51 protein-coding genes and 4 pseudogenes (1 of these 55 only partly in view) are annotated in these 56,946 nt (G+C 56.8%); 30 read left to right on the forward strand and 25 right to left on the reverse strand.

Annotation, left to right across the window (positions count from 1 at the left end; all coding sequences use genetic code 11):
- Window positions 1–49 precede the first annotated feature (49 nt).
- The gene (locus CFII68_RS24270; RefSeq protein WP_018601097.1) at window positions 50–583 is read right to left on the reverse strand and encodes a hypothetical protein; all 534 of its coding nucleotides are present in this window, start codon (window positions 581–583) and stop codon (window positions 50–52) included.
- Between the two features lie 717 nt (window positions 584–1,300).
- Between CFII68_RS24270 and CFII68_RS24265 the strand changes: the two genes are divergently transcribed.
- The 5 genes from CFII68_RS24265 (at window position 1,301) to CFII68_RS24245 (ending at window position 6,727) form a co-directional block, all read left to right on the forward strand.
- A complete protein-coding gene (locus CFII68_RS24265; RefSeq protein ID WP_018601102.1) occupies window positions 1,301–3,049 on the forward strand; it encodes an ABC transporter permease subunit in 1,749 nt (582 codons plus the stop codon).
- Window positions 3,050–3,060: 11 nt separating this feature from the next.
- Window positions 3,061–4,365, forward strand: coding sequence for an AAA-associated domain-containing protein (locus CFII68_RS24260; protein WP_018601104.1), 1,305 nt, complete (start codon window positions 3,061–3,063; stop codon window positions 4,363–4,365).
- Window positions 4,366–4,405: 40 nt separating this feature from the next.
- Window positions 4,406–5,482, forward strand: a complete 1,077-nt coding sequence (locus CFII68_RS24255; RefSeq protein WP_033062361.1) for a HAMP domain-containing sensor histidine kinase — start codon at window positions 4,406–4,408, stop codon at window positions 5,480–5,482.
- Window positions 5,469–6,107, forward strand: a complete 639-nt coding sequence (locus CFII68_RS24250; RefSeq protein ID WP_018601108.1) for a response regulator transcription factor — start codon at window positions 5,469–5,471, stop codon at window positions 6,105–6,107. Before CFII68_RS24255 ends, CFII68_RS24250 begins: the two co-directional genes overlap by 14 nt.
- 77 nt (window positions 6,108–6,184) lie before the next feature.
- On the forward strand, window positions 6,185–6,727 hold the full coding sequence (locus CFII68_RS24245; RefSeq protein WP_018601110.1) for a hypothetical protein: 543 nt from the start codon (window positions 6,185–6,187) through the stop codon (window positions 6,725–6,727).
- Between the two features lie 185 nt (window positions 6,728–6,912).
- Here the strand turns inward: CFII68_RS24245 and CFII68_RS24240 are convergent, their stop codons facing one another.
- Window positions 6,913–7,830, reverse strand: a complete 918-nt coding sequence (locus CFII68_RS24240) for a DMT family transporter (protein WP_018601111.1) — start codon at window positions 7,828–7,830, stop codon at window positions 6,913–6,915.
- 102 nt (window positions 7,831–7,932) lie between these two features.
- Here CFII68_RS24240 and CFII68_RS24235 point away from each other — a divergent pair, with 102 nt between their 5' ends.
- Window positions 7,933–8,799, forward strand: a complete 867-nt coding sequence (locus CFII68_RS24235; RefSeq protein WP_018601114.1) for a LysR family transcriptional regulator — start codon at window positions 7,933–7,935, stop codon at window positions 8,797–8,799.
- Between the two features lie 113 nt (window positions 8,800–8,912).
- Window positions 8,913–9,434, forward strand: coding sequence for an HIT family protein (locus CFII68_RS0125730; RefSeq protein ID WP_033062362.1), 522 nt, complete (start codon window positions 8,913–8,915; stop codon window positions 9,432–9,434).
- Here CFII68_RS0125730 and CFII68_RS24230 read toward each other — a convergent pair.
- Entirely contained in the window at window positions 9,388–10,059 is a 672-nt protein-coding gene (locus CFII68_RS24230; RefSeq protein WP_018601119.1) for a DUF2268 domain-containing putative Zn-dependent protease, read from the reverse strand. The genes CFII68_RS0125730 and CFII68_RS24230 overlap by 47 nt on opposite strands.
- 287 nt (window positions 10,060–10,346) lie before the next feature.
- Here CFII68_RS24230 and CFII68_RS24225 point away from each other — a divergent pair, with 287 nt between their 5' ends.
- On the forward strand, window positions 10,347–10,619 hold the full coding sequence (locus tag CFII68_RS24225; protein ID WP_018601122.1) for a hypothetical protein: 273 nt from the start codon (window positions 10,347–10,349) through the stop codon (window positions 10,617–10,619).
- Between the two features lie 145 nt (window positions 10,620–10,764).
- Here CFII68_RS24225 and CFII68_RS24220 read toward each other — a convergent pair whose 3' ends face one another.
- From CFII68_RS24220 to CFII68_RS0125735, 4 genes and pseudogenes are all read right to left on the reverse strand, one after another.
- On the reverse strand, window positions 10,765–11,076 hold the full coding sequence (locus tag CFII68_RS24220; protein ID WP_018601124.1) for a hypothetical protein: 312 nt from the start codon (window positions 11,074–11,076) through the stop codon (window positions 10,765–10,767).
- A 112-nt stretch (window positions 11,077–11,188) separates the two neighbouring features.
- Window positions 11,189–11,807 (reverse strand): annotated as a pseudogene (locus CFII68_RS26385) (tyrosine-type recombinase/integrase).
- 578 nt (window positions 11,808–12,385) lie between these two features.
- Window positions 12,386–13,369 carry a hypothetical protein gene (locus CFII68_RS24210; protein WP_018601127.1) on the reverse strand — a complete coding sequence of 328 codons (984 nt, stop codon included), beginning with the start codon at window positions 13,367–13,369 and terminating at the stop codon, window positions 12,386–12,388.
- Window positions 13,370–13,453: 84 nt separating this feature from the next.
- Window positions 13,454–14,266 carry a hypothetical protein gene (locus CFII68_RS0125735; RefSeq protein WP_033062373.1) on the reverse strand — a complete coding sequence of 271 codons (813 nt, stop codon included), beginning with the start codon at window positions 14,264–14,266 and terminating at the stop codon, window positions 13,454–13,456.
- Between the two features lie 469 nt (window positions 14,267–14,735).
- Here CFII68_RS0125735 and CFII68_RS24205 point away from each other — a divergent pair, with 469 nt between their 5' ends.
- The 3 genes from CFII68_RS24205 (at window position 14,736) to CFII68_RS26390 (ending at window position 19,248) form a co-directional block, all read left to right on the forward strand.
- Window positions 14,736–16,487 (forward strand): hypothetical protein, encoded by a 1,752-nt coding sequence (locus CFII68_RS24205; RefSeq protein ID WP_018601132.1) that lies wholly within the window; start codon window positions 14,736–14,738, stop codon window positions 16,485–16,487.
- 531 nt (window positions 16,488–17,018) lie between these two features.
- Window positions 17,019–17,924, forward strand: coding sequence for a hypothetical protein (locus CFII68_RS24195; RefSeq protein WP_018601136.1), 906 nt, complete (start codon window positions 17,019–17,021; stop codon window positions 17,922–17,924).
- A 472-nt stretch (window positions 17,925–18,396) separates the two neighbouring features.
- Window positions 18,397–19,248: an IS5 family transposase gene (locus tag CFII68_RS26390; protein ID WP_084483633.1), complete on the forward strand. Its 852-nt coding sequence runs from the start codon at window positions 18,397–18,399 to the stop codon at window positions 19,246–19,248.
- A 596-nt stretch (window positions 19,249–19,844) separates the two neighbouring features.
- Here the strand turns inward: CFII68_RS26390 and CFII68_RS24185 are convergent.
- Window positions 19,845–20,636, reverse strand: a complete 792-nt coding sequence (locus CFII68_RS24185; RefSeq protein ID WP_018601140.1) for an NAD(P)H-dependent oxidoreductase — start codon at window positions 20,634–20,636, stop codon at window positions 19,845–19,847.
- An 84-nt stretch (window positions 20,637–20,720) separates the two neighbouring features.
- On the opposite strand from CFII68_RS24185, the gene CFII68_RS0125740 reads away from it, so the two are divergent.
- The 3 genes from CFII68_RS0125740 (at window position 20,721) to CFII68_RS24175 (ending at window position 22,406) form a co-directional block, all read left to right on the forward strand.
- Window positions 20,721–21,638, forward strand: a complete 918-nt coding sequence (locus CFII68_RS0125740) for a LysR family transcriptional regulator (protein ID WP_033062364.1) — start codon at window positions 20,721–20,723, stop codon at window positions 21,636–21,638.
- An 82-nt stretch (window positions 21,639–21,720) separates the two neighbouring features.
- The gene (locus CFII68_RS24180; protein ID WP_018601146.1) at window positions 21,721–21,975 is read left to right on the forward strand and encodes a hypothetical protein; all 255 of its coding nucleotides are present in this window, start codon (window positions 21,721–21,723) and stop codon (window positions 21,973–21,975) included.
- Between the two features lie 44 nt (window positions 21,976–22,019).
- Window positions 22,020–22,406, forward strand: coding sequence for a hypothetical protein (locus tag CFII68_RS24175; RefSeq protein ID WP_018601148.1), 387 nt, complete (start codon window positions 22,020–22,022; stop codon window positions 22,404–22,406).
- A gap of 165 nt (window positions 22,407–22,571) precedes the next feature.
- On the opposite strand, the gene CFII68_RS24170 is transcribed toward CFII68_RS24175, so the two are convergent.
- The 3 genes and pseudogenes from CFII68_RS24170 to CFII68_RS24160 form a co-directional block, all read right to left on the reverse strand.
- The gene (locus CFII68_RS24170; RefSeq protein ID WP_018601150.1) at window positions 22,572–23,348 is read right to left on the reverse strand and encodes an SDR family oxidoreductase; all 777 of its coding nucleotides are present in this window, start codon (window positions 23,346–23,348) and stop codon (window positions 22,572–22,574) included.
- A complete protein-coding gene (locus CFII68_RS24165; protein WP_018601152.1) occupies window positions 23,342–23,674 on the reverse strand; it encodes a nuclear transport factor 2 family protein in 333 nt (110 codons plus the stop codon). The genes CFII68_RS24170 and CFII68_RS24165 overlap by 7 nt, the downstream gene beginning before the upstream one ends.
- 92 nt (window positions 23,675–23,766) lie before the next feature.
- Window positions 23,767–24,021, reverse strand: a pseudogene (locus tag CFII68_RS24160) (response regulator transcription factor); the annotation flags it as partial.
- A 198-nt stretch (window positions 24,022–24,219) separates the two neighbouring features.
- On the opposite strand from CFII68_RS24160, the gene CFII68_RS24155 reads away from it, so the two are divergent.
- A complete protein-coding gene (locus CFII68_RS24155) occupies window positions 24,220–25,137 on the forward strand; it encodes a LysR family transcriptional regulator (protein WP_033062365.1) in 918 nt (305 codons plus the stop codon).
- Between the two features lie 23 nt (window positions 25,138–25,160).
- On the opposite strand, the gene CFII68_RS0125745 is transcribed toward CFII68_RS24155, so the two are convergent.
- Window positions 25,161–26,600, reverse strand: coding sequence for an HD domain-containing phosphohydrolase (locus tag CFII68_RS0125745; RefSeq protein ID WP_033062366.1), 1,440 nt, complete (start codon window positions 26,598–26,600; stop codon window positions 25,161–25,163).
- Window positions 26,601–26,688: 88 nt separating this feature from the next.
- Here CFII68_RS0125745 and CFII68_RS24150 point away from each other — a divergent pair, with 88 nt between their 5' ends.
- Window positions 26,689–27,462, forward strand: a complete 774-nt coding sequence (locus CFII68_RS24150) for an alpha/beta fold hydrolase (protein WP_018601162.1) — start codon at window positions 26,689–26,691, stop codon at window positions 27,460–27,462.
- Window positions 27,463–27,526: 64 nt separating this feature from the next.
- A complete protein-coding gene (locus CFII68_RS24145; RefSeq protein WP_018601164.1) occupies window positions 27,527–29,110 on the forward strand; it encodes a GMC family oxidoreductase in 1,584 nt (527 codons plus the stop codon).
- Between the two features lie 90 nt (window positions 29,111–29,200).
- Here the strand turns inward: CFII68_RS24145 and CFII68_RS26395 are convergent.
- Window positions 29,201–29,626: pseudogene (locus tag CFII68_RS26395) on the reverse strand (GNAT family N-acetyltransferase).
- Between the two features lie 18 nt (window positions 29,627–29,644).
- Between CFII68_RS26395 and CFII68_RS24140 the strand changes: the two are divergent.
- Both CFII68_RS24140 and CFII68_RS24135 read left to right on the forward strand, forming a co-directional pair.
- Window positions 29,645–30,406, forward strand: coding sequence for an SDR family NAD(P)-dependent oxidoreductase (locus CFII68_RS24140; RefSeq protein ID WP_084483634.1), 762 nt, complete (start codon window positions 29,645–29,647; stop codon window positions 30,404–30,406).
- Window positions 30,407–30,491: 85 nt separating this feature from the next.
- Window positions 30,492–31,187, forward strand: coding sequence for an HAD family hydrolase (locus CFII68_RS24135; protein ID WP_018601168.1), 696 nt, complete (start codon window positions 30,492–30,494; stop codon window positions 31,185–31,187).
- A 14-nt stretch (window positions 31,188–31,201) separates the two neighbouring features.
- On the opposite strand, the gene CFII68_RS24130 is transcribed toward CFII68_RS24135, so the two are convergent.
- Window positions 31,202–32,095 (reverse strand): LysR family transcriptional regulator, encoded by an 894-nt coding sequence (locus CFII68_RS24130; RefSeq protein WP_018601169.1) that lies wholly within the window; start codon window positions 32,093–32,095, stop codon window positions 31,202–31,204.
- Between the two features lie 94 nt (window positions 32,096–32,189).
- On the opposite strand from CFII68_RS24130, the gene CFII68_RS24125 reads away from it, so the two are divergent.
- Complete coding sequence (locus CFII68_RS24125) at window positions 32,190–33,356, forward strand: MFS transporter (protein WP_018601171.1); 1,167 nt, start codon at window positions 32,190–32,192, stop codon at window positions 33,354–33,356.
- Between the two features lie 64 nt (window positions 33,357–33,420).
- Here CFII68_RS24125 and CFII68_RS24120 read toward each other — a convergent pair.
- Together CFII68_RS24120 and CFII68_RS24115 are read right to left on the reverse strand one after the other, a co-directional pair.
- Window positions 33,421–33,693: pseudogene (locus CFII68_RS24120) on the reverse strand (LysR family transcriptional regulator); the annotation flags it as partial.
- A gap of 743 nt (window positions 33,694–34,436) precedes the next feature.
- On the reverse strand, window positions 34,437–34,781 hold the full coding sequence (locus CFII68_RS24115) for a cupin domain-containing protein (protein WP_018601175.1): 345 nt from the start codon (window positions 34,779–34,781) through the stop codon (window positions 34,437–34,439).
- Between the two features lie 199 nt (window positions 34,782–34,980).
- Here CFII68_RS24115 and CFII68_RS24110 point away from each other — a divergent pair, with 199 nt between their 5' ends.
- Window positions 34,981–35,424 (forward strand): GNAT family acetyltransferase, encoded by a 444-nt coding sequence (locus CFII68_RS24110; protein WP_018601177.1) that lies wholly within the window; start codon window positions 34,981–34,983, stop codon window positions 35,422–35,424.
- Between the two features lie 157 nt (window positions 35,425–35,581).
- A complete protein-coding gene (locus CFII68_RS24105) occupies window positions 35,582–37,750 on the forward strand; it encodes a TonB-dependent siderophore receptor (RefSeq protein ID WP_018601180.1) in 2,169 nt (722 codons plus the stop codon).
- A 109-nt stretch (window positions 37,751–37,859) separates the two neighbouring features.
- On the opposite strand, the gene CFII68_RS24100 is transcribed toward CFII68_RS24105, so the two are convergent.
- From CFII68_RS24100 to CFII68_RS24085, 4 genes are read right to left on the reverse strand one after another with little or no spacing between them, the layout of a single operon-like run.
- Window positions 37,860–38,264, reverse strand: coding sequence for a thioesterase family protein (locus CFII68_RS24100; protein WP_018601181.1), 405 nt, complete (start codon window positions 38,262–38,264; stop codon window positions 37,860–37,862).
- A gap of 54 nt (window positions 38,265–38,318) precedes the next feature.
- Window positions 38,319–39,404: an aromatic ring-hydroxylating dioxygenase subunit alpha gene (locus tag CFII68_RS24095; RefSeq protein ID WP_084483635.1), complete on the reverse strand. Its 1,086-nt coding sequence runs from the start codon at window positions 39,402–39,404 to the stop codon at window positions 38,319–38,321.
- Window positions 39,389–40,990 (reverse strand): GH3 auxin-responsive promoter family protein, encoded by a 1,602-nt coding sequence (locus CFII68_RS24090; RefSeq protein WP_018601185.1) that lies wholly within the window; start codon window positions 40,988–40,990, stop codon window positions 39,389–39,391. The genes CFII68_RS24095 and CFII68_RS24090 overlap by 16 nt, the downstream gene beginning before the upstream one ends.
- A complete protein-coding gene (locus tag CFII68_RS24085) occupies window positions 40,990–41,919 on the reverse strand; it encodes a fatty acid desaturase (RefSeq protein ID WP_018601187.1) in 930 nt (309 codons plus the stop codon). The genes CFII68_RS24090 and CFII68_RS24085 overlap by 1 nt, the downstream gene beginning before the upstream one ends.
- A gap of 89 nt (window positions 41,920–42,008) precedes the next feature.
- On the opposite strand from CFII68_RS24085, the gene CFII68_RS24080 reads away from it, so the two are divergent.
- Both CFII68_RS24080 and CFII68_RS24075 read left to right on the forward strand, forming a co-directional pair.
- A complete protein-coding gene (locus CFII68_RS24080; RefSeq protein WP_033062368.1) occupies window positions 42,009–42,887 on the forward strand; it encodes a metal-dependent hydrolase in 879 nt (292 codons plus the stop codon).
- Window positions 42,888–43,054: 167 nt separating this feature from the next.
- Window positions 43,055–43,810, forward strand: a complete 756-nt coding sequence (locus tag CFII68_RS24075; protein WP_018601191.1) for a hypothetical protein — start codon at window positions 43,055–43,057, stop codon at window positions 43,808–43,810.
- Here the strand turns inward: CFII68_RS24075 and CFII68_RS24070 are convergent.
- Both CFII68_RS24070 and CFII68_RS24065 read right to left on the reverse strand, forming a co-directional pair.
- Window positions 43,798–44,913: a hypothetical protein gene (locus CFII68_RS24070; RefSeq protein ID WP_018601192.1), complete on the reverse strand. Its 1,116-nt coding sequence runs from the start codon at window positions 44,911–44,913 to the stop codon at window positions 43,798–43,800. The two genes, CFII68_RS24075 and CFII68_RS24070, sit on opposite strands and share 13 nt — an antisense overlap.
- Complete coding sequence (locus CFII68_RS24065) at window positions 44,907–45,572, reverse strand: hypothetical protein (protein WP_033062376.1); 666 nt, start codon at window positions 45,570–45,572, stop codon at window positions 44,907–44,909. The genes CFII68_RS24070 and CFII68_RS24065 overlap by 7 nt, the downstream gene beginning before the upstream one ends.
- A gap of 171 nt (window positions 45,573–45,743) precedes the next feature.
- Here CFII68_RS24065 and CFII68_RS24060 point away from each other — a divergent pair, with 171 nt between their 5' ends.
- The 3 genes from CFII68_RS24060 (at window position 45,744) to CFII68_RS24050 (ending at window position 49,627) form a co-directional block, all read left to right on the forward strand.
- On the forward strand, window positions 45,744–47,204 hold the full coding sequence (locus CFII68_RS24060; protein ID WP_033062377.1) for a fatty acid desaturase: 1,461 nt from the start codon (window positions 45,744–45,746) through the stop codon (window positions 47,202–47,204).
- 165 nt (window positions 47,205–47,369) lie between these two features.
- Window positions 47,370–47,621, forward strand: coding sequence for a hypothetical protein (locus tag CFII68_RS24055; RefSeq protein WP_018601197.1), 252 nt, complete (start codon window positions 47,370–47,372; stop codon window positions 47,619–47,621).
- 617 nt (window positions 47,622–48,238) lie between these two features.
- The gene (locus CFII68_RS24050; RefSeq protein ID WP_018601201.1) at window positions 48,239–49,627 is read left to right on the forward strand and encodes a surface-adhesin E family protein; all 1,389 of its coding nucleotides are present in this window, start codon (window positions 48,239–48,241) and stop codon (window positions 49,625–49,627) included.
- 60 nt (window positions 49,628–49,687) lie between these two features.
- Here CFII68_RS24050 and CFII68_RS26280 read toward each other — a convergent pair whose 3' ends face one another.
- Window positions 49,688–52,357 (reverse strand): EAL domain-containing protein, encoded by a 2,670-nt coding sequence (locus CFII68_RS26280; RefSeq protein ID WP_177325030.1) that lies wholly within the window; start codon window positions 52,355–52,357, stop codon window positions 49,688–49,690.
- A gap of 143 nt (window positions 52,358–52,500) precedes the next feature.
- Window positions 52,501–53,250 carry an ABC transporter substrate-binding protein gene (locus tag CFII68_RS24045; protein WP_033062370.1) on the reverse strand — a complete coding sequence of 250 codons (750 nt, stop codon included), beginning with the start codon at window positions 53,248–53,250 and terminating at the stop codon, window positions 52,501–52,503.
- 216 nt (window positions 53,251–53,466) lie between these two features.
- Between CFII68_RS24045 and CFII68_RS24040 the strand changes: the two genes are divergently transcribed.
- The 3 genes from CFII68_RS24040 (at window position 53,467) to CFII68_RS24030 (ending at window position 56,520) form a co-directional block, all read left to right on the forward strand.
- Window positions 53,467–54,267 (forward strand): hypothetical protein, encoded by an 801-nt coding sequence (locus CFII68_RS24040; protein WP_018601206.1) that lies wholly within the window; start codon window positions 53,467–53,469, stop codon window positions 54,265–54,267.
- A gap of 352 nt (window positions 54,268–54,619) precedes the next feature.
- Window positions 54,620–55,267 (forward strand): VOC family protein, encoded by a 648-nt coding sequence (locus CFII68_RS24035; protein WP_018601209.1) that lies wholly within the window; start codon window positions 54,620–54,622, stop codon window positions 55,265–55,267.
- A 299-nt stretch (window positions 55,268–55,566) separates the two neighbouring features.
- A complete protein-coding gene (locus CFII68_RS24030; RefSeq protein WP_018601211.1) occupies window positions 55,567–56,520 on the forward strand; it encodes an alpha/beta fold hydrolase in 954 nt (317 codons plus the stop codon).
- 128 nt (window positions 56,521–56,648) lie between these two features.
- Here the strand turns inward: CFII68_RS24030 and CFII68_RS24025 are convergent, their stop codons facing one another.
- Window positions 56,649–56,946: the 3' portion of an Lrp/AsnC family transcriptional regulator gene (locus CFII68_RS24025; RefSeq protein ID WP_003203167.1), read on the reverse strand. It continues 191 nt past the right edge of the window; 298 of the gene's 489 nt are visible here — the last part of the coding sequence; the start codon falls outside the window, past its right edge — the gene reads right to left on this strand; it ends in the stop codon at window positions 56,649–56,651.

Genomic DNA, 56,946 nt, shown 5'->3' on the forward strand with positions numbered 1-56,946 from the left:
CGCTCCGCGTTCCGCTTCTGGCGGGTCGCGGGGGCGGTGAACGCCGCGGTCAATACCATCGCTGGATCTCAATCAACCCTTCCATCCCTGCATAATTGCGTGCACTGGAGTAGCGCCAATGCTCCGGTAACTCCACATACCCGCGCTTCACTGGGTTGAAATGGATGTAATCCAGTTTCTGGCGCATGACCGCTTCGCTATAGATTTGCTCCGCATGTGAGCCTTCTTGCCAGAGCTGATAGACCCGGTCCTGCTTATGCGCTCGCTTGCTGAACCGCAGGCGTTGCAATGCCCGCTCAGCACCCTTGCTCTGTAGGTCGTTGATGATCTGGCGCGCCGTAAAGGATTTGAACTGACGCAAGCATTTGCTCAGATTCGGCGCTTGGGCAACGAAATGCAGATGGTTTTCCAGAACGACATAACCGAACAACTGCAAGTTCTGATGGGTTTGCTGATAACGCCAGCACCCAAGCAGGTGATCAACGAGATAGGGCCGTATGAACAGCGGCAACCACTCCATCAATGTGCAGGTGAGAAAGTGGGGTTTTTCGGGTTCGGTGATGACGTAGCGGCTCCGGCCCATGGGATGCCTTCCTTTGCGGAGTGGGGAATGACTATGCTGCCGGTTTCGAGGCGTTTGGGGATAGACGAACAGGGCTCGGAGCACGTGGGAAGGGTCGGTAAACCCTTGATGATCGTTCCCACGCTCTGCGTGGGAATGCAGCCTGGGATGCTCTGCGTCCCTTCAAGAGCCGGACGCGGAGCGTCCGTGGAGGCATTCCCACGCGGAGCGTGGGAACGATCAACAGTGGCCTTGTCGCTATAGAGGCTTTAGCAGCTTGTGCCTATACCGGCGAAATCGTCGCCAGCACGCCGATCAAAAGGGTCAGTGCCAAAAAACCACCCAAAAAAATCGCCATCTTCGCCATGAGCACTCCTGGACCAAAAAATTGCAGTACACGGGCCGTCCGATAGGCAAACCGCGTGGTTATTCTGGGGCGGGGACTGGGTTCATGACAGAGGCACCTGACGCAGGAAAATACGGATCAGACGAACGCCCTCCCGCCCTCGTCGCGCAACTTTCAATAGGCGACAAATACGGCGAAGTTCTTTCATCGAAGGGAAACGGATATACCAAAGTATATTTTCATGTCCCAAGTCAGCGTGGTCTTCAGCCCAGGCAGCCCTTAATCTTGCTGGGCATTTAACGCCCCCGTTCAAGTGCGTTTCAACTTCATGACATCCAATGATCGCAAGTGTGGTCGCAGCCCTGGTTTTCAAAGAGTAATAGAGGTGACCCATGCGCCCTTCTTTCCTTGCACCTGTATTGACGCCCTTCAAAAACCGGGAGCAACTTCCTGCCAATTCCTGGCGGGCCGATATCGCGTTGTTGGGCCTCCTCGTACTCTTGGCTGCCTTTGTAGTCCATGGCCTGGATCAAATGAACCAGCCCCTCGGCGTGCTTGATGCTTCGCCATTGTCCCTTGAGCTTGTGCACCTGCCGGAATATACCTTGCGCACGACTTTGCGCATGTTCATCGCCTTGTTCGCTTCGTTTGTATTTTCCTTGGTCGTCGCCACGTTGGCCGCCAAAAGCCGCAAGGCTGCAATCGTTATCCTGCCAGCGTTGGATATTCTCCAATCGGTGCCAGTCCTTGGCTTTCTTACGTTTACCGTTGTGTTCTTCATGGGACTGTTCCCAGGCAAGGAAACCGGCGTGGAGTGCGCGGCCATCTTCGCCATCTTCACCAGTCAAGTCTGGAACATGACCTTCAGCTTCTATCAATCGCGGAGAACCGTGCCCAACGATCTTTACGAGGTCAGCCGACAGTTCGCCTTTTCGCCATGGCAACGTTTCATCAGGCTGGAGTTGCCCTTCGCCACGCCGGGCCTGGTGTGGAACATGATGATGTCGATGTCGGGCGGCTGGTTTTTCGTGGTTGCTTCCGAGGCCATCACCGTCGGCGACACCACCGTCAGCCTGCCGGGGATCGGTTCATGGCTGGCGCTGGCGATCGAGCAGCAAAACATCGCCGCGATTGCTTGGGCGGTGCTGGCCATGGTCGCGGTGATCATTGCCTATGACCTGCTGTTTTTCCGGCCAATCGTCGCCTGGGCGGACAAATTCCGCTTCGAACAGACCGCCTCCCAGAAACGCCCACGGTCGAGGGTCTACGACCTGCTGCGCTCGACGCGCCTGGTGCCCTTGGTGCTGCTGACGCTGGGCAGCATCAAGGCCTCGTTATTTCTGGAGAAGCTCCCCCGGCTGCCGTCCATCCGCTTCACGACCAGTGCCCGCGTCAGCCGCGCAGCCGACCGGGTCTGGCTCGCCCTGGTCGCCGCTGCCTGCATCGCCGGCATCCTGCAGGTGTCGCGGTTCATCGGCAGCACCTTAGGTTGGGAGGACGTGGCCAGTACCTTTGGCCTGGGCCTGATCACCCTGGTGCGAGTCAGCGTGCTCATCGTGCTGGCCAGCGTGGTGTGGGTGCCCATCGGCGTCTGGATCGGCTTGAACCCGCGCTGGGCCGAGCGCCTGCAACCCATCGCGCAGTTACTGGCAGCCTTCCCGGCCAACGTGCTGTTTCCGTTCGCGGTGATCGCCATCGTCGCCCTGAAACTCAACCCCGATGTCTGGCTTTCGCCGCTGATGATCCTGGGCACCCAGTGGTACATCCTGTTCAACGTGATTGCCGGTGCCAGCGCCCTGCCGACTGATTTGCGCGAGGCGGCGCGCAGCTTCCACATACACGGCTGGCAGTGGTGGCGCCAAGTCGCGCTGCCGGGCGTCTTCCCTTACTACGTCACCGGCGCCCTCACGGCAGCGGGTGGCTCATGGAACGCCAGCATCGTCGCCGAGGCGGTGTCTTGGGGCGACCACCATTTGTACGCGTCCGGCTTGGGCGCCTTCATCGCCCAGGCGACCACGGCCGGGGATCTGCATCGGGTGGCGCTGGGCATCGTGGTCATGTCGATTTTCGTGGTGGGCTTCAACCGGTTGCTGTGGCGCCCGCTGTACGGTTTCGCCGAACGTCGGCTTCGAATTGATTGAGGGGTGATCCAATGCAAGTAATGGACAAACGCTGCCTCGTGGATGTGCAGCAAGTCGGCCACGTCTACGGCACGGCTGGCGGCGCCGAACGCCGGGTTCTGGACAACGTCTGCATGCGCCTGGACGAGGGCGAAATCGTCGGCCTGCTCGGGCGTTCAGGCTCCGGCAAATCGACCTTGCTGCGCTCCATCGCCGGCCTGATTTCGCCCACCACCGGCGTGGTGGATTTTCCAAGCAATGCCCAAGGGCTGGCGAGCTCGGTGCGCATGGTGTTCCAGAGCTTCGCCCTGTTCCCCTGGCTGACGGTGCTGCAAAACGTCGAGGTCGGCCTCGAGGCCCTCGGCGTGGCAGCACCTGAGCGACGTCGGCGGGCGCTGGCCGCCATCGACATGATCGGCCTCGACGGCTTCGAAAGCGCCTTCCCCAAAGAGCTGTCAGGCGGCATGCGCCAGCGCGTCGGCCTGGCCCGCGCGTTGGTTGTCAACCCGGATGTGTTGTTGATGGACGAGCCGTTTTCCGCGCTGGACGTGCTGACCGCCGAAACGCTGCGCACCGACCTGCTGGAGCTGTGGCGTGAGGGGCGCATGCCGATCCGGTCGATCCTGATGGTCACCCATAACATCGAAGAAGCCGTGCTGATGTGTGACCGGATACTGATTTTCTCCTCCAACCCGGGGCGGGTCATGAGCGAGATCAGCGTGGACCTCAGCCAGCCGCGCAATCGCGCCGACCCGGCATTCCAAGCCCTGGTCGAGCACATCTACGTGCAGATGGCCGGCGGCGCGAATGTCGGCTCCGCACGCCAGGAAACCTTTGCCGGCAGCGGCGTGGGCATGGTCCTGCCGTCGATTTCCAGCAATGCCCTGGCCGGGCTGATCGAAGCGGTGCAGGACCAGCCGTTTGCCGGCCAAGCGGACTTGCGTGAGCTCGCCAGTGCATTGCGCTACACCGCCAGTGACCTGTTGCCGGTCGCCGAGGTGCTGCAACTCCTGCGCCTGGCCGACCTGCAGGACGGCCACATCACCCTCCTGCCGGCCGGGCAGCGCTACGCCGATTCAGCGGTGGATGAGCGCAAGCAACTGTTTGCCCGGCACCTGCTTAAATACGTGCCGTTGGTGGGGCATGTGCGCCGGGTGCTGGACGACCGCCCTACCCGCACCGCACCGGCCAGGCGTTTCCGTGACCAACTGGAAGATTTCATGTCCGAGCACGACGCCGCCATTACGCTGGACTGTGTCACGCAATGGGGCCGCTACGCCGAGTTGTTCGCCTACGACGAAGTGGCCGATCAGTTCAGCCTGGACAATCCATCCTGAGGTGCCGCGGTATAAACTGCGTGGATCGGTCGTTGGAGCAATGCGCGATGGACATTCAATGAGAAGAACAGCGTTGACCCTGCGTCTACTGCTTCTGCTGGGATTGGCCCTGGGCATCGCAGCAATCGATACCATCACCGACCTGGAAATCGCGGTCGGGGTCTTCCAGATCGCAGTGGTGCTGATCGCGGTGAGAATCCTGCCGGCACGCGCGGTCGCGGGGGTAGCGGCTATCTGCATGGTCCTGACGATCCTCAGCTATCGCTTCACGCGTTTTGGCGACACAGAGGCCGGGCTGATCAACGTGCTGATCAGCCTCGCGGCCATCGCCGGCACCACGTACCTGGCGCTGCGTCTCTCGGCCGCCGTGCGCACGGTGCATCAGACCCGCGCCCACCTGGCGCACATCGCCCGCATCAACATGCTCGGCGAACTCGCCGCCTCGATTGCCCACGAAGTCAACCAACCGCTGGCCGCCGTGGCCGCCAGCGGCAGTGCCAGCCTGCGCTGGATGGCCACCGAGCCGCCCAACCTGCCCAAGGCCCGGCAGGCGGTGGAGCGGATCATCGCCGACACCCATCGGGCCAGCGACATCATTGCCCGGTTGCGCGGCATGGCCCGGCATCAAGCGCCGACGAAGCAGTGGCTGAACGTCGCCGACACGGTCCATACCGCGCTGCGATTGTTGGCCGGAGAGCTGAACGAGCAGAACATCACCTTGCGCGTACAGGTCCAGGAAGGGCTGCCGCCGATGCTGGCGGATGAAGTGCAAATCCAACAAGTGATCCTGAACCTGGCGATGAACGCGCTCGACGCCATGCGCCAGGTTGACGTCGACCAGCGGATTCTGCAGTTTCAGGTGACGCTCGAATCGCCCCAGCAACTGCTCTTTTCGGTGTCCGACCAAGGCAATGGTCTGTTGGCGAGCGACCGGGAAAGGGTATTCGACGCCTTCTACAGCACCAAGCAGGACGGCATGGGGATGGGGTTGGCCATCAGCCGCTCGATCATAGAGGCCCATGACGGCCGGCTCTGGGCCGCCAGCAATCCACCGTCGGGCTCGACGTTTCACTTCACCCTGCCAGCCGTCACAAGGGAATCCGATGAGCCAAACTGACATTCATGACCGGGCCGATTCGATGATCTACATCGTCGACGACGACCACTCGGTGCGTGCCTCACTGCAAGACCTGCTGGCCTCCGTGGGCCTGGCAAGCATGGCGTTCGGCTCGGCCCGTGAGTTCATCGACGCCCAGCGGCCGGACGTCCCGGCGTGCCTGATTCTGGATGTGCGCATGCCGGGCTTGAATGGGCTGGACTTCCAGCAGGAAATGGCACGCTTGAACATCCTGGTCCCGGTGGTGTTCATCACCGCCCATGGCGACATCCCCATGTCTGTCAAAGCCATGAAGGCCGGCGCGCTGGAGTTCCTGACCAAGCCATTTCGCGAACAGGACCTGCTCGATGCCATCACCCAGGGCCTGAACCGCGACCAGGAACGGCGCAAGGTCGCGGCGAGTGTGGACGCGTTGAAACGCCGGCATGACGCCCTGACTGACGGCGAGCGCGAGGTGATGGCGCTGGTCGTGTCAGGGCTGCTGAACAAGCAAGTGGCCGGCCAACTGGGGTTGAGCGAAGTGACCGTGAAAGTGCGCCGCGGGTCGTTGATGCGCAAGATGAATGCGGACTCGTTGGCAACGCTGGTGAAGATGTCGGAAAAACTCAAGGAAGCAGATCGCTAGCGGCCCATGATCACGGCTATCATTGCCGCTCGCCCTTTTGACAGGCGATGTCGCAGGCCACCCTCAAGGATCCAGGTATGACTTTTCTGCCGTCACGCTCCACCCTCTTCGTTTCCAGCCTCCTGCTCAGCTCCCTGTGCTTTGCCGAAGGCGAGCCAACCGACGGCAGCCTCATCAAGGACTCGACCAAAGCAGCCGTTTCAACCTTCATTACCGCCGGCAAGAACCTGCTGGGCGGCGTCAGCGAAGGCGTGCTCGATGGCCGCGAGTCGGCCCAAGGCACCGATGGCGCCGCGATCATCTCCTCCGGCGAGCAAATGAAAGACCGCATCGCCGTTGAAGTGCTGAAGCTCGAACCCGGCGACGACAACGTCAGCATCACCCTCGGCTTCAAGAACAGCACCGACACCCAACTGCGCGTGGTCAACCTCGGCCAGACCGGCGTGCTGCTGGCCATTGACCAGGCGGGTTACTCCAACCGCCTCACCGGCCTGGACAACCCGGATGAAGTCACCATTCCGGCGAAGACCGCCGTGCGCCAGAAGTTCGTGTTTGAAGGCATGAGCGAGGCGGTCAGCACGGTACGGGTGTGGGGGCAGGATTACTCGGTCAAGAAATAATGCACCCGCTCGTTCGGACGATCGTTCCCACGCTCCCGCGTGGGCATGCATCCCGTGACGCTCTGCGTCACCTTACAGAAGCGGAACGCGGAGCGTCCCCGGCGACATTCCCACGCGGAGCGTGAGGAACGATCGTTCACAGCCCCCGCAAGCCGTGTGTGGGATTGCCGACACCCACAACAGAATCAACCGACTTTTGCCCCGCTCCCCGGCTCAAACCTCAACGCCAGCACGCTCATCAACACAATCACCGCCCCAACAATAACCATCGCTGACGGTCGCTCAGCCAGCACCAAAGAAGCCATCAACATGGCCGTGGGCGGTATCAGGTAAAGCGCCATGGAAGCGCGGCTCACCTTGCTGTGCGCCAGCACGTAAGCCCAAGCAAGGTACGCCAACGCGCTGGGAAAAATACCCAGAACCAACACCGCCAGATTCACCGAAGCCGAAGCCTGCCGCGCCGCACTCAACATCCCCGGCGCAAAAATGAACAACAGAATCGTGCCCGACCAAACGGTGTAACAAACCAGGGTCAAACCGTCATAACGATGGGCATGCCGCTTCTGCAAAGCGAAATACAAACTCCAGGACAGCGCCGCCAACAGGATCAATAGCCCATGGGCGTCCATGTCACCCAAGCCACGATCCCCCGCGACCACCACGCCTGCGCCAAGCAAGCCGCACAACACACAACCCCACTGCCAACCACTGACCCTGTCCTTGAAGACAAAATGCGCCAGCAGCGTGCTGAACAACGGTGTGGACTGGGCCAGCACACTGGCCGCCCCGGCGCTGACGCCCCGCTGACCGTAATTGAGGGCGATGTGGTGCAAGCTGACAGCAAAGAAACCCAACACCACCAGCAACGGCAAATCCCTGAGACGCGGCCAGGAAATACCCCTCACCATCGCCACAATGGCCATGAACACCGAGGCGATGAGAAACCGCACCAACGCCAATTGACCCGGCTCATAAGCCTGCAAGCCAATGCGAATACCAATCGGCGAATAGGCCCAGCAAACGATCACCAACAGCGTCGCCAGGATAACCTTCACACCGGTTTTGCCGGAGGAACCTTCAACCAGCGCAAAACGCGTTTCCATCTAAAGTTCCTGCTCACTGGCCGATTTGCCTCGAAGTATCGAAACCACCCCACCTCAGCACAAGTGACTTAAACTCAGTCAACCATTCACTTTTGGTGAGCCATGGAACTGTCCCAACTGCGCATGCTCAAGACAGTCTGCGAAACCGGTAGCATCGCCCGCGCCGCCGAAGTGCTGCACTGTGTGCCGTCCAACATCACCGCGCGCCTCAAATCCCTGGAACGGGAACTCGGCACGCCGCTGTTTTTCCGCGAAGGTCGCGGGCTGCGGGTCAGCCCAGCGGGCGAAGTGTTTCTGGAGTACGCGACAAAAATACTGAGCCTGACGGAAGAAGCCCGCCGCGCAGTCGCCCCCACCCGCGCACCAAGCGGCCCACTGCGCATAGGCGCCATCGAGTCCAGCGCCACCGGGCGCCTGCCTCAGTTGCTCGCCAAATACCACGCGCAGTATCCGCAGGTGTCGCTGGAGCTGAGCACCGGCACCTGGGCGCAGTTGCTGGACGATATCCAGCATCACCGGCTCGATGGCGTGATCGTAGCGGTGGACATCGAACGGCCTGGACTCAAGCGAGCCGTGATGTACCGCGAAGACCTGGTGCTCATCGCCTCCGAGTCCCAAGGCCCGCTGCGCAGCGCCGCCGATCTGCAAGGCAAGGCAATCTTCATGTGGCCCACGGGCTGTCCGTACCGCTTGGCGCTGGAACAGTGGCTGCTGCGTCATGACCAAGTGCAACCGATCATCAGCATCGCCAGTTATGGCGCCATTGTTGGCTGTGTCAGCGCCGGTGCCGGCGTCTCGCTGGTGCCCCGAGGGATCTATGAGCAATACCGCCAGGGCGCTGGTTGGACAGGGTATGAGTTTCCCGAGCTGACGGGCATCGATAACCTTTTCTACTGGCATGAAAACGCCGGCCGACATCCCGCCAGGGAAGCGTTTTTGACCATGCTGCAAACGGAGTTCGAAGGCTAGTTGCAGCACTCTCCCCTGTGGCGAGGGGATTTATCCCCGCTGGACTGCGAAGCAGTCCCAATACCCAATCATCCTGATAAACAAAGATTCCAATCATTAACAAGGAGTCCGCTTTGGAATTACTCCCCCACTTCATCCTCCACGAAACCACCCACTGGCTAGTCAACCACCACCTGGCATCCGCCCTGCCCGGCTACCTCATGCTCGGTTCCAAGCATCACGCTCACTCACTGGCCCAACTGCCCGAACCCGCACTCGCAGAGCTGGGCAGCCTGATGGCAAACATCCAGAGGGTTCTTGAAACGCAACTGAACCCCAAATGGCTTTACATCAGCCGCTTCGGCCACGATCCCCGCTACCCCATCCACTTCCATTTCATCCCGGTGTACGACTGGGTCGAGGCACTGTTCTGGAAAGATGCGCGGTACAGGTTGCTGGAAACCTTTGGCACTCAAGAAAACGCCCAGACATTGACCGATGGCGCAGAGCTGACATTGTTCATCTGGCGTGAATTCGGTGAGAGCCCGACACCGCCAGCGATCCAAGGGCCCTCTATCAGCCAGGTAATTGAAAAGTTGCGGCAAGCGTTCAGGACTCAGCCAATACCAAACCTTCCTCCAGCGCATTGGCCATGATGTCTGCTGCAGGTGCGTTGACCCAGGTCGAAATATCAGTTTCGCCCCTCGACGCAAGCCAACGTCCGACCATTTGATAACCCAACGAGTAACCGAGCCATTTGGGTTTGTCGCCAAAACCAAAGAACCACTCGTTGTGATCGTAATACCTCGACTCGAGAATTTGCAGTCCAACCGGTGAACGCAATAGATCGGCAGATGCGATGGCATGCTCCCAAGGCTCCGGATCGCTACCAAGCACATGCCGAACAAACTGACCGGCAAGCCCTTCGCTGACCAACGCCTCGCCTAACGTCCAACCATAACCAGGGCCACCCATGCGCAGACAATGGTGAACCTCATGAACAACATGCCGACGCAGTGCGCCGGTGCGCAGGCTGGAAAAGAAATTCGGATTGTCGGGATCAAGGGTCATGGTAAACATGGAACTGCGATACGCCCGTCCTACCAGGCCCATTTCCGGAATGGTTTCGCCCGGTAGCCGCTGAATCAGGACATCGAGTCTCGGCGGGGGCATCAGGCGAGCAATAGCCTCGTAAGCGGCTTCAAACTCGTCAACCAGCTCGCGGCGAAACTCGGCAAGACTCCCCGAGGCCTCCAGCCAGTGCAGCGTCCATTTCTCCATGTCCCCTCTCCTTTATTAATCAAAGCACCTGGCTCGATGACTCCAGGCCGCTCGCGACGGTAGATCCCCGCCGGGCAACTGTCCAGTGTCGATCAGGTTTGACTGCGCCTCTGTCTGCCCGGTTATCTCTGGCAAAAAACTGTCTCGATTCCTACAAGGCTCTCGGAAGCAGGTGTCTTGCCCGTCAAACCTGGTGAAATATATAGTCATTCCCATCGTCGGATATGGTGATCAGGTTTGGCGACCTGCGTATCGGATCAGCCCTATAAATTAATTGGAGCAATCCCATGCAAAGATACACACCCATCACCGGCATCGACTGCACCCCCGCTTCCCTACTCATCGACACCCAAGCCCCGCTTGACGTACTACACGCCACAGCTGATTACCGCATCCGTGTGGTGACTCAGGTACTGGAGAACATTGCGTTTCGCTCTGAAATAACCAGCGATACGGTGGTGCTTTCGGACTTTGCACAGCTTTTGGTGATTCCGTTACGCGATGGGTGTGATTTGCTGGAGGTGATTGGTAGGCGACTTCAGGCGCAGGTTGAAAGCTGATGGAATGACGGGCGCCTGAAAGCGCCCGTTTTACGTAATTCAAGATGGTATCTGCGCCGAACCTCAAATCTGGCTACCTAGTTCAAAGGTTCCAACCGGCAGAGATCGGCCAGAATCTGCCTCCCAGAAAGCTGATGCTGAGCGGTCACTCGTCAAACAAGGTCCAGCCATGGCAAATGCCGACAAAGTCTTTTGCCGTAAAAAATAATGTCAGTTCCTCTGGGTCAAATTCTTTGTAGAGCCAGTGCCCAGGAACTGGGCCTCTCGTTATCACGTATTCCAAGCGGTATTTTTGAACAGGTCCAAAACTGAAGGAGCGTGAGTTCAACTCAAACCTGTCACCTCTGTTGAGCGCCCATAGCTTTTCAACAAGGCAATCATCAAGCACCACCTCTCCCGCTATCTCAATGAGATGCTTTGAATGAAGTTTCTTTTGAAGCCTAACGCTTCTGGCCATATATAAGCCTACCTATGAACAGTCCGGGCATCGGCATAATAATACTGGAACATGATGCTGACCAATTTGGGTCGGTTAGCGACGGCCTGAATTCGACCGTCGCTATGCATAGTCAAACCTCAGTTTGCTCCGCCATCTTCAGGGCGTCATCGACCTCAATACCCAGATATCGAATGGTGCTCGCCAGCTTCGTATGGCCGAGCAGCAACTGAATCGCCGGCAGGTTCTTCGTCCTGCGATAGACGATGATGCCTTGGTACGTCTCATTGTGTGAGTGCCATACATGGCTGGATCAAAGCCAACGGCTTAACCCAGCCTTTGAAGATACGAGCCTACTGACGAGTGGATAGATGGTTTGAGGTACGTGGCCGGCTAGGAAAAAGGCAGTCCTCGCTGCGTAGTTGGGCCTGACGTATCCAGACCGTGAGAGCAGACCGTGTTTGCTCAGTGATCTCGAACTGCACTGCCCGCTGCGTTTTCTGCTGCATCACCATGGCTCGTGATGATACGTACTCGCCATGGGCAACGTCGCGCACGCGGAGCTTGGTTAAGTCGCAAGCTCGAAGCTTGCTGTCGATGGCCAGATTGAAGAGAGCCAGATCCCGAGTTTTTTCTGCAATTTGGAACCTTACTCGGATGGCCCAGATATCTCTCAGTCGTAGCGGGGGGTTCTGCCCGACCAATTTCCCTTTGTTCCAGGGCTGACGGCTGCGGGTAGCGATGTTGTTCATGACATGTCCTCCACGTGTGGAAGGACAAGGATGGCTAAACAGAGGGGTCGCTAACCGGCCAAAAGTGGTCCCGCGAGCTATGCCAGCATGTGAAGCATGTCCATGAACATCGGACCTGAGAGATCACGTATCTCTCCGTCGTCAGCAACCAAGCAACCTACAGCGCCAGCGAATGACTCTTGGTCATGCGCTGGTATGTCCAAGCTGCAAATGATCCTATAGCGGAACAGCCAGCCGCAGGCGACGCGACCGCACAGTTCTACCGTTTGATGGTAGCCATCAACGGACAGGGGCCGGGCACCGTGGGCCTGCGCAAGGTTATATGCTGTACTGCCGGTAGATTCGCGCTGGGAAGACTCGTTGTTCATACACACTGGAAATGGCTGGAGGAGCAGTCGATTATCTACTCGTTTGGTTTGAATGTCTGGGCATTCGCTTTGGGTCGATTACGGCCCTCGCGACCGGCAACTATCGGCCATTATCGGCCATTCGCAAAATTTCCGCTTACGGTCGACAAAGTGCTACTGAGTCAATGAGACAACTGTCTATAAATAACAGTTATTTAATAGATAACGTATCTATTGCACTAGAGAAAAGTCAACTAATCCGCTGCCTATTTCCCCGTCTGGTAACATGCTAATTTGAATAGTGGCTTTAGAAAGAAAGTTGCTTTCTTTTGCGAGCCATTTTATTAGTGCTTCTTTTCTTTCGAAGCCGAGGATGCTGTCTTGGCCAGTGTGGTGCGCCTTTAAAACATCCTGGGTCACCCCAGCAGCAAAGTCTGCTACGCTTAAAAAATCATCTAAATGTGATTTTTCCTCAAATGACTTCCCAAAACCAATTAGATTAAATTGGTGCTCACAATACATTCCCAAGGTTGTAGTAAATAGTTTTTGCGTATCCTTAAAAGACCTCTCTGCACCATCTTCGTTAATTGAGTCGTTATCACAATACCAAAGCAAGCGTTGGTTTTGGTGGGTCATCAAAGCAATAAAAATAGCTATCGAATGACATATGCGAAGTGCCTTTTCTCCCGTCTCTCCTTTCCAATTGCCCATACCTAAAGTCGCGAGATGTTCTTCAATGAAGGGGTGAACAAGTTTTTTTGATGGGCCGAATACTGTCCCAATTTTTTTCTCAATCGCTATTGTAATAAGTGCGCCATGTATGAAATTATCTATAGCTAACAGGAAGTCTGGCAACGCCCGACTTCTTGGGCCGAACTTCAAGTCCTTGAATTTAAATTCACTATATGGCTCAAGGATTTTATACTTTCGCCTTAATTTTTTAACTTGGCGAATAAATGGCTCTGCCTTGTTATATGAGAAGATTAGAAAGGAATAGGTGGTGAAGCACGCGTCCGGATGTTCTCCTCCGAAGTCCGAAGCTATCGCAATCTTATCGTCCTCTGAAAAATCGGGAAGCTGTTTAATTTGACTAAGGGAGCTTTTAAGTAGATGTGAAAAAAAAGGATACTCCTCTTTTATTATTGGCATATCGAACGGGCCGCACTTACGGATTTCACGATAACGTAACGGTTGGGTGTTTTTCCGCTTGGCCATACTTCAAACTCCCTAGTTATTAAACGCCTTTTTTGTCTATGACGCCATGAAGCCAGTCGGATTCGCCTAGTAATCAGGGGCGATTCAATCCAGTCCTGGAACCGAGTGTACTCCAGAAATGCTAAACCACTTCGCGGTGCCATCAATAGGAGCATCTTTCTGAACCAATTCATCCAGGCCGCGACGTTCCATTTCGTCAAGCATGGCATTAGCGCCCGCATCGCAATGTTTGATCATGCCATTTGCAAACGTATCGGTTCTTTCGCCAGATGCGTATAAAAGAGTGACGTTTTCCGGAAGGTAATGGCCTGCATAATATGCGATCTTGCGTGCATTGATTTCTAGGTGTTTGCCCAATTCACTATCCACGATGATACCTATACGCGAAGTACGGAGAACGGGATGAGCCACGTGGCGAATGATCGCTAGATGCCAGCCTAAAGACTCGTGTTTAGCGTGTATATTGGTATCGAGAATTATGTATGAAGCTAGATGTTGGTACTGAATCTGACTTGTTACGGTCTGAATTGGCTCGGAAATGTAATAAATGCAGGAGGCGCTGACAGCGTAACCCTCCTGCACTTCCGGTTTTTTACGGGTATTCGTGTCTACTGCTATAAGATAATCGAATCGCCGTTTGAGCTCATCAAAATGGCCTAGTGACAGGGAGAAGTCATCAGCGGGGGCGGAATAGATCACCTTGTCGTCCTTGCCTGCTCGCTTATGGGTGAGCCTCCTAGTGATGGTGCTGGGATCGACCCCTGCAATCGAAGCTGCACCGGTAACTGAATTAACGGTGAATGTGAGTGTCGAGACCACATCAGCAGTTGATCCGTAGACGTAATCATCCCTTGGCAACTTAGGTGTTGCTCGCCTCCGTTTCTTTCTGTTAGACATGTTCATCCCCAACGGATTTTGTAAGAGTCTAGTTCTACCTGTTTGCTCTTGAATTGCCCAGCTATCATAAATACATCGAATGGCTAGTCTTGGCCCGAGGCGATCCTTGGGTCGACCTGCTGCTCTGGCTGGAAGCCGACGTTCACCTGAATGATGCATTCACCTAGACAAAAGCTAGCGATGATCGGTGCCACGATTTGCCTTTCTGTCAGTCCTTTGCCTGCAAGGCCTTCAGGATTTTACCCCAGTCAACCGGTTCCCCAAGCTCCACCCACATCGTCACGAGATTCCAACGTCGCGGATACTTTTGACCCAGGTCGCTTTTCCAATAAAAAAGCGTAGATTGGAGCAATCAAATTTAGAGCGGCTTTACAGCTTGCCTGTGTATTCTGCGTTCGACCGCCCTAGGAAAATCTTATTAGGGGGTGTGGCTTGGATGCTTTCATCGATGAAAAGGATTGGTTTTTATATGATCAAGCGAATGGACCGAATCGCAATAACCAACGTTAAAGGCATTGAAAACACCGTTTTTGACGTCCTGCTAATTCCAAATAAACCAACCCTTATTGTTGCTCCAAACGGTTTCGGAAAAAGCTCAATTACCGCAGCGTTTGCCTCTTTGAATTCGAAGCGGATGGAACTACACAAAGATAATGCCCATAAAGGTGACGAAACCCTTAAGCCAACGTTAAAGATAAGCTACACAATGCAGGATGGCACCATCCTTGAAAAGGAAGCGGACGACAAGAAAAATGAATTGGACGAAGTGTTCGGTGTTCACGTAATTAATAGCCAGCTTGTGTCAAAAGCAAAAAAGCTAAAAATTAGTGGCAATATGATTGTTACATCTGCTATCGAAGTTCATCCCGTAGTACTCATTAAAAACATTCCGGCTGCAGCCAAATTTGCATATTCTTACGCCGCTGCCAAGAGGGATTTTGGTACCAATGGAAAGATACTTCCAAACATATCTTATCTTCTGACAGACAACCGTCTGATGACCAGGATTTGGAATCAGGTCGACTTTTCAAAACAAGGCCAGGTTGGGACCTCCAAGGCAATAAAGTCAGTGAAGGATAAGTTAAATGCTGCTATCGGTAGTTCTACAAATATTATTGCCAATACAGCCCCCGAAGACTTTGTAGCTGTCGAATCTGTTGATTACGTATGCAGCATTGTAGAAGCTTTGAAGGCGTCGGGTGTGATTTATCCAACCGAAATTGAAAATGTACTTGCTGCTCTACAAATTGCCGATATTCATGCCAAAGATAAGTCAGCCTTTAGAAAAGCGGCTGAACGTTCCAATTATTTAATCGAAAAAGACGCCTACACTCAAACCTTCAGTTCTCTGAAAGGTACGTGGCAAAGCATCGCGCCTAAGGAAACCAAAGAGGGCCTGGTAGTAACGTTCCCAAAAGCAAATCAAATTTCTAACGGCGAGCGCGACATTATTTGCTTTGTTGCTCAATTGAAGAAAGCCAAGCTTAGACTTAAAAAAAATAAATGCATAATTGTTATAGACGAAATATTCGATTATCTGGATGACGCGAACCTCGTTGCCTGTCAGTACTATCTGACACAAATGATCGCCGAAATGAAATCGGAAGGTCGTCAGATATTTCCGTTGATTATGACTCATTTGAATCCTGGCTTTTTCAGGAACTTTACCTTCAGCGACCAGAAGGTTTGTTATTTAAATAAAAGCGCAGTGCTAGACAGAGGTGTCGAAAGATTAATAATAAAAAGAGGTGATAAATCCATTGAGGATCCAGTGGCTAAGTTTTTTCTTCACTTTCATCACGAAGATATGGACCTGTCTAATGAGTTCAAGGTTCTTGGCTTGCCTGACGCACTTTCCAAATCATCACAATTTGCTAATCACTGCGGATTGCAATTAGAGCGGTATATCCAAGGTAAGAATTTCGATCCTCTTGCGGTTTGCAGCGCGGTACGCCGACGAGTTGAAGCGCTTGGCTACGAACTAATTGATCCAGAGTTCCGAGAGGAATTTTTATTAACTCATAAAACCGTTGCTAAGCTGGAGTTCGTCCAGTCTAAAGGCGTAGCAATTCCGGAGATATACTTCCTGTTGGCGGTTATATACAACGACGCAATGCATCTTAGGGACAATCAGGATAACTTTTCAGCGTTGGGATCGAAACTCGGCAACCTTACAATCAAGCATATGATCGCGACCTTACCGGTAGCAGCGGCTCATTGATAGGAGTGTATCGAAGCAGATATCAATTTTTTTAGCTGGTGATCTTTGCTTCTCTTCACTCCTCGTCAGGGCGAATCGCATCAGTACGGTATATCCCTTCTGGCAGGTTACAGCTCCCAGGTCAATGTCCGCTTATGGCCGATTTCAGCCTGTCTCGAAGGGCTGCAACCGACCCCTTACGGACTCTCAACGTCATCAATATCCTGGTCTGTCCCCGATAGGCTACAGATTATCGACTATCGAGTGGATGTAAGAGCCGGTCAGATCAAGGAGAGCATTCAGCGTGAATTTAATCAGCATGTGCTTTTTTATGGACGCGGGGCAATTGTTCACGACCCCAGCCAGGTTGCCTAACGTCTTTAGCCCAGACATGAGCCTTGAGAGTTTGAAAAATAATCCGCCTAATTTTTGATACTCTACTATTCTAGGCTGGTGTAGTGCGGACATGGAAACCATACAGAATAGCATGGTCATATACAGCTTCTAATGGCGCACGCATAAGAAAATTAATTTTAAATAAGGAAGTGCTCAGTGAATAAAAATTTTATGATCATGACTGCATTGTTTGTGGCGGCTTTTTTTTCGGCAACAATTCAAGCGGAAGATGTCCCAACTCAGACCTCCGTTGACGGGGTAAAAATAACTGCTGATGCAGAATACAACGGCATACTAATTGACGCCACGAAAGAAGTATCAATATATTATGGTGGGAAGCTTAAATCTGGTTATTTGAAAAGCGACACTGCAATTGATGGCGTTACATACAAGGCTGCGTCGTTGATAAAGCTTTTTGGGGACGGAAAAGTTTGGAGTGGTAGGATCAAAACACAGGTTATGATCGGCGGTATTCCATTCAAGGCTGATACAGATATATCCTTTTTCGTTTCAGGAAAAGTTTCAGCAGGAGAGGTTTTGTCAGGTGCAGCACCAGGCGACAAGAATCTGATCCTGCCTAGAGACTTGGTAGCGAGCTTTTCTGAGGATGGTAGTACTATCAGCTTTTTTTCTACAGGAGAGCCGTACAGGATTCTTGACTTTACTGTAGCCGGTGCTGTCACGGTTTACTTTGACAAAGTAGCTGGAGTCTACAGGGTGCAGGGTGGAAATAATGGTATTCCAAAGATCGTTGCGACATTGCCTGTAGCACTTGATAGCTTTGGCCGGCCAAGCAAAGTGGAGGTAGTTATTGCACCCGCCAACTCACTTTTAACAACGCAATTTGGTGCGGATGAGTCTTATGCTGAGTCTTGGCAGATTAAAGGCAGGCTCACTCTCAATGGGCAGGATCTCGGCTATAACCCAACGCTCTACATTAAAGATATGGCTATCGTGAAATTTAGAGTTACGGAGGCTGTAAACATTAATGGCGCATTAATTAAGGCTGGAAGTTTTCTTTTATTTGATAGCGTTGGGAAGGTATATATCCCGCAGCCCTGAATTGTACCTGCGCAAATACGTTGAGGAAAGTTTAGAAAATTAGTTCTGAGGCAATTCCGGTTACCCACATTAGCTTCGAGAGACTGGAGATTGTCTAGCGAAAAAGGGAACGAAATCATTTTCTGAAAGCCCGCTTTTGGCCGGTCGCCCCCTGTTACCATTGGCTTGAACCGGCCAAAGGCGATCACTCAAAGATGCATGAAAGTTGTGCTTTTTCTTTAGTATTCTGCTCCAGGCGCACGATATTCTGCACACCTTCTCATCTGAGCCCGCTCAAGCAACCAGTTAGCGAAAGCTATTTGCATATACGCTCAATCCCAGAGCGCATGTGATATGCACTTCAGTCGCTCTCTGCCCAGTTCAGAGGAATGTGCTCACCTAGGTTCTGTACGAAATCCTTTGAAACCGCCATCACCGCACTTGAATACTGATATTCGGTAAAGTTCGCGCCCATCGAAGGCAGGAGGCCACGATGGTGAAACTGTACGAAATTCCCGATGCAGCCTGGGAGCTGGTTGCTGACCTCTTTGAACAACCCCGGCGCAATGGTCGGCCGAGAGCCAATGATCGTTTGATGCTCAATGGCCTGCTCTGGGTGCTTTGCTCAGGCGCCGCATGGCGCGACATGCCCGAGCGCTTCGGGCCCTGGTCAACGGTCTATCAACGATTTCGGGATTGGCGTAACCAAGGAGCGTTCGACCTGATGCTCAGGCGGCTGCACATTAAGCTGAACGAGCAAGGATTGATCGACCTGGAAACATGGATGATCGATTCCACAGCTGTACGCGCAACCCGAGCTTCATCAGGCGCCAAAAAAAAGGGGCCTGATGAACCTTCAGACCATGCGCTAGGCCGCAGTCGCGGAGGCCTGACGACCAAGATTCATATGCTTTGCGACGCCAACGGCATACCGCTGCGTTTTCTACTTTCGGGCGGACAAGCCAGTGATATCTCGTATGCCCAGCCACTGCTCGATGAAGCCTATATCCCCAGTTTGCGCGGTCGTCCTCGCAAACGATGTCGCTGGCTTTTGGCCGACAAAGGCTACGATGCTGAGGCTCTGCGTCGCTACTGTGACCGTTACCGGATGCAGCCGGTAATCCCTCTGCGATACATGAAACGCAAACCCAAGCCCGGCTTGCCTCGCTTGTTTGATCGGCCAAAATACCGGCAGCGCAACATCATCGAGCGCATGTTCGGCTGGCTGAAAGAAAACCGCCGCATCGTCACACGCTTCGACAAGCTCGCGAAAAGTTATGCAGCGATGGTCTCGTTAGCTTGTGCCATGCGGTGTTTGCGACATTACTTTTCGTACAGTGCCTAGCGCGAGCGACCTACCACATCCTTAAGGAGAAGCAGCCTTTTGACGCTAAACGCTGTTTCGCCTGAAGAGCGAGTCAGGTGATGATCGGGCAATAGAAAGGGGACTGGACGTGAGCCAAAAATCCGAGTGGCGTCCGATCATCACCGCCTGAGTGCGTTGTAACCGGGTCGTCCGCTAAGTGAGCCAGTAGAGACTGGACGTGCGCTTTGCGCACGAGCCACAGTTCTGTGACACGTTTTGGACACATTGGCGGTACCAACGTTTCTCTGGGGCAGTTCACTGCCAGGGCAGTGCGCGTTGTGTTGCTACCGCTTGATCCATATGGGTGTCAGGCACGACTCGGTCGTAGCCATTGATGAGAAAACGGGGACGACGGGTTCAACCGAGCAGGTTGAGACAAAGGGAAACCCTACAGTTAAAAGCTGCAGGGCGAGTTGGCTTTTAGCCTTGACTTGAGACCGGCTAATGGGCGTCCCCTTTATTGTTCTGAGCATAACCGGGACCGTCATTACTGACCTCCAAAAATGATCAATCCTGAGGCGCACAACCCGACCACCCGCCCCCCTTGGGCTCAAGCCTCCAATACGCGTTTCACCTCAAACACTCTCACCGTCACTGATATGAATACCAAGATCGCAACGACCCGACGCAAGATGCGATTTCAGCGTCAACGCCGGGATTTCGTAATCGCCGTGATTCTGGCGACGAAATGGCAAGGGTTGATCACTGAAGAGCGTATTCAAGCGAGCGGCATAAGCCGTGCAAATGGATTGGAACCGGGCGGCGTCCATCTTGCTGGTCTTATAGATTGGGAAGGCCGGCATGACCGTGAAGCCAGGATAGAAAAGCACCCCATGCTGGATAGGAAATAGCAGGTCATCCAACGCGCCGTTCACCCCTCGGCCACTGTAGTGGGACTCCCAACCGCCCATTGTGACCACCAACATGGCGCGCTTGCCTGTCATGCTGCCTTCGCCGTAGCGATCGCCCCAGTGGCTTTCGCTATGTTCGCCGACCCCATAGGCAAACCCGTAAGCGTAGACGCGTTCGATCCAGCCCTTGAGAATCGCGGGCATCGAGAACCACCACAGCGGAAATTGAAAGATGACGGCATCGGCCCAGCGCAATTTGGCCTGCTCTGCCTGGATGTCCGCCGGTTGGCTGTCAGCGGCAAATACACGCTGGGATTCAAGCGCCGGGTTGAAAGGCGTTTCTGCGTCATAACCTGGGGCGTCGTCCGGATCGAGGGATGCTTTCCACTGCATGCCGTAGAGATCTGAGACTTCGACCTCGTGGCCTGCTGTTTCCAGGTGAGTGATCGCAAAATCCTTGAGCGCGCCATTGAGCGAACGAGGTTCGGGGTGGGCGTAGATCAGTAGTATTTTCATGAGGGCTCCGCGTTGAATGTGTCCCTCAGCGTAAGCATGTATCCGCTATGATAGAAATGAATTCCCGAAACACATGGTATTTGCATGCACAATAGCTTGCGCCGTCTGGATCTTAATTTGCTGGTCACATTGGATGCCTTGCTGGCCGAGCAGAATGTGACGCGGGCAGCGCGCTTGCTCAATCTCGCGCAACCGACCGTCAGCCTGCAACTGGGCAGGCTGAGAGAGCTTCTTGATGATCCGCTCTTGCTGCCTGGCCCCCGAGGGATGTCGCCCACCGAGCGAGCTCGCGAATTGCAGGGGCCCCTGCGTGATGCGTTGGCCGCGCTGGAAAGCGCACTGAGTCCTGTTGCTGCTTTTGAACCCGGACGGTCCCATCAAACGTGGAAGATCGCTGCCAGTGATTATGCGACGACTGCCTTGATCTGGCCGTCGCTCTCGCGGCTCAGGCACCTGGCCCCATACACGCGGTTGGCGCTTATGAATAAACCGACTGTCGACTTTGCCAAGGATCTGGAAAACGGCCTTATCGATCTGGCGCTGCACACCCGTGATGAAGCGCCGCCCAAGTTGCGTCAACGCTCCTTGATTCACGAACGCTATGTGCTGGCGGCGCGGCGCGGCCATCCCGCGCTGGCAACCAAGCTGTCGCTCAAAGCGTTCTGCGCCCTTGAACATGCGGTCATGTCACCTGATGGCGCCGGCTTCGTTGGCAGTACCGACCACGCGCTGGCAGCTGAAGGTCTGGAACGGCGAGTGGTATTGTCCGTGTCCAATTTCAACTCGCTGGTCTCGGCATTGGTGCACAGCGATTTGGTTGCGGTGGTGCCGCAAAGGCTGGTGAAACATGAGCCGGCGCTTCACGTCCAGGCACCTCCGCTGGCCATTCCCGGGTTTGAAATGCTGATGTTATGGCCCGAGCGACTGCATCGCGATCCTGCCCATATGTGGCTGCGCGAACTTATTGCTTCGACGTTGGAAACAACCGGCACGCAGAAATAAATGGACCGGACCATGAAACGATGACGACGCCCCTGCCCCGTGTCCCGTTAATAATCTCCAATTCACTCCAAGGAAGAAGCTGATGTCCTCCGCTCCCCTATGCCTGGTTTTCGTACCCGCCCTTGCAGCTGTACTCACAGCAGCCGAGTCCAAAAAAGGCGCCCCACTCACCGAACTCGAAGTCTGCAACATCCGAGACCAAGCCACCTGCATTGCAGTCACCTTTGCCACCGCGCTGGCGATGGAACAAGAACGGGGCTATGCGGATATCGTTGCCGAGGATTGCTGGAATGAGTGGCAACGATTACGCCTCTCGATTCAACCAAGCCCACGTTGAGGGGCTGACACCTCAGCCATTGAACACCCCGCCTGGAGCCTTTTATGCCTTCCACGTCACGCGACGACGCCCGTATTGAGCGTCGTCTCATCGCCACCCTGACCGAAGCCTGTGAAACCGCTAAAACTGAAATCCCGGGCTTCGCCTGGCTGACCCACACCGTCGACTATCGCGCCTTTCCCCAAAGCCTGCGCGTGATCTGGATTTTCGACAGCCGCGCCAGCCAGGAACACGCCCTCTCAACGGGGGCAGACAAACGCATGCGTGAGCTGACAGCCGCCGCCCTGAGCGACGCCGGCGTACACGTCACCCACATGGCCCGCTGCGTCAGTTTCGACTCCGAAGAAGAATGCCGCCTCCGGCATGGCGGCGACTGGCGCTTGCGCCTGGCCAAGGTACACACGACCAACGCGCCTGCGAGCCATCGATGACTCACTGCTGCGGGCTCATTCTCGACGGCACTCGAGAAGACATCCGGACAGGTCATCTTGCGAACTGGAAGTCAGCTACGCCCGGAGTAACGGGTTGCTTTCGGCCAGAAGCGGCCAAACGATGGCCGCTGGGGCAGCATTTTGCGCCTTCCTGCAAACAGACGGCTAAACCGTTGGTACTGTTCCGCCGTCGATCACAAACTCACTTCCCGTGATAGATGCCGCTCGCGGCGAAGCCAGGAAACCGATCAGGTCAGCAACTTCGGAAGGCGTCGATGGACGGCCGAGCGGGATACCCCCAAGTGCTTTCATGATGATCTCTTTACCACCTTGATAGTCAGTACCTGCCTCCTGCGCGAGTCGCTCGGCTAATGCGACCGACGCTTCGGTTTCAACCCAGCCCGGCGAAACCCGAACCACGCGGATGCCTCTGGGCGAAACCTCTTTCGATAAACTTTTGCTGTACGTCGAAAGCGCGGCCTTGGCCGCCGCATAAGCTGTTGTCGCTTGCGGCAGTGGCAGCCGACTCTGGATGGAGGTGACGTGGATGACGACCCCTTCCTTGCGCTCCAGCATACCCGGGAGCAAGGCGCGGTCGAGGCGCACCGCCGGCAACAGGTTCAGGCTGAGCTCTCGTTGCCACTGTTCCTCGTCCAGTGCAGCAAAACCGCCGCCGGGTGCCGACGAACCACCCAGGACATGGATCATTATGTCCACGCCACCCAGCCGCTGTTGGATCGCGGCGATCAGCACGTCACAACCTTCCCGGGTCGAAAGATCAGCCGCAATCAGAATAGCGCCCGGCATTTCAACGTCCACCTGCCTGGCCGAGGTAATGACCTTCGCGCCCTCGGCCAGTAACAACTCGACGACAGCCTTGCCGATGCCTTTGGTGCCACCGGTGACGAGGACCCGCTTGCCAGTCAAACCTAGATTCAGCATGGCGTGATCTCCAGGGAACGGATTCGACCGCCCTCCAGCGTGAAGACGTGACTCAGTTGAACCGGGCTACCGGGGAAACTCCCAACAAGGTGCGCAATGACAGTCAGTCTGCCCTGCCCTTGCAGGGCATGCAGTGGTTGGACCTGATAGATGAAGGCTCTACGTGCCTCCTGTTGCCAGGCTTCGATGGCAGCTGTTCCTTCGTATGTTTTTCTCTCATCCGAAACCGTGGCGTCCGAGCGGAAGCAGCTCGCAAGTTGCGCTGCATCGCCACCATTGGTGACCGCAAAGTACGCCTGCACGACGTCGGGAAGCTGAAGGGTCATGTTTTCGCTCTCCAGAATCTGGTTGTATGAAGCGATCTTGTGCACTTTTGTACGCGAGCCTGATGCAATGAGGCATCCATCCGGGCCGGGCATCAGGAGATCAACCCCAGTTTCGCTGCCTTGAAGGTGGCGGCCGCTCGAGTCGAGCATTCCAACTTTCGGAAGATGCTTTCCACGTGCGTGCGAACGGTGCTCGGACTTATTTCCAGCAACCTCGCCACTTGCTTGTTGTTGGCGCCAACGCTGATCGCCCTGAGGATGCGACACTCTCGCCCAGTGAGTAATAGCCCACCAAGCTGCTGGGTCTGGCGCTCGCCGTGTGCGGCCAGCCTCAGCAATGCATCACATGCTTGAGGTGGCGAGCATTCAGCAGCACCCCAATCGCTTCCACTGCCGATGTCAAAGTACGTCTCAACAACGCTGACACGCTGAAGGCTCATTTGCTGATCTCCTGGATAGATTTCCTGGAGAGATCTTGCTGCTTGACGGATAGTTTGTTAACTGGGACAAACCCTTATGACCAATCCCGAAAATCAGGACAATCCATGTCACAAGATCGTTTAGGCCTCAGTGAGCTGGACGCTGTTATAGCGGTCGCACGCAGGGGTTCGTTTCGGCAAGCCGCTATCGATCTCGACGTCTCCACCACCGCATTGAGCAACACCATTGCCCAACTGGAAGCCCGCCTCGAATCGCGGCTGTTCAATCGCACTACCCGTAGCGTGGCCATCACCGAAGCGGGCAGGATATTTCTGGAACAGGTGGGGCCAGCCTTGCAGGATTTGCGTGCTGCACTCGATGCAGTGCGATCGCATAACGTCGGCCCCTCGGGCACGCTGCGTATCAATGCGTTCGCCAGCGCTGCCCGATCGGCGCTCCTGCCACTGGTGATGGAGTTCCTGCAGCATCATCCGAAAGTACACATCGACCTCGTAACCGAAGGCCGTCTGGTGGATATCGTTGCTGACGGCTTCGATTTCGGCGTGCGTTCAGCAAGCCTCGTTCCGAACGACATGATTGTGATCCCTCTCGGCCAGCCGCAACGGTACGCTGTGGTCGGCTCGCCGGCGTACTTCGAAAAACACGGCAAACCGCGAACGCCATCCGAGCTGCTCCAGCATCGATGCATCCGCGTTCGACTACCGAATGGGGCGATTTTCCCGTGGCATTTCGAGCGGGACGCAGAAGTGACTCGTCTCGATGTGAGCGGGCCGCTTACGCTGGATGAATCCAGCGTGGTCAAGGTGGCGGTGCAGGAAGGCATGGGGCTCGGCTTTTTCATGGAGCAGGACGTTCACGACGAAATCCGCGCCGGACAGTTCGTGCGGACTCTCGAAGACTGGACACCGCCCAGAGACAAGCTGTGCCTGTACTACCCGAACCGCCGCAACCCCTGCGCGGCAGCCAAGGCATTCATCGACCTGGCACGCGCCAGTCAAGCCGATCAGGACGGGCTCGCATGATTCAGGCTTGACCCGGACCTGGCTCAGGCAATCAATCCCAGTGTCAGTCCCTTCAAGGTAGCGGCTGCCCGGGTCGAGCATTCCAGTTTGCGAAAGATGCTTTCCATGTGCGTGCGAACCGTGCTCGGACTGATGTCCAGCAGCCGCGCCACCTGCTTGTTGCTGGCGCCACGGCTGATCTCCAGCAGGATGCGGCACTCGCGAGTCGTGAGTACCGAAGCCTTCGGTTGACGCATCCGACGCTCGCCACCTGCGGCGGCAATGACTGCTTCGCAAACATCGTTGTCGAACAAGCCACTGCCAGCATCCTGTTTGAGTAGCCTGGCTGCATCCGTTTCGCCGTGGGCCGATCGCCATGGTCTGGCTTCCCTTAGCGCGACCCAGGCTACCGATGTGGCGAACAGGCGATGCTCGGCACACAGCGCATCACCCGCCACGCCTCGAAAATAGCCACTGCCGTTGAGCCGTTCATAGGCATGGGTTGCAATCTCTGCGGGCACGGCCAGTTCAGTGATAGGTCTAAGCGCCTGTTGCGTCCAGTAAGGGACAAGGCGCACCCGCTCTGCAGCGCCGTATGGCAGCGTCCCTGCGGTATTCCAAAGGTGGTTCGAAACGGCTGCCCGGCCGAGACCGTAGATGAGCGCGGACTTACCAATTTCTGTCAAAGTGGGCTCACGCAGCCCCCACAGGCGCGCAGCTTCCACGGCGACATGCGCTACCTGCCGCGAATGCCCTGCCAACCACGGGAGCTTCAAGTCGATTATGTCTCCCACCAACGTCAGTGAGACGCAACGCTGCTCATGCGCGTGGTCAACCGTTTTCGACAGCGTTTCCAAATCCGCCAGCCAGTCCTTTGCGTTCCCCAGAAGCAACGATACTAGCGACGCGGGATAGCGCCGATCCGACTGCTCTCTGATCCAGCGTAGCGCCGCGTCCAGGCCGTGTGCACGACTGAGAATATCCAGATCACCTGCAAGTACTACTTGATAGGCGACCTCCGGAATGTGCTCATGGGTCAGGCCCAGCGGCCGGCCAGTGCCGTCGTAGGTTTCGAACACGCGACACAAGCCCGCCTCGACGGCGGCACCGAGCTGGAGGGTTTTGGCGATTGCTCCAGACACCTCACAGTGCACGACGGCAAGCGGGGTTGCCTGATGCACCGCGTTCATTTGCTCATTGCCCAGCGTCAAATCGAGCATCGCGCGGCGACCATCGACGTCGTCGCCCAGCAGATCCGCAAAGCCTTCGGCATTGGCGGTGCAACCGGACCAGCGCAGCAAGGCAACCTGTTCCGCTACCCTCAGGTGTTCACCGTCGCCATGCTGGGCCTGCGCCAGCATCCGCGCCAGTGCGGCAACACGCCGGGAATGACCGAGTGGTTGTCCCATGCTGAGGTCACCGACCTGGGCGATCGTCGCCAGTGCCCCGCCCAGGGAGATATCCAGTTGCAACACACTATCCATGAAAAATATTCCGGGGTCGGATAATTGACCGATGCCCACAACGCAGGCTAGTCAGCAGAATTTGAGCTCCCGAACAGGAGCTCATCCAATGAAAACATTCAATTCGAAAATCGCTACCGTCGCCTTTGCCCTAGCCGGTACCTTCATCGCAAGCGCCAGTCACGCGCAGGATACAACGCCCTCCGTGGTGATCGTACACGGCGCGTTCGCCGACGGCTCCGATTGGGCCAAAGTGGTGCCACTGCTCCAAGCCCAAGGGGTGGCCGTTACGGTTGTGCAAAACCCGCTCACCTCGCTTGCCGACGATGTTGCCGCTACGCGCCGCGCGTTGAGCAACCAGCAGGGCAAGGTGATTCTAGTCGGGCACTCTTGGGGCGGCACTGTGATTACCGAGGCCGGTAGCGACCCGAAGGTCAGCGCGCTGGTGTATGTCGCCGCCTTCGCGCCAGAGGCCGGGCAAACCAGCGGCGAACAAGGTAAAAGTGCGCCCACGCCCCCTGGCATCAGTCAGATCAAGGCAGACGGCAACGGTTTCCTCTATTTGACGCCGGAAGGCATGGCCAAGGACTTCGCCCAGGATCTCCCGGCAGCGCAGACCGCCGTCATGACCGCCACGCAAGGTCCCATCAAGGCATCTGCCTTCGAAGATAAAACGACCGTGTCGTCCTGGAAGGCCAAACCGTCCTGGTATCTGCTTGCTACAGAAGACCGGATGATCCACCCCGACGTCCAGCGCTCTGCCGCCAAGCGTATCGGTGCCACCCTTGCAGAGGTGCACACCAGCCATGTTCCCCAGCAGTCACAGCCGGCCGAGGTCGCCGCAGTGATTCTTAAGGCAGTGCACAGCGTTGGCGAACAATGATCGCAGGGAAATGACGCCACTGGTAACCGCAAACTCAATCGCTGCATCGATACGGAGCCTCCGCATGAATCATCTGCGTGATCAACACTATGATTTCATTGTGTGCGGTGCAGGTACGGCGGGCTGCGTGGTCGCAGCCCGTCTTGCCGATCAGAAAAGCGCACGCGTCTTGCTGATTGAAGCTGGCGAGGGGTACTCGGGCCCCGAGGTTGCCGAGCCGGCGCAATGGCCGATGAACCTCGGTTCAAAGCGCGACTGGGCATTCGAGGGGCAACCCAATCCACACCTCAATGGTCGACGGCTATCCCTGAGCATGGGTAAGGGACTCGGCGGTGGCTCCAGCATCAATGTGATGGTCTGGTCGCGCGGGCACCGCTCCGATTGGGACCATTTCGCGGCAGAGTCCGGCGACCCGGCCTGGGGCTACGATTCGGTACTCAATTACTACCGCAGGATCGAGAACTGGCAAGGCAGCCCTGATACCACTCGGCGTGGTTCAGGTGGCCCCGTGCATGTCGAACAGCCGGCCATGCCTCAACCCCTCGCGTGGGCAACGCTGGAGGCAGCCAGCCGTCTGGGTATACCCAGATTCGACAGTCCCAATGGCGAGATGATGGAAGGCCCGGGCGGGATCGCTATTACCGACCTGCGCATTAACCAGGGCAAGCGCGAATCCGTTTACGACTCCTACATCCGGCCACGGTTGCACTATCCGAACTTGACGGTTCTGACAGGGGCATTGGTGACCCGCGTATTGCTTATCGGTACACGGGTTATCGGTGTCGAAGCGATGATCGCAGGCGAACGGCAGTGCTTCTATGCCGCAGCCGAGGTCATCCTGTCCATGGGCGCGGTGCAGACGCCCAAGGTGCTCATGCAATCGGGAATCGGCCCGGAAGAGGAACTGCGAAACCACGGCATCGCACCGACCAATCACCTTCCCGGCGTGGGCCAGAATCTTCAGGACCATCTCGCCTTTGGCTGTACGTGGGAGTACCTGCAACCCCAGGCAGTCGGTAGCGGCGGGTGCGAAACCACCTTGTACTGGAAAAGCGACAGTCGCCTGGAGGTCCCGGACCTATTGCAGTGTCAGCTGGCATTTGCGGTACCCTCTCCGCCTGAGGTCGCGATTGAGCCGCCACAACATGGCTGGACAATGTTCGCTGGGCTGGCCAGGCCTGCCAGTCGAGGACGCTTACGCCTGTCGGGTGCCGGGCCACTGGATGCCCCACTCATTGAGCCGAACTCGTTGAGCGCGCCCGAGGATATGACAGCGGCTTATGCGTCGATCGACCTGTGCAGGGCGGTCGGTAACAGCGAAGCCTTCAACGGGCTGGTCAAACGCGAAGTCGTGCCCGGGCCGAAAGAACATCGCGCTATGGAGCAGTTCATCCGCAACTCTGCCGTGACTTACTGGCACCAATCCTGCACCGCGAAAATGGGCCGAGATACGATGTCGGTGGTCGACCATCAACTGCGTGTGTATGGCATCGATAAACTGCGCATCGCTGATGCCTCGATCATGCCGCGAATTACCGTTGGCAACACGATGGCGCCGTGCGTCGTCATCGCCGAACGAGCAGCAGATCTTGTCCTCGCTGCGCATGGTGTGACGGCTGCGGCCACAGCGCTGACCGGTAATTCATAAGAATACTGATACAACCCATACCCGCTGGCAGAAATTGGCCGATTGCTGCCGCTACGAAGCACAGTTATCGGCCCAAGATCCAAAACGCGGTCAGCACAACGACTTCTGGAAATAGAGCCGGGTATGCCCCGGTGGATAGTCTGCCAGGCGTCCGAATTCGGAGTAACCCAGTTTTCGATAAAACTCGGGGGCCTGAAAGCTGAAGGTCTCCAGCCAGATACCAATGCAATGTTTTTCTGCGCAACTTCTTCAGCCATACGCATTAGTCGTTCTCCGATACCCTGACCACGCATCGACTCGGGAACGCTGATAAGATCGATGAGCAGCCATCGATAAGAGACCTTGCCATACAGTCCACCAATGACTTCGTTACTGTCGGGGTCTCGTAGCAACAGAGCAAATGTTTCACGGGCGTCGTCTCCACCGTTGGCCAGGTTATGGGCCAGCAACGGGGTCAAAATTCCTAGTCGTTCTGCTTCAGTCGCATTTTCCGAAATGCTGGATTTCTACAGGCAACCCATTCGAGATATCCATATGAAACCCAATCCGACAATCGATAACGTATTACGCGTCGCGTTGGTGACAGGATCCACTTCCGGTATCGGCGCTGCCATTGCGCGTGTACTAAGCCGGGCAGGCTATGCGGTGGTGCTCCATTCGCGAAATTCTGCAGATACAGGACGCGCTATGGTTGCCGAAATGAAGCAGGCTATTTACGTGCAAGCTGATCTTGCTTTAGAAGCTGATAGGGTCAGGCTTATTAACGAGGCGATCGCCGCGTGGGGGCAGCTCGACGTATTGGTCAATAATGCCGGTATTAGCAGAGTCATTCCGCACAGCGACCTTGCCTCGGCCAACTCGACGGTGTGGCACGAACTTAACGAGGTTAATGTCGTGGCGCCGTTCCACCTGGTCGCATTGGCCGAGTCGGCATTGCGCGATGCCGCCCGTTACCGTCGAGCAGGTTGCGTCGTAAACATCAGTTCCCATGCCGGCATCCGTCCAAAGGGCGCATCGATTCCCTATGCGGTAAGCAAAGCTGCGCTTAATCACATGACCCGCTTGCTCGCGGTATCGCTGGGGCCAGAAATTCGCGTAAACGCTGTGGCGCCTGGCTTGGTCGACACGCCTCTGACCGCAGAATGGACAGAGGCCCAAGAGTTGTGGCGAACTCGCGCACCTATGCGCAGGGCCGCGAGCCCAGACGACATCGCAAAAGCTGTTGTCATGCTGGTCGAGTCGGACTACTTGACCGGCGAGATACTCCTCTCAGACGGCGGGTTGAATCTGACCTAGGCTAGCGTGCTCCGGTGTAGCAGGTGAGAAGACGAGTCACTCTGTAATCAAGTTAGCTAATGCATCGTGATCGCTGGGAGGGAACTTGGCACCGAAAGCTATTCTGTTCGATCTGGACAACACGCTCACCCATCGCGCGCTCAGCATTGACCGCTACGCTGAGCGGTTTCTGCATGAGTTCAAGACTCAGATCGCAGAAGCAGACACCCGTCAGATCTCTCGTCTGATCGCGCGCACCGACAACGGTGGGTATCTGCGACCGGAATCGGAATATTCTTCCATCCGTGAGGCGGTTGGGTACACGTTAGCCCAGGAGCTGAAGTGGACTGGGCCAGTCGATCCCAAGCGATTAGTTACACACTGGATGAATCACTTCCCGAGCGCTGCGGTTGAAATGCCAGGCGCTAGCGCGATGGTTCAAGCGCTTCATCGCAAGGGTATTGCCATGGGCGTCATCTCCAACGGTGCCGAGCATTCGCGACGGCAGACTTTGGCGGCACTGCCTTTCGGCGAAACCATTGAAACGATGATTTGCTCCGAGGCGTGCGGTATTGCGAAACCGGCGCCTGAGATATTCCATCTGGGAGCGCAGGCGTTGGGCGTTCGTCCTGAGCATTGCTGGTTTGTCGGTGATCACCCACAGAACGATTACCTGGGTGCTACAGCCGCCGGAATGCTTGCCGTCTGGTTGAGTGGATTCCATCCGTGGCCAGCGAGCATAACGCCAGCGGAGCGTTCCATTAAAACATTGGAAGGACTCCTGGACATGCTTGCAACCTAGCAGCGGTCCACCGCTTACATCCGGTGATGCTCCAGCAAAAAATCCACAAACAACCGCACCCGCGCCGGCATTGCCGAGCCACCTACGAACACCGCATGAATGGGCTCCCGATCACCAGGGTTCCACTCTTCCAGCAGCCGTACCAGATCGCCGCGCTTTAGGTCCTCGCTCACGGTGAACTCGCCGATACGCGCAATGCCGGCCCCGACTCGCGCAAATTGTGCCAGTGCTTCACCGCTGCTGCATTCGATGTTGCCGCTGACCTTCAGGGAAAACTCTCGTCCGTCGCGGATGAACGGCCAGTTGGGTTCGGCACGTCGGAAGTTGAAGCGTAGGCAGTTGTGCCGGAGCAGGTCTTCCGGTTCCTGGGGGGTGCCGTGGCGCTGCAGATAGTTGGGCGATGCCACCACTACCTGGCCGGTGTCGCCGATCCTGCGCGCGGTCAGCGGGCTGTCGGGCAGATGGCCAAAGCGTACCGCCACGTCGGCCTGCCCGCCGAGAATGTCGACCACTTCGTCGCCGAGGGTGAGGTCGACGACGATGTTCGGGTAACGGGCGCTGAACGCTGCCACCAAGGGAACAATGGCCAGCCGCCCATGGCCAAGGGCGGCGCTGACCCGCAAGCGGCCCCTGGGTACGCCCTGGTCGGCGATGGCTTCTTCGACCTCGGCCATGTCGGCCAGGATACGCCGGGCACCGCGCAGGAACGCCTCGCCCTCGGCGGTGAAGGTGATCGCTCGGGTGGTGCGCAGCAACAGGCGGGTGCCAAGGCGTTGTTCGGTGCGCGCGATGATTCGACTGACCGCTGAGGGTGTCAGCCCCAATGCACGCGCGGCGGCTGAAAGGCTGCCTTCCTGCGCCACGGTGGCGAACACGCTCATTTCACCTGATCTGCCGTTGAAGTCCATTTGTGCCTCTTACGCAAAGGTGATTGCCAAAAAGGCTATCTACCGCCTGGAAAGTTTGGATCGTAGCATTGGCGGCATAGATAAGGAGCCTTCCATGCGTATCAATCCACCACTTGTCGCACTCGCCATTGGTGCCTTTGGCATCGGCGTTACCGAGTTCGCCCCCATGGGCATGTTGCCGGGCATCGCTGCGGATCTCGGCGTTTCCATTCCCGCTGCGGGTCTGTTGGTCAGCGCTTACGCCCTGGGCGTGCTGCTTGGCGCGCCGCTGATGACCCTGACCACCGGCAGGATTCCACGGCGCTATCTGCTGATCGGGCTCATGGCGATTTTCACCCTGGGTAATCTGATGTCAGCCTTGGCGACCGATTACTACAGCCTCATGGTCGCCAGGGTGGTGACCTCACTGAACCACGGTGCGTTCTTTGGCGTTGGCTCGATCGTCGCCGCCAGCGTGGTCGCCCCAGAGAAGCGTGCCGGGGCGGTGGCGGCCATGTTCATGGGCCTGACCCTGGCGACCATCGGCGGTGTGCCGCTGGCCGCCTGGTTTGGTGAACTGTTCGGCTGGCGCACCGCTTTCTGGGGCATTACCGGCCTCGGCGTGGCGACCATGGCCGCGTTGTGGTTCGCCCTGCCCAACCTGCCGGCGCCGCAAGGCGCCGGTGTGCTGGCTGAAATTCGGGTACTGGGCCGTGGTCCGGTGCTGGGGGCGTTGGCCCTGACCGTCGTCGGCTCGGGTGCCATGTTTACCGTCTTCACCTACATCGCACCGATCCTCAGCAGCGAGACCCACGCGTCCACCGCCTACATCACGGCCATGCTGGTGCTGTTCGGTGTGGGATTGACGCTGGGCAACATGTGGGGCGGCAAGGCCGCCGACCGCTCGATAGACCGCACCCTGATCATTTCGCTGAGCGTGCTGATTCTTGTCTTGCTGGCGTTCACCGTACTGATGCGTTGGCCACTGCCGGCCGCCGTGGCCATCCTGATATGGGGTATCGCCAGCTTCGCCCTGGTGCCGCCGCTGCAGATGCGCGTCATGGAGGCTGCCAAGGACGCGCCCAACCTGGCCTCCGCGGTGAACATCGGCGCCTTCAACCTCGGCAACGCGATTGGTGCGGCGCTCGGGGGTGCGGTGATCAATGCGGGGTTGGGGTATCCGGCGATTTCCCTGGCCGGAGCGGCAATGGCGGGGTTGGGGCTGCTGATGGTGTTGGCTTTTGCCTGGCGTTCCAGAGCGATTGCGGCTGCGGTGGTGTGAGGATGATGTGAGGGGGGCTGTTAGTCGCCATTGAGGCGCTCAAGCAGCCCCTTTGAAATGACAATCAAGCCCTGCGCTTGGCGCAATACTCCAGCATGAGCTGAGTGACCGCTGCCACAATCGTCTGATCCGCATCGGGCGAGGTGAACAGCCGACATTGGGCATCCGGCAAATCCGGCAACCCATGTTCGACCCCAATGACCGCCAATCCTTGCCCCAACTGACTCAGTGGCATGGGCGCTACCGCGAAGCCTGCCAAGGCCGACGCCCGTAACCCGGCCGTGCTGCTGCACAACATCACTGTGCGTTGGGCGATCCCCGCCTGCGCCAGCCTTGTCGACGGATTTACTTTCGCTTCTATACGATAGATCTGTCTCCTTTTAGCTATAACGTCAACGCTCCTCAATTTTGTTATGCGACAGTAGTGTGATCGATAGGGTGACAATCATGATACTCATCAGATTTGTATGTACTCGCGCTCTGACCTTCTTGGTCTTGTTGTTCGGACTTGGCTTGGGATGTGTGTCATTTTCTCAGGCTTCAGCGTATGAAAACTGCCCTCCTGAGATGAGTAACCGAGCAGGGTCTTTGCTAGTTGATGCGCGCGGAGATTGGTCATCCCTTTTTAAGCATCAGAGAGTCTTCGCCTCTTGTGATGATGGTGAGCTTGGCGAGGGCTACTCTGACGCCGTGACGAACCTCTTCGCCCAAAGATGGGATCAGCTCGGTACATTTGTGGCACTGGCAAAAACACACCCTGACTTTCAAAACTGGGCGATACGACATATCGATGCAACTGCCTCAGATGATGACCTGAATAGAATCATATTAAATTCCAATACATGCACTAATAATGCAGCAGTGGAAAAACTTTGCAGATTTATTCGGCAGAGCGCTGCAAATGCCTTGATGGAATCCGCACGGATGCGACGATAAAACTTGAGGATAGGCTCTACACCTATGTCAGCGGCAATCCGTCAAGTTACAAAGATCCGCAAGCAATGAAAAAAACGGACAGATTTACTTAAAGCAAAAAACAAATGATCCGCCCCCTTTCCGATTCAAATAAAGTCAATGAACTTACCCTTGCCTGACAATATCAACCGAGATCTCCACCGCCGCAATCGTGCCTCTGTTCTCAAGCCAGTGCGTGGTGTTCCTGTCCTCGGGCCAGCCCACTCCCGGCCCGTAATCCGTGGCGACGCCATTTCGATGGTCGGTGATCGTGCCTTGCAGGATGTAGACGGTGCCTGGTCTGTCGACATGGTTGTGGATCGGCCCGAAGACGCCTCCAGGCTCGAGGGTCACCCTGCGCATCCTGAGTTGGCGCCCTGCCATACCCTCGATCTCAGGCCCCAGATCAATCGTTGACAGTAACGTCACCGTCACCCCTTTCGTCTCAGGCGCCACCTGTTCGTTGCTCATCGCGCGCTCCCAACTTTACCTACAGGGCCTAACTGGAAGTAAAGACCCTGAAAGGCGTGATCAGTCGGAAGGCGACAAAGGGTAAAAACGTATCCCTGCTTTGAAGTCCGCCTCGTTACGAGAGTCCGCCAAAAGAAGACAATGGACAGCACCCTCGACGGGGAGATAGCGTCAGCCCTTTCAATTCGGGAGTTGCGCCATGGATGCCATTGCCCATTATTCAAACGAACACCATCGGCTTTCCGTCATGCAACTGTGGGAAACCGTATTCGGTTACGAAACCGCCCATAACACGCCCAGCCTTGCTATCGACAAGAAGCTGGCCGTATCCGATGGCCTCTTTTTTGTTGCTCTGGCTGGAGATGAAGTTGTCGGAACCGTTCTAGCGGGATACGACGGCCATCGGGGATGGCTGTACTCGGTGGCGGTGCATCCTGCGCATCGTAGAAAAGGTTTAGGGGCAAACCTCGTCCGTCATACTGAGGGCGCGTTGACTGCCCGAGGGTGCATGAAGATCAACCTGCAGATTGTCAGCGCAAATGAGAACGTCAAAACGTTCTATGAGTCGCTGGGCTACTCGGTCGAGCCACGCATCAGCATGGGGAAGAAAATCGAATCGAATATCGTGACGCCTGGAGGATAGTCCTGCAGGAGTGCCCACTAGGGCTCCAGCGTATATTCGCCCCCTACAACCCACTACGCATCACCTACTCCAACCGCAACAAACTTTATCACTCAGATGAATCCTGTGATACTTAATGCGAATCACTCTCACAAGCATTAGTATCTAAGGACTGTTCATGTCGACTTGTGCCACCCCACCGCGTCACTTCAACCCTGCCCGCAATCTTCTGGCCATGGCTATCTGCATGATCTCCATGGCCCCCGCCTACGCCGATGACAACAGCACCACCCCACCCGCCACCCTGGAACTAGACGCAACCGAGGTCTCCGGGAGTGGCCAACTGGGGAGTACCACGGAAGGCACCGAGTCCTACACCACCGGCGCGATGTCGACCGCGACCAAACTCCCGCTGACGATGCGTGAAACCCCACAAGCCGTCACCGTCATTACGCGCCAGCGCATGGATGACCAGGCGATGACCGACATCAACGACGTGGTCAAGGCGACGCCCGGTTTGTTCCTGGACTTCTCCTCGGGTCCTGGCCGGCAGACCTACAAGGCCCGCGGTTTTGAAATCGACAACCTGATGTATGACGGCATCCCGAGTGGCTACGACGGCGTTAACGTCGGTTCCCAGCCTAACTTGGCGATGTTTGATCGGGTCGAGGTGGTGCGCGGTGCCACCGGCCTGGTGACGGGTGCAGGCAATCCTTCGGCCGCCATCAACCTGATCCGCAAGCGACCATTGGCCGAGCAGCGAGTCACCCTGACCGGTGCCGCCGGCAGTTGGGACGACTACCGTGGCGAGGTCGATGCCTCCAGCCCGCTCAACGACAGTGGCACGTTGCGCGGCCGGGTCGTGACCTCTTACCAGGACGCCAACAGCTTCATCGACAATGTCGAGGAGGATCATGGCCTGTTCTATGCGGTCACCGAAGCGGACTTGAACGAAGACACCACCCTGACCCTGGGGTTTTCCCACCAGAAGGACAAGACCAACTACTTCTGGGGCTCTTCGATGATCGGCCAGGACGGCCATCATCTGGACCTGCCACGTTCCTACAATCCGGGCACGGATTGGGAGAACAAGGATCAGGAGATCAACACCGTATTCGCCGAAGTTCGTCATCGCCTGGCCAATGACTGGAACCTTCAGGTCAACGCCAACTACACCGAACAGAACGCGTTGTTCTCCGGCTCTTATCAATCGCGCTGGGACAACAACACCCTGGCCCGCACGGTTTACCAGGCCGACTTCGATGAAAACCAGGCCGGCGTAGACGCCTTTGCCAGTGGGCCCTTCGAGGCGTTCGGGCGCAGCCATGAACTGGTGGTGGGCGCCAGCAAGCGCATCTACGACATGACCACCCACAACTACAGCCCGTACGACATGAACTGGCCGATCAATGGGGGTAAACCGAACTTCGTCCACACCAACAACCAGCGCGAAGTGACCACCCAGGATGGCGTCTACCTCACCACACGCCTGAGCCTGGCCGACCCGTTGAAGTTGATCCTCGGCGGACGCCTGGACTGGTACGACTACGATAACCGGGATGGCGACACCGACTACAAGGTCACCCGTAACCTCACCCGTTACGCCGGCTTGATCTACGACCTGGACGACCACCACTCGGTCTACGTCAGCTACAGCGATATCTTCACGCCGCAGCGCGAAAAGGATACCTCGGGTAGCCCGGTCAAGCCGATCGTTGGCAAGAACTATGAGGTCGGCATCAAGGGCGAATATTTTGATGGCGCGCTGAACGCGAGCGTGGCGCTGTTCCGCGTCGATCAAGAGAACCGCGCGGTGAAGATACCCCCGGCAGACTGCCCACAGGCAGAATGCTACGAAGCCTCCGGCGAGATTCGCAGCCAAGGTATCGACTTCGAACTGCAGGGCGCCTTGACCGAAAACTGGCAAGTCGGCGGTGGCTACACCTACGCGCGAACACACACCATCAAGGATGCCGCCAACCCGCAGAACGTAAACAAGCAGTTCGACACCGACACACCGGAGCATCTGTTCAAGCTGACCACCAGCTACCACTTCCAGGGCCCGCTGGAAAAACTGCGTGTGGGCGGTAACGTCTCCTGGCAGAGCCGCCTGTACAACGACATCCCGCTGGCTGATGGCAGCAAGTACCGCCTCGAACAGGGCAGCTACGCGATCACCGACCTGATGGCCGGCTACCGGGTCAGCCAGAACCTGGATTTGCAGGTCAACGCCAACAACATCTTCGACCGCCAGTACTACTCGACCATCGCCAACTCCGTGAGCTACGGCGGTGACGCCTACGGCAGCCCACGCAATATGCTGCTGACCGCCAAGTACAGTTTCTAAGAAGAGCGGATTTGTCTGGTCTTGAACCAGGTTCATGCCTGTTTCAGGGCCAGAGCCAGCACATGAAACATGTCTCTGTCTCTGCCCAGACGAGCGTCTTTCCAGCAGGCTATGAAAGAAGCGCTCTCAGTTGTGCTGGAACGGCGACCACCTCTTTGGTTTCCGGCGAGACACATACATGAGTGACATTCGCCACAAAAGATAAGGGCCCATCAACAACAAACCCTTCGACCAGAAACGTGAACGAATGGACGCCCACCTTCGCCACACTGACTTTGATAGATAACTCATCATCCCAGGTCAAAGGCACCAGAAACTCCATGGACATGGCGCGTACCGGCGGCAATATTTCAAAGCCCATGAGTGTCCTAAGCCCGGGCGTGCCCAGCCACTTATCAAGTGCTACGTAGATGGCCTCTACTGAAAAATACGAAAATCGCGGCGTGTACACCACGCCTGCCGGATCACAGTCGCCAAATAAAATAGTTCTACTGACGAAAACCGCATGAGGCATTGGTCTCTTTCCCTTTAGTTATTCGAGCCTTGGTAGGTATTTTTGTCGCCGCCATCAAAGCTCAAACCGTATCCGGCTCTCACGACGCTGTGCCGGTGGCAAATCCTCGCCTAGCCTGACCGCCGCCAGTAGCTGCTCGACACCGACATGTATGGCATCCGCTTGCACATTGGACGGCTTGAAGTCCGGTGCGTTATCAAGGCCTTGGCGGTGTGCTTGAATGATCTTCACGTCTTGGCGAATGACGATGCGGGTGTACAGATGGATGAACGGACGCAACGTCCGCAGTACCCAGCGGGGTAACCGGAAGCGGTAGGCGATGTAGGTATAGACGCGCGACTGACGTGAATCGATTGGCGTAATTTGACTGATGATCAAAAAAGCCGAACGCTCGCCCCACTGGTAGTCGCAACGCGTGACGTTGGGCGCAAAAAAACGATCCGTGTGAACCAGCGGTTCGCCGTCGGGATTACTCAGCCAGTTCATGACACCAATCTTGTCCCCGTCATCGTGATAGGTCACTTCAATGCTCCGCGCTTTACACGCGAGCGTGGCGTCCATCGAACGACCTGTGCTGGATCTGAAGATGCCCTCGTGCACGAATACGGTATGCGGCACGTCCATGAAGTTCTGCACCAGGCTGCCTACGTCGGCCTCAAAGGTGTTGATCATGAAATAGCTCTGCCAGCGCTGGTCAGCGTAAGCCGGCAGCCTGAACACAGGCTTGGCCTGCGGGTCACCTGCACCGGTGTATACCCAGATCAAGCCATCACGTTCCTGCACGGCAAAATGACGCTGTTTGTACCGATACTCGCCTGATGGCGATGAGCACTGTTTATCGCCGACACTGGGGATATGAACCACGTGCCCTTGAGCATCGTAGCGCCAACCATGGTAGGGACAGACGAGGCAGTTATCGGAAATCTTGCCGGCGGACAATCGGGTTCCCCGATGCACGCATTGGTCCAGCAACGCCGCTACCTGCCCATCACCCTGACGAAAAAGCACCAGGTTCAGTCCGAGGATTTTGGCCCGGTAAGGTGTGTTCTTGCGCAGCTCTTTCTGCGCGCACGCCACATACCATTGTTCGAGGGTTCCATCGCAAGGCGTCTCGAAGGTGGTATTTAAAGATGCCGACATGAGCTTTCCGTTAGCGCGAGAATGGCATCGGCTGTCTCGAGCCGATTGATAAGTGGGCGCGGCTTGACGTCACCGGCGCGGATACCGCTTAACTCCGCCGCCTGTTGCAGTACTTGAGCCAGCAGATCAGCGCTGCCTTTGAGCAGGCGAACCCGAAGAGGCCCCAACTGCCCAAGCCTGCGTGCCTGGTTGTAATGAAAGGCGTTGGACAGCTCCGACTCGACCGCCAGCGCCAATGCGCCTGCGTCCAGGTCTTCAGGTGTCGCCACCAGCGCGAGGTAATGCGGTGGCATGGCCGAAGCATTGGGGATCAGGCAAGCAGCCCCTGCCGTGGTGAGGCAACGGTCAAATATGCTCTGCACGATGTGCTCATCAAGCTTTTCTCCGACCAGATCACTGGTCACCGTAGTACGCCCCACAAACTCTACACGCGGAGTAGCCCCCAGCATTCCGACGACTCGGACCCGGTCCCCCAATGCGTAGCGATACAAGCCGCCACCGGTTGTCAGCAAGACTTGCGCGCTTTCGCCCATGCGCAGGGAGTGGGCATTGCGCAGCGAACCGTCTTCGCAGAGAAACTCGAGATAATGGCTGCCAATCGCCAACGGACACCCCGCCCCGTCACCAAATGGCACGCTCACCACACCTTCGGTGGCAAAAAGACCTTTGGGTAACCATTGCGCCTGAGGGAAGCGCCCCGCCAATTGCCTGTAGTAGTTGCGGCTGGGGCCATCCATCCAGCAACTGACGGCTGCCAGCCGTGGCCATAACTCGGTGCAGACACCTTGGGATCGCGCGCGACGCAACGCAGACCTGCGGGCGGCGGGAAGCGCATCGCCCAGCCATGCAAACGTCTGCTCATGCTCAGCGGTTTCGCCATCGAAAATTGGCTGTAACAGACTGGTCAAGAACGTAGGGCTCCAGACACTGATAAAACTCAAATCAGCGTCTGCCACCAACGCCAGGAGGGTCTGTCTACGCCAGTTGGACAGATCGCCGGCGAACTCTGGAATCAACAACGTCCCGGCCAACCCGGCAATGTTGCTGCCCCTCAAGTACTCCAGGTCACTGGCTGAACCAACGGCAATACCATTAGGGCCAGGCACCGGCACTTGCAAGGGAGGTGACATTGACCAGTAGCCTGAGCCATGGCTGATCCCGGGGACTTGACGGTGCATATCCGCGAGCCAGACGCCTAAAGCGCTGTGCATTTCAGAGAGAAAGTCGCGTGTATAAGGAATCGCTTTGTGCAGCGCACTGCTACCGCTTGTACGTTCAAAGAACAGTGGCGGGCGGGACGTCAAAATCGGTTCCGATTCCTGTTGGGCTCGCTGTATCCAGGGATGCAGTTGCGCGTAAGCGTGAATCGGGACGTTGTCGCGAAACTGCGTTGAATCAGCGATACGCGCAAAGTGGTGGGCACGCCCGAACGCACAATCACTGTTGGTCTTTAGCAATCGCTGCAATAGGCGTTCTTGCGTCAGTTCTGGTTGCTCAAGTTGCTCGTGCCACCGATCAAGCGTGGGCTGGGCACTGTCTATGAAACGTTTCCACAGCGCGCGTTTGCCGCCATTGTTGGCACTCATCAAAAGTAGGTCTTGTCGAGTTGCGTCACGTCATCCGGTAAACGCTGGGGCGGCAAGAAAACCGTTAGCCAGCCAAACCACAATGGCCGGGTTTCCTTCAGGTTCGAGGCCCGGTGCATCTGCTGCCAATGCAGTCCTGATTGGCGATGATGGGTGAGGTTGTAGTTAAAATTCAAAAATGCCCAACGGACCAGGCGCGGCGCCCTCATGTTGTAGGCCCCCTCCACCACGTCCAAGGGTGTGCGCATGTGGTAGACCCACTGCAGCGAAGACCAGGAAAAAGCAAAGGCGATGTAGGTCACCAGGACGACAGGCCACTTCCATCCCAACACTGTCCCGGCCGATAACCACACCGCGACACTGGCGATCACTTCCAGCCGGATACGGCTGAAATCGCTTTTTGAAAAGTCCTTGAAGGCCGCCGCATACGTATTGACCTCTGCGGTTTGCGACCACCGGTCAGTGATACGTGCCGGCAGCAACGGCAACAAAAGACTGCCGATAAATGCTGCGAACCAGATCCCCCCCAGAATCGCGAAATAGTATTCGACGCGCTTGCGCAGCAACGACTCGTCTGCGCTGGCAAAATCAGCCAGCTCTGCTCGGGTGCGATTACGCGTGTGGTGCCCAAGATGGTTGATATGGATGAGCGTGGCCGATGCACCAAACAGGGTTGAAGCCCACCACATGACGAAGTAATTCAACTTTTTTTGACTATGGGCCAGCCCATGAAAGGCCTCGTGCATCATCGAAAAGACGCCTTGCATGACCAGGCAAAAAGGCATCAGCACAAGCCACTTGGGCCAACCCGCATCCGTGTGTGACAACCAGGTCAGCGTCGCCCCCCAAACCAATGTCTGCAGCATCAGTACACACAGATTGGCCACGTCGTAACGACTAGAGGATGAAATGTCACCGGAACTGCGCATTAAGAGGCCCCATGGAAAGTCGGATATCCATTTACACGATCAGTGACAAAAGAGATAGCCTATAGTTTTTCAGGGCCGCACCCGCTGATATGTCGTATCTCAAAGGCCTCTTGTCCTGGTGCTCGGCGGCAAAACCACCTGCCGCAAAAATTCTCCGCCGCAACGTACGCTTTGCTCTCGATGAGGGTGTTCCCCGTTATTGGTACCGTGACTGGCCTCACGTAACGCGTTTTTTTGATGGCCTGTCGATCATGTTTCCACTCGGCGAAAAGCTGTTCATTGATAGCGTCACGCACTTTCGTACCGAGATAGAAACCGATCTTTCGCTGTGCAACGCGGTTGAAGCGTTTGTTTATCAAGAGGCGTCGCATATCCGTGAGCACAGGCTGTATAACCAGCTACTCGCGGCACAAGGCGCGCCCGTTGAGGCACTGGAAAAACTGCTGCTGCGCCGACAAGAGGTTGGCAATCGATTTACGCCAGCGACTCGTCTGGCCATGACCGCCAGCCTGGAGCATTTCACGGCCATTCTCTCTGATCAGCTTTTGCGAAATCCCGCTGTTCTCAACGGTGCCGATTCGAGGATGGCCATGCTCTGGCGTTGGCATGCCATAGAAGAAACCGAACACAAGGCCGTCGCCTACGACGTGTTGTGCCTGGTTGTGCGCAATCCACTTTGGCGATACCTGATGCGATGCGGGGTCATGCTGATAATGACCGCGTACTTCGCCGTCGATGTGCTGTATTTCATTTACCAACTTGCAGGGACTGATGGGCAACGCCGTAACTGGCGAGGGTGGGCGCGCTTGCAATGGTGGTTGTTTGTGAATCCTGGCCCGCTGACCCGTGCATTTCCGAGCTGGCTGGCGTGGTTCATTCCTGGTTTTCACCCCGATAAGCTCGACAACAGTGAAGCCTTGGAAGCGGCCCGCCGAAGACTGGATGAATTCGCTGAGCCCAAGCCATGAGGCCACCCGTGCCGGGAAAAAAAACCTGGATACCAGAAGGCTTTGACGATTGGCCACTTCACTTTCCAGCAACGCAATGGGCGAGGCCTGCTGCACACCTTGATTGGACAGAGCAATTTATCGCGTGCTGGCATGCCCCCGTGCCACGTCTTCCTCGAAGTACGTTGGTGGTGCTGGTTGCCGGGCTGTTTTCCGAATGGTTGCCACGTTGTTTTCAAGATTGCGCCCAGACGTTACGGCGCTCGAACTATCAGGTTCTGCGCATGCCCGTGCGCTCTTCGCGTGGGGTGATGGCTCAAGGAACGTCTATCGACAAGGTACTGACTGCCGAACTCAAGCCAGGCCAGCGATTTGTTGTATTGGCGCACAGCAAGGGGGGGCTCGATGCGCTGGCAGCCCTCCTACAGAACAGCGTCTTGAGTGAGGCGTGCGACGGCGTGGCGTTGGTGCAACCGCCGGCAGGCCCGTCGACGGTCATGGATGAGGTGCTGGGTTGCAGCACGTGGCAACCGACCCAACGATATCCTCTGGATCGCCTTCGTCGAGTGTTTGCAAAAATGCCGTGGGTGGCCGATGGCGCACGAGACATCAGCCGCCTGCGCGACCCGCACATTGCTCACATGCTCAATCATCTGGGCCCTGACCTGCATTGCGCGCATGTCGTCAGTTGGAGCTGCGCGCCCAGCTCTGGTTTTGACACGCATCACGCACGCCTCAATGCACGGCGACCCGGCTGGGCCCATGACGGTCAGTTTTACCTCGACCATCAGCGACTCGAGGGCATGCCGCAGATTTGCCTGCCGCACCTCGATCACGGCCAACCTGTTTTGGGCGGCGGTGGATTTGATGCGACCCGTTTCTGGTTGGCGCTGTTGAACGTCTTGCACGAGACCAAGCCCGGCCGGGGCAATCAGACGAGATAGATCTCAAACCCCGGAATACGCGCCGCCTCCATCGGCGCCAACGCTGACGCACTGCCGACGCAGGGCGCCGTATACAGGTCCATGGGAAGGGTGACGCTACGATAACGTTTCATGGCGGCCCAAAGCGGGTCATTGTCAAACAAGCACATTTGCATCAACGCGTACTGACCGCGAACGCGCACCCAAGCGGCATCCAGCAGCGCAGCGAAAATGTGCGGGTCTCGCTGCCGCACCTGTAGATGAGTCAGGTAGATGTCCTGCAGCGCCTCGCCAGGTGCAGCGATTGCAGGGCGCCCCAAGACTGGCGCACAGGCGTTGAAAGCCAGGCGAAGCGCCTGGTGTGACAAGGGCAGCTTTTCCAGCACCACCCGCTTGATACGCCCGGCATCCCAAGGGGCCACACAACCGAGCACATTGTTACGGGCGTCCAATGCCAGGAGAAATGACTCGATACCGAAGTCCGGCCAGGTGTCCAGGCGTCGCGAAAACTGCGCTTCACTGAAAATGCAACCAAAGGGCTGGCCTGCCGACTCGCTGTCGAGAAACGCTCGCAGTGCATCCGTATGGGCCGGCTGGGCTCGAACGATGCGGACGCTTTCCAGCGTTCTTGGCGCGCTGCTCCATCCCCGCTGACCATACACGGAGACATTGCTATAGCCACGCCAGTGCGAAAGCATCAGCGGATTGGCTCGCCGTCCCCCCAGAAGCGAGTGAGCCGCAAGCCTATTGCCACGAATGACACAGCAATAAGCGTGCTGCGCACCGGTTTCATGGGCCAACGCTTCGAGCCGCACTTTGACCTCGGCCATCCACGACTTTGACAAGCGCCGGTCGGGCACCAGTCGCAGATCCCCCAGATAGGCCACCGGCTCGATACCGCCATTAAGGTAGCCATCGCGGACCACCAGGCTGGCGATGCCTTTCAGTTCGCCCACCTCGCTTTCCGCTATCCAGGTTCGATGGTCCATGGCGTGACAACGATGCAGCGCGAAATAGTCCGGCCCACGGTCAAACCGCATCGGCAAGCCACCCTGCATCGCCCGCTGCGCCTGAAAGTCGAGTAATTTCAGGTTGTCCGCGGCGCTTGCCTGGCGGATCAGCATGGCGATGGTTGAGCGGCAGCAAACAAGCGCAGCACCATCGGCCGTAAATTATTGGGGTGCAGCTCGCACAAACAGACCAACTCATCACCCGATGCGTAAAAAGGATTTCTTTCCAGAAAATACAATACGTTTGCCAGACGCAGGTGAGGCGCAGGAACCTGTGCCAATTCCGTGCTCAGCCGACCTTGTGGAACCTTGAAGGACAGGACACCCGTTTTCGGATCATAGGCCTCACCAAAACGATCGATCGCCAAGTGGTCCATCAGCGCCTGGACGCCAGAATCCGTCACTGCCCCGGCTCGGGGTGAATAGTTCAACGCCATGGCGTCTAGATAACGGTAGGTTCGGTGCCCCTTGCAGATCAGCAACCAATAGAGAGGGATTTCAGACTGCTCCTGCCAGATCTCCCCCGCCAGTCGCATCCAGGCGAAGGCCAGTTGCTGGCTTCCCCAGTGTTCACGATCAATGATGGTATCGCCCGAAAAAATCACCCTGATCGGTTTGCCGGCCCAGGTTTTTTCATAAAGTTTGAGCGTGGTGAATCCGACGATTACTTCACCCGCATCCCGTAATACGATGCAGTGGGTTTTTTCCTGGAAATCCTGATCAAACCTTGCTCGCGAGGTGTCGTCGTAGGACGCAGCATAAATCTCGAACATCCGATCAATGTCATTCAGATGCAGATGGGCGCATTCAACGGAGGTTGCACTCAAACTCATGGAGACCTTCAGCATCGCAAGCAAGGGGGGACGGATATTGGCCAGATCAATCGGCCAATGCAACGTAGACTTCCATTCATCGCCCTCCTCGTTTACCCAGGCGCCTTGATCATGTCATCCACTGTCGCACACCATCCTGTCAATGCCTCAAGGGTGACCCGCCCCGTTAGTTGGCTGCTGGCCTACACCGTTGTGACGGGGGTCCTGTATTTTCTCGTCACGCACTTCCCGATGGGGCCGGTACGGGTTATTCAGCCCAGCGGTATCGATGCACATATTGCGCAACTGCCCTACACACTCCCCTTGTACCTTAGCTATCTATTGATCATGCCCGCGCTCGTGTTTCTCGGGCGTCGCTGCGACTGGCTGTTACCGGTTTTTTTTGCCGGGGCCCTGGCCTCTGGAACCTGCTTGGTGAGCCACCTGTTCTGGCCAACCCTTATTGAGCGCCCGGATAGCCCGTCGCAGTGGCTGACATGGTTCTACAGCATTGACTCACCGCTAGCGGCGTCACCCAGCGGACATGTGGCATTGCCGGTGGCCATCAGCGTTGTGCTGGGTTATCTGCGTGTCCGCCAGGTATGGATCTTCGCGCTGTGGAGCCTGATGCTGGCAATCACCGTGTTGACGACAGGCCAGCATGTACTGCTCGATGTGGTCTATGGAGCAGCCATTGGCGCAGCAGCGGGTTTGACAACCATCGCGCTGAGTCGCCTCAAGGTGGATTTGCGCACCCTGGCGGCCATCCTGCTTGAATGGTTGTGCATCATCGTGACGTTGCGCATTGCGCTGTATGTCTCGGACTGGCGTTTCTGTTGCCTGGCGTTTGTCATCATTGCCGCGCGCCAACATGCCCTGTTCATTCTGTACCACGACGCGACTCACTATCACCTGACGCGTCATCGCGGTATCAATGACTTTTTGATCAACGTGGCCATCGGTGTTCCGGGTACGGTGCCCATTGAATTCTATCGGCCACTGCACCTCGAGCATCATCAGCACACGGGATCAACGAAAGATCCGGAGCGGCGCTTTCTTTATCACCAGCAGCCGTGGAACTTCCGACCACTGTCCGGGAAATTATTGCTCAGGCAATTGCTGGGGGATCTGTTCATCATCAATACGCTGCGCAATCTGCGCGCCTACAGAGAGGCAGGCGGGGCATCACCGAAGATGACCCGGCCGATCGCCGCTGCGGGGATTATCTGGCTCACTCTCTTATCTTTCATCGCCTGGCAAACCAGCGCCCAGACCATGATGCTTATCGTGCTGTTATGGTTTTTGCCACTCGCCACCCTGGGAACGCTGCTACAGAAAATCCGTAGCATCGCCGAACACAGTGGCGGGCCTGATGTAACCCCAGGCTGGCAGCAATGGACTTACGCATGGAAAGTGGGGTGTGTCGGAAGGTTTTTCATTTGGCCTTATCACATCAATCTGCATCTGCATCATCATCGCAGCGCCAACCATCCATGGCATGCTCTTCCAGGCCTGCTGAGTGCCGACGAGCGTCTAATGGACTCGCGTACGCTGCTTTCCCTGCTCTGGTCTGGGTCGAAGCAAAAGAGCTGATTCAACCCTCTTTCGGTTGTTTAATGCTCGGTGTCGCGTTTCGGACTTCCCACGCGAACATAGCGGTGCAACAGCAGCCTGATCAGCACTTGCGCCCCTTCTCATGGTCTACCGCAAGCCACCAATGGCACCACCTGCACACATCCACCCCAGAGACACTCTCACATGAAAATGGCTGCCATGTTTGTACTCACCTGGATTGGCTTCACCTCAGCAGGTGCATTTGCCGGTGATCGGAACCAGGACTATCGAGAGGCAAACAGGCGCCACTGGGAACACCAGCGGGAAATGAATAGAGCAGAAGACAGGAAACACCGCGAGCGCCATGAGGAGAGGGAGCGGGACGAGCGCAAGCATTATGAAGAAATGGAGCGGGAAGAGGCCAGGCGTAGGGCGCAGTACTATCAGGAGCGGTAGAAAGCCTCCCCTCAGGGTCAAACCACAATTTGATAACCGTGGCCTGCCCCTGATTTTCACAGGCATATCACCTTGAACTCTTTGACGAAGGACCCTACCGGCTTTCTCTGGACGGGGTGAAATGCACCTTTTCTAAACCCGCAAGCACACATCAGCATCCAAAGCTGTACACACTATCAGCAGACGGTAAACTCCTTTACGTAGGCATAGCGTCACAACCTATGTCATCACGCCTTTCATTTGGCTTCCGGGCGAAAGGCAAAGGCGGTTATCACGGGTACAAGTGGAAAAATCTGAGACACAGGTTGGCTCTGAGCATATGGACTGCCGAACATGAAGGAGCGCCCACGACTCTAAGAGATTTGGAGACCGTTGAGGCTGAAGTCGCATTTCTCTGCAGGCAGCAATCGGGTCAATGGCCGGAATTCCAGCACGAAATCCACTTCTACCCTTCGTTTTGCGTCCATAGGGAAGCAGCCCAGGAGATTTACGCCCATGCCATCCTGCGAAGCTCCTGACGCGAACGTCCGTTGAGCCCTCGCGTCCCCCCTTAATAGCCGTGATCTGCCCCGATCTTCCCCACCCCGCCTCCCTCAATGGACTTACCGGAGACATCTGTGCAACGCCCTACTCTTCTCATCGCCTCAGTACTGCTAACCGCCTGCGCCAGCCAACAGCCACCGGCCGATAAGCAAGCCACCCTGCTCGCTCAGCCGTTGACGCCCAACAGCCTGATGCGCGAAGGCGACGTCATCAACTTCCAGGTGTTCGCCCCCCGCGAACCGAACTTACCCTTCTGGCAAACGGTTCAGTTTTCGGCGGCCTGCTCCAGGCCCCAGGTCAACCTGGTTTACTCGTTCATGCTCCGCCGCTCCTACGCCAACAATAGCGGCCGCTATGCCCCGCCAACAGCGTTGCCCGAGCGTTATCACGCCACGCTGATGAACAACCGGGAGTTCACCCAAGCGTGTAAAAATCTCCCTGCTCCGGATTGGCGCCAGGTGATGAAGGGGGACGCTGAACGGTGGCTGTTGCTGGATAACAGCAGCGTGCGCAAAAGCGGTAAACAGGTGCAATTCTGGATGGCGTACGACGAGCCGCAGACCCGCCTGAACCCGCTGAGTAACTCTCCTTTCACGCAGACCCGCGAGCAGTACACGCTGGACTGCGCAGCGCGAAACGTCACGCTGTTGGCCCGTTATTACCTCAATGCCAATAACGAGGTCACTGACGGGAAAATCGAGATGTTTCCCGAGGCCAAGGCGATGACAGCGGCCGACCAGGATCAGTTGAAGGTGTTTGAACTCGTGTGCAACGCGCCAACGACCATTGCCACTCTGCCGACGTTCAAGTCACGTACCAAAGCACCGATTGCGGCGGATGCCCTGCCCGACATCAACCCCGGAGTGTTGAGGAGCATTGAGCAACTGCACATGCCGGCCCCGGCCAAAACGCTGACTTACATTGAGTTGTCAGGCACCGCCAGTCATTCCCAAGAGAGTTGGCCGGAGCGTACTGAGTATTTTCTGTCCACTGACCCTGTGACCGGGCAGCTGCGCATTGTTCACAAAAGCGAAAACCTCAATGGCCGCCAGATCAACTGGCGCGGCCTGATCAGGCTATCAGGCACAGAGCAGGCCACGCACTCCGAGAACACCGAGGTGGTCGACAGCCTGAGTTTCCGTGGCGATTGGCAGCGTATGCCTGTGGGCGGTCAACTGGGCTTCACCCGCCAGGGCAGCCTCACCAGCAATCTGATCGGCACCGTGGGCAAGGAACCGAAAACCTTCGACTGCACCGTCGACAGTGAAGGGCCAGCCAAACGACTGAACCCAGCCTTGAGCGGTAACGCCAAGGCGTTGAGCTGCCGTGAACAGCGCCCAAGCTCAACAGTCGTGCCGCTGAAGCACTATTACTACTTGGTTGACTATGGGTTCTTCTATCACGCCAGTACTGACAAAAATGACTCGGTATCCATCGACATGCATGTGCAGAGCGTGAAGTGAGTGAAGGTCTGCGGGACCGGCTTTCGCCGGTTCCGCGGAAAATCGGGCGGACGGTCCCCCTCACACAGTCCAACCGTTCCTGTATTCACGAATGAACGTAGCCAGTTGTTCTTCCTGCATCGGCTTGGCAATGAGGTATCCCTGCACTTCATCACATTCCAACTGTTGCAAGCATACAAGCGTTGCTTCGTCTTCGACGCCTTCGGCGATCGTGCGAAGGTTAAGTGCGTGAGCCATCTGGATGATTGCACGCACGATTGTCTTGTCATTGGTGTTCTGACACAGGTCGCGCACGAAGGCCTGGTCAATCTTCAACTTGTCGACGTCAAAGCGCTGGAGATAAGCCAAGCTGGAGTAACCGGTGCCGAAATCGTCCACGGACACCATCACGCCAAGCTGCTTAAGACGCTGGACGGTGTTAAGCACTTGTTCGGTGTTACGAATGAGCACCGACTCCGTAAGTTCAAGTTCGAGAAAGTTGGGATCAAACCCAGACTCGATCAAAGCACGTCGGATCGTCCCTTCAACGTCGCTGTGACTGAATTGCACGGCCGACAGGTTTAACGCAATTCGTACAGGTGCAATACCCGCTTCGCGCCACACTTGCCCCTGCCGGCAGCATTCGCTTATGACCCATTCGCCGATGGGCACGATAAGACCACTTTGCTCGGCGATCTGAATAAACTGCCCAGGGAGCACCAACCCTTGCTCGGGATGCCGCCAGCGCAGCAACGCTTCGACCCCCTGTACAAGACCACTTTGAAGGTCAATTTGCGGTTGATAATGTAATTCGAATTCACCCTTTGCCAGGGCCCTGCGCAATCCAACCTCCGTACGAAGGCTGGCCGTCGCTTCGCGGTCAAGCCCATCGTCGAAAAAACGACACGAGCCTCGACCGTCATCTTTCGCACGAGACATCGCGGCGGCGGCTTTGCGTAAAATCGTCTCGAAATCCTCACCATCCTCCGGATACAGGGCTACCCCCATCGTCGCAGACGTATAAATTTCCTCACCCTGGATATTCATGACGCAGGACACGCTGGACTTGAGCTCATGCAGAACCGCCTGAATTTGCGCCAGGCCATCCATACCGATCAGCAGCAGGAGGAACTCATCGCCACCCTGGCGACTTACCGTGTCGGAGTCACGTACACATTCTGTCAGGCGCTTGGCTACGACTCGGAGCACGGCGTCACCTGCAGCATGTCCAAGCGACTCGTTGATGGTCTTGAAGTTGTTCAGGTTGAGCATGACGAATACCAACCTGGGACATTGGTCCCCTCCCGATCCTTTGGCATGTTCAAAGCGGTCGCGCAACAGCGACCAGTTCGGCAGACCGGTCAACGCGTCCCTTGAGGCGAGGTACTCCACCTTTGCTTCAGCGTCCTTGCGCCGAGTGATGTCCATCGCCAGCGTCAGGTAACCGGTGACCACACCACTTGCGTCACGCAGCGGCGCCTGTGTAGCGCTGATATTGACGGGATGCCGGTCCCGGTGTGAACGGGTTATTTCCCGGTCTACCACGGTTTCACCCGCGAACGTCTTATGGCGGGGAAAGGCGATTTCCGCGGCCATGTCGGGAAGCAGGTTCTCTAGCGTTTGCCCCACGAGTGCGTCGGCGGGCCATCCCAGCAGTTTCTCCGCGGCCTCATTTACCAAGGTGATAACGCCTTCAATGTCACGCGTCACGACAGCAATAGGCGACTCATCAATAATGACTTGGTTAAACCGATGCTCAGCGTCCCTGACCTGATAGGCAGCTTGCTCGGCGTTCATGGCGTCGAGTTGCCTACACCACGCCCGGTAGGTCAGATACCACAACAGCAAGGTAAACAAAGTAAATAGCGCAACGGAGCCAACGATCATGCGCCGCTCGGCAACCCAGGGGGCGAGATACGCTTCAAGCCCGACCCCCACCAGAATGCAAATCGGCTGCGTCTCCATGCAGCGATACCCATAAGAGCGCAATACGCCATCTTGCGGCGCGACATTGACGAAGGTTCCAGACAGCCGGGAAATTCGTCGAGCAACAAACATTGGAGCATCTTTGCGAACGATTAGAGGTTCTCCCGGGGCAATGATCCCTTCGGGGTAGCGCGTAATAAACCTCAAACTCTGGTCATTAAAGATGGCGAAAATATCCGTTGAACCGTTGGAAAGCGTCGCAAAGCGTTCGTTTAGCGAACTGATTGGAAGGACAAGCGTCACAATGCCGGCAAACTCGCCTTGCGGTGTGTGGATGGCTCTGGCAAAGACAATGTCCCATGTTTTGCTTATACGGCCCAAAACCGGATGGCTGATGACCATGCCCTTTTTAGGATCATCACGTAATTGCTGAAAGTACTCACGGTCGGTAACAAAAATATGGGATTCCCCACTGGCACCGAAGACAATCTCGCCGACGGCGTTCACCACTCGCATACCTGACATCGATGGAAGCACGAAGAGGTGTTGGCTCAAGACCGGTTCGACGAGCTCAGGACGCAGTTCTCCGAATGTCTCCTGGCGCTCGATTTCATGAGCCACTGCGCTCAGCGTACGGTCGATACTCTCAAGTCGGCCATTAAAGTCTGAATGGAGCAGCAGCGACAGGTTGTCTGCCTGAATGGAGGCCTTCGCCTCGAACTGCTTGCGAGTTACATCCAGCCATCTCCATGCGCCAGCCCATACGATCAAGTCGAGAAATAACAGACCCAGTATTAGCAGTACACCGGCACGATTTATGCTCAAGATCATCCCCACTGCCCGTTGATTTATCATTGTTCACCGGACTGATTCGCCTCGCTCGATAAAACAAACCAGGTCATCTCCGGTCAGCAATCACCCAAACAAAAACACTCCGTGCAAAGTGGCACGAGGCCTGCCCCTTTCCCTCACCGCCCAACCGCCCCCTCATACCGCCGCTGAATCCGCTCCAATTCTCCAGAACGCCGCAACTTCTCCAGCGCACGGGCCCACGCCGCCACCACTTCATCGTCACTGTCAGGGCTGAAGGCGATGTACAGCGATGAGCGATACAGCTCGATAGGGATCCGTCGCAAGGTGCCCGGCGCGATGTTCAACTGACGGCTGTAATAGGCCACGCCCGCGTCGGTGTCGCCGATGATGATGTTGGTGCGCCCGGCGAGCAGCATGCGGTAGAGCAGCTTGCTCTCGGTGGCGCTTTTGTCCAGGTTGTTGAAGCCCAGCGACTGCAGCCTCTGGGGCACCAGGCCGGCGTGGCGCGTAGTGATCTGGGGGGCGTTCAGGAGTTGTTCCAAGGTGTCCAGTGGGGGCGTATTGGCCAGTTGATAGGGGTGGATGGACTCTTCCACGATCGGGCCGACCCATTTGTACAACGGCTCGCGCTCCGGCGTGCGAAACATGGAGTACATGATGGTCTTGGGCCGATTCCTCAGCATCTGGCTCGCTCGCATACTCGGCTGCAACAGCACCTCGAAGTCATTCCCGGTCAGCGCCATGATGGCCCGGACGATCTCGGTGATCATGCCGGTGAGCTGGTTGTTTTCCTGGTAGTTGTACGGTGCCCACTCTTCGGTGACGACTTGATACTCCTCGGCCCCGGCATCAACCGTGCCGAGCAATAGGCAGAGCAGCGCTGCAGCCGGTGTCGAATGTCTCACAGGTTCTCCCGGTGGGTTGTTCGGTGTTTGTGCATGGACGGGCCTGATTCAAGGGGGCAAGGTAAGCATAGACCCAAACACACGCCCAACTGTTGACGCAGTCCACATTCCGCCCCTTAGCAACCCCCAGGCCTTGGTGTACGATCAGCGCGATCCGGATATCGGCCAGCGTACGCGGCGCTTCCCTTTCGCCCTTCTCCCTGTGATCCAACCCACATGAATCCGATCGACCCACTGTCGTTTCAACGCATCATCACCGCCCATGGCGATTTCGAAGGCGCGGCGTATTTCGACGCTGAGGAAAGCCTCGCCCACGAGGTATTTGCTGACCGCATCGTGTTCCAGACCAACTACCTGGATTACCGCAGCTATGAGGTCGATCTCGCCGAGGGCTGCGTACGGGTGCGCAAGACGCGGCTGGATAACTACCTGCGCGGCCATAAGGCCCAGGTGATCGATGACGACATGGACGATGAGGATTGGGCCGAGCTGGGTAGTCTGTGGCAGCGTTTGAGCCACGACCTGGACACCCAGGGGCAAGGGCCGCAGCCGGATTTGGCCGATACCCTGGCCGACCTGTTTGATTGCCTGTTCGACGAGGCGCGCGCGCAGGCGCTCATTCAAAACATGCCGGCGCCTACCGGGCAGTGGGATTGGGCTTGGACGCAGGTCGAGTCAGCGCTCACCGAGGCCAATCAGTTGGCGGGGTTCGAATGGAAGGAATGGTCGTCCTACGGGGTCGATGCGGTCAATGCCCTCGCCCCGCTGCGGCAGTTGGGCATTGAAATCCCGGCGCCTGAGCGTAAAACCATCGATGCCATCAACCGCGCCAACGATTGGGAACGCGCGCTGCTGCAGTATTTCAATGCGCAGCTGGAGACCCATGACTTGAAGTTGTTGGCCATCGGCACGCACTTCGATGAATACCAGGCCTTCGCCTGCCTGCCCATGAACGGCCTGGGCCTGATCAACGCCCTGGAGATCATGGGCAGGCTGGGCATCGTCTACAAATATTAAGCGACCGACGCCACGCGCTTTCGGTCCGCTTTTACCAGCCCATAAGGGCTACCCCTCCTTTGAGCCTCGAAGTGACGACATGACAAACTGTGAGCAATGCGGGTCCCTCCTCCCTTACGACACCGCTGCTTGCCCGCGATGCGCCGGGGAATTTCGGCACACGGTAGAGGCACACGCACCAAGGTCCCAGCCGTCGAAAGGGCAGAAAATCCTGAAATGGGTGCTGATCGGCATTGTGGTCGCGGTGCTGGCAGCAGTGGCGGCGGTCATGTGGATCTTGCACTCGCTGGGGCCGATGCCTTCTTTTGGTTGATGGCGACAGATACTTCCCAACCCACGGACGGATGAACACATGAAAACCACTATTGATCACCTCGTCATCGTGGCAACGGACCTCGACACCGGCTGCGCGTTCGTGACTGACGCGCTGGGCGTCGACCTTCAGCCGGGCGGCGTCCATTCACGCATGGGCACCCATAACAGGCTGCTGCACCTTGGCCCCGGGCTCTACCTCGAAGTGATTGCCGTGGACCCGTCCGCCATACGTCCGGACCGGGCACGCTGGTTCGGCCTTGATCAATTGGCCCCCCATTCGCCGGCACGCCTGGCGGCCTGGGTGGCACGCACTGATGATATTCACACCGCTCGTGATGCCTGCCCAGGCCTTGTCGGGGATGTCGAACCCATGACGAGAGGAACATTGAATTGGCAAATAACCATACCGGCTGATGGAAGCCTTCCCATGGATGGATCAGTCCCCACCCTCATTCAATGGGCGCCTGGGCTTCATCCGGCGGACACGCTCCAGGACAAGGGTTGCGCGCTATTGGCACTGGATGTCTTTCATACGGATCCGGAAAAAATCAAAGCGATCCTGACGGCCATGAATTTTTCTGGTCCGGTTCATCTTCACGCACTGCAAGCGCCTTCGGCGCCCTACCTGGTTGCGCATGTTCAAACGCCAAATGGGCTGAAAACACTGCCGCTTTTACACGTGTGAGTCTGTACAGAACAGCCAATTGTGGCGAGGGGATTTATCCCCGTTGGGCTGCGTAGCAGTCCCCTTAAATTTTGGGGTTGCTGCGCAACCCAGCGGGGATAAATCCCCTCGCCACAAGGTCACCATAACCCGCGCCGACCATTCACACGCAACCGAAGCGAAACGCAGCTATCCGATTTTCCCATAGTTGCTATCGATACCAGCGTCGTTCTCGTCCTCGGCCTCTCTCTCTAATCTGCCCACCAACGCGATCGATGACGATCGCCGCAGATCAAACCGACCTTATGGAGAGAGAAACGATGAACACCTTCAACCGCACCCTGGCTGTCGCGACCCTGGCATTGGCCACCCTCAGCGCCGAGGCCGCGTCGCCGGTCCAGGCCGCTGCCAGCGCTTCGGCTGTCGGCAGCGTGGTCCAGTCCGCCAGCTACATCACCACCCAGGATGGCGTGCAGCTGTATTACAAGGACTGGGGCCCGCGCGATGGTCAGGTCGTGACCTTCAGCCACGGCTGGCCACTGGACTCCGACAGCTGGGAAGGCCAGATGATGTTCCTCGCTTCGAAGGGTTATCGCGTGATCGCTCACGATCGTCGCGGTCACGGTCGCTCCAGCCAGCCTTGGGAAGGCAACGACATGGATCACTACGCCGATGACCTGGCGGCGGTGATTGAAGCGCTGGACCTGAAGAATGTCACGCTGGTGGGCTTCTCGACAGGGGGCGGTGAAGTGGCTCGCTACATCGGCCGTCACGGCACCGCTCGAGTGAAGAAAGCCGTACTGGTGTCCTCTGTTCCGCCGTTGATGCTCAAGACAGACACCAACCCCGGTGGTTTGCCTATCGAGGTGTTCGATGGCCTGCGCAAGGCGTCCCTGGAGAACCGCTCGCAGCTGTACCTGGACATTGCCTCGGGCCCGTTCTACGGCTACAACCGCAAGGGCGCCAAGCCATCCCAAGGGCTGATCCAGTCGTTCTGGGTGCAGGGCATGCAGGGTGGCAGCAAGAATACCTATGACTCGATCGCGGCATTCTCGGCGACCGACTTCCGCGGTGATTTGAAGAAATTCGACGTGCCGACGCTGGTGATCCATGGCGATGACGACCAGATCGTGCCTATCGACGCTTCAGGCCGGGCCTCGGCGGCGCTGATCAAGGGTGCTCGACTGATCGTCTACCCTGGTGCGCCGCACGGCTTGACCGAGACGCACAAGGATCGCCTCAATCAGGATCTGCTGACCTTCCTCAAGGAATAAAAGCCCAGATCCCTTGTGGGAGCGAGCTTGCTCGCGATGGCGGTGGGTCAGCTTGCCTCAATGCTGAATCGGCCGACGCCTTCGCGAGCAAGCTCGCTCCCACAGTTGTTTCAGGGTGGGGTTCGAATTCAATGCCGCAACAACTTACGCAATGGAATCTCATCCTTGCGCACCGGTGACTTGATGACGATGTAGCTGAAGTACTTGGAGATGCCGATGTTCTTGTCCAGCAGGCTTTCCATCACGTCCTGATAGTCCTGGATGCTGCGGGTCATGAAGCGCACCAGGTAGTCGTAGCCGCCGCTGATGAGGTGGCATTCGAGTACTTCATCCACCAGGCGGATGTTGGATTCGAACTTGGCGAAGTCCTCACGCTTGTGGTCGCTGAGGGTGACTTCGGTGAAGACCGTCACCGAGTCGGTAATC

The organism is Pseudomonas sp. CFII68, from assembly GCF_000416195.1.
Lineage (GTDB): Bacteria > Pseudomonadota > Gammaproteobacteria > Pseudomonadales > Pseudomonadaceae > Aquipseudomonas > Aquipseudomonas kilonensis.

Excerpts from the sequence above, each read along its gene's own strand:
- CFII68_RS24270 (WP_018601097.1), bottom strand. The coding sequence starts at position 583 with ATGGGCCGGAGCCGCTACGTCATCACCGAACCCGAAAAACCCCACTTT.
- CFII68_RS24265 (WP_018601102.1), top strand. The coding sequence starts at position 1,301 with ATGCGCCCTTCTTTCCTTGCACCTGTATTGACGCCCTTCAAAAACCGG.
- CFII68_RS24260 (WP_018601104.1), top strand. The coding sequence starts at position 3,061 with ATGCAAGTAATGGACAAACGCTGCCTCGTGGATGTGCAGCAAGTCGGC.
- CFII68_RS24255 (WP_033062361.1), top strand. The coding sequence starts at position 4,406 with ATGCGCGATGGACATTCAATGAGAAGAACAGCGTTGACCCTGCGTCTA.
- CFII68_RS24250 (WP_018601108.1), top strand. The coding sequence starts at position 5,469 with ATGAGCCAAACTGACATTCATGACCGGGCCGATTCGATGATCTACATC.
- CFII68_RS24245 (WP_018601110.1), top strand. The coding sequence starts at position 6,185 with ATGACTTTTCTGCCGTCACGCTCCACCCTCTTCGTTTCCAGCCTCCTG.
- CFII68_RS24240 (WP_018601111.1), bottom strand. The coding sequence starts at position 7,830 with ATGGAAACGCGTTTTGCGCTGGTTGAAGGTTCCTCCGGCAAAACCGGT.
- CFII68_RS24235 (WP_018601114.1), top strand. The coding sequence starts at position 7,933 with ATGGAACTGTCCCAACTGCGCATGCTCAAGACAGTCTGCGAAACCGGT.
- CFII68_RS24230 (WP_018601119.1), bottom strand. The coding sequence starts at position 10,059 with ATGGAGAAATGGACGCTGCACTGGCTGGAGGCCTCGGGGAGTCTTGCC.
- CFII68_RS24225 (WP_018601122.1), top strand. The coding sequence starts at position 10,347 with ATGCAAAGATACACACCCATCACCGGCATCGACTGCACCCCCGCTTCC.
- CFII68_RS24220 (WP_018601124.1), bottom strand. The coding sequence starts at position 11,076 with ATGGCCAGAAGCGTTAGGCTTCAAAAGAAACTTCATTCAAAGCATCTC.
- CFII68_RS24210 (WP_018601127.1), bottom strand. The coding sequence starts at position 13,369 with ATGGCCAAGCGGAAAAACACCCAACCGTTACGTTATCGTGAAATCCGT.
- CFII68_RS0125735 (WP_033062373.1), bottom strand. The coding sequence starts at position 14,266 with ATGTCTAACAGAAAGAAACGGAGGCGAGCAACACCTAAGTTGCCAAGG.
- CFII68_RS24205 (WP_018601132.1), top strand. The coding sequence starts at position 14,736 with ATGATCAAGCGAATGGACCGAATCGCAATAACCAACGTTAAAGGCATT.
- CFII68_RS26390 (WP_084483633.1), top strand. The coding sequence starts at position 18,397 with ATGGTGAAACTGTACGAAATTCCCGATGCAGCCTGGGAGCTGGTTGCT.
- CFII68_RS24185 (WP_018601140.1), bottom strand. The coding sequence starts at position 20,636 with ATGAAAATACTACTGATCTACGCCCACCCCGAACCTCGTTCGCTCAAT.
- CFII68_RS0125740 (WP_033062364.1), top strand. The coding sequence starts at position 20,721 with ATGCACAATAGCTTGCGCCGTCTGGATCTTAATTTGCTGGTCACATTG.
- CFII68_RS24180 (WP_018601146.1), top strand. The coding sequence starts at position 21,721 with ATGTCCTCCGCTCCCCTATGCCTGGTTTTCGTACCCGCCCTTGCAGCT.
- CFII68_RS24175 (WP_018601148.1), top strand. The coding sequence starts at position 22,020 with ATGCCTTCCACGTCACGCGACGACGCCCGTATTGAGCGTCGTCTCATC.
- CFII68_RS24170 (WP_018601150.1), bottom strand. The coding sequence starts at position 23,348 with ATGCTGAATCTAGGTTTGACTGGCAAGCGGGTCCTCGTCACCGGTGGC.
- CFII68_RS24165 (WP_018601152.1), bottom strand. The coding sequence starts at position 23,674 with ATGACCCTTCAGCTTCCCGACGTCGTGCAGGCGTACTTTGCGGTCACC.
- CFII68_RS24155 (WP_033062365.1), top strand. The coding sequence starts at position 24,220 with ATGTCACAAGATCGTTTAGGCCTCAGTGAGCTGGACGCTGTTATAGCG.
- CFII68_RS0125745 (WP_033062366.1), bottom strand. The coding sequence starts at position 26,600 with ATGGATAGTGTGTTGCAACTGGATATCTCCCTGGGCGGGGCACTGGCG.
- CFII68_RS24150 (WP_018601162.1), top strand. The coding sequence starts at position 26,689 with ATGAAAACATTCAATTCGAAAATCGCTACCGTCGCCTTTGCCCTAGCC.
- CFII68_RS24145 (WP_018601164.1), top strand. The coding sequence starts at position 27,527 with ATGAATCATCTGCGTGATCAACACTATGATTTCATTGTGTGCGGTGCA.
- CFII68_RS24140 (WP_084483634.1), top strand. The coding sequence starts at position 29,645 with ATGAAACCCAATCCGACAATCGATAACGTATTACGCGTCGCGTTGGTG.
- CFII68_RS24130 (WP_018601169.1), bottom strand. The coding sequence starts at position 32,095 with ATGGACTTCAACGGCAGATCAGGTGAAATGAGCGTGTTCGCCACCGTG.
- CFII68_RS24125 (WP_018601171.1), top strand. The coding sequence starts at position 32,190 with ATGCGTATCAATCCACCACTTGTCGCACTCGCCATTGGTGCCTTTGGC.
- CFII68_RS24115 (WP_018601175.1), bottom strand. The coding sequence starts at position 34,781 with ATGAGCAACGAACAGGTGGCGCCTGAGACGAAAGGGGTGACGGTGACG.
- CFII68_RS24110 (WP_018601177.1), top strand. The coding sequence starts at position 34,981 with ATGGATGCCATTGCCCATTATTCAAACGAACACCATCGGCTTTCCGTC.
- CFII68_RS24105 (WP_018601180.1), top strand. The coding sequence starts at position 35,582 with ATGTCGACTTGTGCCACCCCACCGCGTCACTTCAACCCTGCCCGCAAT.
- CFII68_RS24100 (WP_018601181.1), bottom strand. The coding sequence starts at position 38,264 with ATGCCTCATGCGGTTTTCGTCAGTAGAACTATTTTATTTGGCGACTGT.
- CFII68_RS24095 (WP_084483635.1), bottom strand. The coding sequence starts at position 39,404 with ATGTCGGCATCTTTAAATACCACCTTCGAGACGCCTTGCGATGGAACC.
- CFII68_RS24090 (WP_018601185.1), bottom strand. The coding sequence starts at position 40,990 with ATGAGTGCCAACAATGGCGGCAAACGCGCGCTGTGGAAACGTTTCATA.
- CFII68_RS24085 (WP_018601187.1), bottom strand. The coding sequence starts at position 41,919 with ATGCGCAGTTCCGGTGACATTTCATCCTCTAGTCGTTACGACGTGGCC.
- CFII68_RS24080 (WP_033062368.1), top strand. The coding sequence starts at position 42,009 with ATGTCGTATCTCAAAGGCCTCTTGTCCTGGTGCTCGGCGGCAAAACCA.
- CFII68_RS24070 (WP_018601192.1), bottom strand. The coding sequence starts at position 44,913 with ATGCTGATCCGCCAGGCAAGCGCCGCGGACAACCTGAAATTACTCGAC.
- CFII68_RS24065 (WP_033062376.1), bottom strand. The coding sequence starts at position 45,572 with ATGTTCGAGATTTATGCTGCGTCCTACGACGACACCTCGCGAGCAAGG.
- CFII68_RS24060 (WP_033062377.1), top strand. The coding sequence starts at position 45,744 with ATGTCATCCACTGTCGCACACCATCCTGTCAATGCCTCAAGGGTGACC.
- CFII68_RS24055 (WP_018601197.1), top strand. The coding sequence starts at position 47,370 with ATGAAAATGGCTGCCATGTTTGTACTCACCTGGATTGGCTTCACCTCA.
- CFII68_RS24040 (WP_018601206.1), top strand. The coding sequence starts at position 53,467 with ATGAATCCGATCGACCCACTGTCGTTTCAACGCATCATCACCGCCCAT.
- CFII68_RS24035 (WP_018601209.1), top strand. The coding sequence starts at position 54,620 with ATGAAAACCACTATTGATCACCTCGTCATCGTGGCAACGGACCTCGAC.
- CFII68_RS24030 (WP_018601211.1), top strand. The coding sequence starts at position 55,567 with ATGAACACCTTCAACCGCACCCTGGCTGTCGCGACCCTGGCATTGGCC.